This is a genomic window from Caballeronia calidae, assembly GCF_900044055.2.
In the GTDB taxonomy this organism is placed as follows: domain Bacteria; phylum Pseudomonadota; class Gammaproteobacteria; order Burkholderiales; family Burkholderiaceae; genus Caballeronia; species Caballeronia calidae.
On the sequence record NZ_FCOX02000025.1, the window covers coordinates 1 to 53507 of the forward strand.

Genomic DNA, 53507 nt, shown 5'->3' on the forward strand with positions numbered 1-53507 from the left:
GCGGCAACGGCGGCGGCGGCAACGGCGGCGGCGGCAACGGCGGCGGCGGCAACGGCGGCGGCGGCAACGGCGGCGGCAATGGCAACGGCGGCAACGGCGGCTCAGCTGGCGGCAGCGGCTCGGGCGGCGGTCATGGCGGCGGCCACGGCGGCGGTGGCAGTGGCGGCGGCGGTGGCGGCGGTGGCGGTGGCGGTGGCGGCGGTGGCGGAGGCCGTGGCCGTTAAGCGAGCGGCAGCACAACCATCCCTTCACTGATCATCCGATCGGTGCAACAGGAAGAACCGATGCCCTAATCCGGCATCGGTTTTTTCATTGCGCGCCCTTCGACGCCCCACTCAGACGCTCACGAGCGACGAGCAGCGCTTCAGCAGGAAACCGAGGACCCCGCATCGCGCGGCAATGTCCGAACCCCGACTCACAACCCGCCGACGCGCTGTAGCATCGGATACGTAAACAACGCAAAGTGCATCACGTTCAAGCCGAAGTGGGCCATGATCGCGGCCGATAATCCGCCGAAACGATACGCGAGCCCATACCCGATCCCGGCAACACTGCCGAGCACGATCCATTGCCATCCGCCTGCGATGTGAGCCATGCCGAACAACCCGGCGGCGACACATAACGCAAGCACGCTTCCCCAACGCCAACCTCTGAAAATCCGCGTCAAACCACCCTGGATATAGCTGCGAAACAGCGCTTCCTCGGTGAGCGTGACGAGCAGCAGATTGTTGAGTACCCATAGCCAGCCATCGGCGGGCCACTTCGGAGCCCACGCCACGAGCCCGAGCGCCAGGGCGACCGCCAGACAGACGGCTGCCGTGACCATCGCCCCGATGGCCCCGTACAACAACGATGCTCGCAAGCCCTGCGATGACCGAACGCACGGCATCACCAGGAGCAGCCAGAAGCCGATCAGTGGCTTGTCCAGGTTGAGATACATCGTGAAGGGCACGGCGTCCGGCGTGAAGCGCACAGGGCCGATGACCCGCAGGTTATGAAAACCCGGCAGCCAATGCATGCTGAGCGCGATGGCGAGCGCGACAAAAAGCGCATGCCCTGCATATCGAACGTACTGGTTGCGTCCGGGCGACACCGCGTATGCGGCGAGAAAGAGCAGCGAGACAGGAATCACAGCCCAAGGTCGGAGATGCCCATCCATCAGCGCGGCGCCATACCCCACGATCAACAGACCCAGACCGATCCATCGACACGAAGCAAAAAACGTGGCTGGCGCCGCCAGGAAGATCGCGATCCACGGCAATGCGGACATAGGCACCTCGAACATCGATCGGATCAGCACTCACGCTGCACGCATGCCTGACGCAGCGCATTCAGGCGCCGCACCGGTTCGACGACATACGGATTCGTTTCATCCCATGCATACCCCGCCAGCAACGCGCTGATCATGCGGCGGATCACCGGCGTCTGCTCGCGCGAGAAGATGATGTCCTGCAGCTTCCCCGTGTACCACCCCTCGACGAACGCGCGGAACGTATCGATACCCTTGCGCAGCGGAACATCGTATTGCGCATTCCAGTCGACGGACTCGCCCTCCAACTGACGCTCGAGCGTCTCGACAGCGAGATGCGCGGAACGCAGCGCGATCGTCACGCCCGAAGAGAACACGGGATCGAGAAACTCGCCCGCATTGCCGAGTAGCGCATAGCCTGCGCCATGCAGCCGCTCGACGTTCGCCGCATAACCGCCGATATGTCTCACGGGCATCAGAAAAGGCGCATCGCCGATCAGGCGGTTCAGCGTCGGCTCGCTTCGGATCAGCGATCGCAGCTTGTCCTCGCGCGCCGCTTCCGGCACATCGAGAAACGCCGCTTCCGCGACACATCCCACGGACGAGCGGCCGTTCGCCAGCGGAATCATCCAGAACCAGACATCGCGATGATCGGGATGCACGGCGACCGTGATCTTGTTGCGATCGTGCACGCCGGCCGGAATGCCGTCGCGCACATGCGTGAAGATCGCCGCGCGCGTCGGCATGCGGGTCGGCGCTTCGAGGTTCAGGAGACGCGGCAGCACACGCCCGAAACCGCTTGCATCGAGCACGAAGCGCGCATTCACCCGATACCGCGTGCCCGCTTCGTCGGCGACTTCGAGCGTGGGCGCATCGCCCGGGTTCATCGCGAGCACCGAATGCCCGAAGCGCACTTCGGCGCCCTGCTCCGCCGCGCAGCGGATCAGCAGGTCGTCGAACACCGCGCGCTCGACCTGATACGTCGTGCCCCAGCCCTCCGAATGCTTGTCGCGGAAATCGTACGCCGACGCCTGATCGCGGTAGACGAAATGCGCGCCGTTCTTGTACTGGAAGCCCGCCTCCACCACGGCACGCAGCATGCCCGCTTCTTCCAGATACGCCATGCTTTGCGGCAGCAGACTTTCGCCGATGGAGAAGCGCGGAAAGTGCTGGCGCTCGAGCACGAGCACGGAGCGTCCCGCGCGGCGCAGCAGCGCCGCCGCGACAGCGCCCGAAGGCCCCGCTCCGATAATCGCGACATCAACCGTGGCATTCATCAAACATTCCTTATTCATTGCTGTTTCCCGTGCGTTGCGCTTCGCACCGTATCGCGCATACGACGCGCATCCGAAGCATCAGCGATTACAATGCGAGCCGACCACGTATTCAAAGAGTCGACCCCTACTTCCTTACCGGACACCATCGTGCAGAACACCGAATCATCCAGCGTGCCGTTCGTTGCGGAGACGGCCTTCGGCGTCTGGTTCCTGCGCACGCATACGTGGGAGCATCACGTGCTGCGCGTCGCGATCAACGATCTCAAAGGCCTGATCGATGCACCGCTGCCCGCGCAGCCCGTCATCATCGATGTCGGCTGCGGCCAGGGCATTTCGTTCCGACTGCTGGCGCAAACGTTCAAGCCGCGGCGCATCGTCGGCATCGATTTTCACGAGCCGTCGCTCGCGCTCGCCGCCCGAGCCGCGCGCGCATGCGAAGCCGATCCCGACACCGCCGCCACGCGCATCGACCTGCTGCACGGCGACTGCGCGAGTCTCCCGCTGCCCGACGCAAGCGCCGATATCGTCTTCTGTCACCAGACGTTTCATCATCTCGTCGAACAGGAACGCGCGCTGGCCGAGTTTCGCCGCGTGCTCAAGCCGGGCGGCGTGCTGCTGTTCGCCGAATCGACGGATGCCTACATCAAGTCATGGGTCATCCGGCTGCTGTTCCGTCATCCGATGCATGTGCAAAAAAGCGCGGACGGCTATCTCCACATGATCCGCGACGGCGGCTTCAGCTTCGGACCGCGTAACGTCTCGCTGCCCTATCTGTGGTGGAGCCGCGCGAAGGATTTCGGCCTGCTGGAGCGCATCGGTCTCTACACGCCGAAACCCGGCAAGCGGCGCGAAACGCTCGTCAACGTCGCGGCAACGAAGACCGCCTGAGCGCGTCGCGCCGGCGCGCATCGCTGCGATGCGCGCCGCGTTTGCCTTCCGCCTTACTTCCTGAGCGTCACCACTTCGCCCTTCAGCGCGACGCCCGCCATCACCGCGCCCGCACCGCAGGTGAACTCCGTCGCGCTTTCCCGCACTACGTTCCTGTAGTTGCTCTTGATGTTGATGACCGCGTTGCCGCCTTCCTTGCGCACGCGGTCCTGCAACTCCAGCACCGCCGACAAAAACACGTGCTGGCACGCCGCCTCGTCGCTCTTGCCGAACGCGTTGGTCTTCTTGTTGGTCGCGAATTCGCCGAACGACTTCGCGACGCCCGGATGCTTCTGTCCCGCGAAATAGAGCGGGATGGCCTCGTCGACCTTGCCGGCCTCGCTGTGGAGCGCTGCGTCGACCGGATAATTCGCGATCGAGTCGCGTGCGAACGCATGCGACGACAACAAGCTCGCAACGGCTGCCGCGCAGATCATCTGACGCTTCATGGTTGTTACCCCCGTAGTGGTTGGCTTACTCGGTATCGAGCTGCACGATGTCGCCGCTGACGGCAAGCGTCGAGCCGTTGTTGCTCGCGCCGCACGTGAAGTCCGTCGCCGACGACGACTCCGTGCGCTGGAAACGCGTCTTCACGTTGATGACGGCATTTGCCTGACGCGTGCGCGCATACTCGCGCAGATCATTGACCGCCTTGCCGAGCGCGGCGTTGCACGTCGCCTCCTTACCTTCCATCATGCCCGGCACGCGCACGCGCACTTCCTTGGTCTCCAGCTTCTTCCTGACGCTGGCGTGCGTCTGATCGCCGAAATACATCGCGACGCCCTGCTTGTCCTGCGTCTTCACTTCGGCGGGGATCGGCACCGAGAGGATCTTCGTCGTACATCCGGCTTGTGAAATCACGATGCCGGCCACCAGCCCCAACAGAATCTTTGTTTTCATTCTTCGAGTTCACTTTGATTGTTTATCGATTCAAGCCCGTACTGCGCCGACGGGCGACGGTCCCACTTCCTTGAACAGCAGGCTCGCGCAACTCCCGCCGAAGCCGAACGACACCGACAGCGCACTCGCGATGCGCGCTTCGCGCGTCGACTGCACGAGCGGCATATCGCGCACGAGCGGGTCCGGCGAATCGATCCGCCCCGTTCCCGCGATGAAGCCATCGCGCATCATCAGCAGCGTGTAGATCGCCTCGTGCACGCCGCATGCGCCGAGCGGATGTCCCGTCATGCCCTTGGTCGACGAAAACGGCGGCACGTGCGCCCCGAACACCGTCCGCAATGCGCGCAGCTCCTCGGCATCGCCGAGCGGCGTCGAAGGCGCCTGCGTGTTGATGTAGTCGGGCGGCTCGCCTGCCTGATCGAGCGCCATGCGCAACGCGCGCGCGATGCCGTCGCTGTGCGGCGTGACCATGCCCGCGCCGTCGGTGCTCTCGCCGAAGCCCGTCAGTTCCGCGTAGATGCGCGCGCCGCGCGCGAGCGCGTGATCGAGCGCTTCCAGCACGAGCACGCCCGCGCCGGAACCGATCACGAAGCCGTCGCGCGCGGTGTCGTAAGGACGCGAGGCGCGTGACGGCGTGTCGTTGAAATCGCGCGACAACGCATGCATCGCATCGAACATCAGCGTCATGTTGTCGTGCAGCGCTTCGCTGCCGCCCGCGAGCACGACCTGTTGCCGTCCGGTCTGAATGAGCTGCATCGCCTGTCCGATCGCGAGCGCCGATGTCGTGCATGCCGACGAAGGCGAATACGCGACGCCCTCGATGCCGAACGTCTGCACGATGTTCGCCGACGCCGTGCTGCTCATCGCGCGCGGCACCGTGAACGGCGGCGTTCTCTCGACGCCGTGCGCATGCACGACGGCGAGCGCCGCGTCGTACTCCGCCATCGCGCCGACGCCCGAGCCGATCACCGCGCCGACCTTCGGCGAGCGCAACGCCGCGTCATCGAGCCGCGCATCGTCGATCGCCTTGCGCGCCGCGTGACAGGCGAAGCGCGCCGTGTCGCCCATGAAGCGTTCCAGCTTGCGATCGAACGGCGGCTCGTTCGCGACCGACGCCACCGCCGCGACCTGCGAGCCGAAGCCGCGTTCGCGCCACGCGTCGATGCGCGTCACGCCGCTTTGCCCTGCACGCAGCGCATCGCTCACCGCGTCGAGCGAATTGCCGAGACACGAGACGATGCCCATGCCCGTCACGACGACGCGCTGCATCATCGAACGCGCCTGAAAATCAGCGACGTGTTGATGCCGCCGAACGCGAAGTTGTTGCTCATCACGTATTCGGCGTCGATCGCGCGTCCGGCGCCCGCGATGTAGTCGAGCGGCGCGCACGCGGGATCGACTTCGGTGAGGTTGAGCGTCGGCGCATACCAGTTGCGCTTCATCATCTCGATCGTCCACCACGCTTCGATCGCGCCGCACGCGCCGAGCGTGTGCCCGACGTAGCTCTTGAGCGAGCTGATCGGCATGCGCTCGCCGAAGGTCTGCGCGGTCGCCTGGCTTTCCGCGATATCGCCGCGGTCCGTCGACGTGCCATGCGCGTTCACATAAGCGATGGCTTGCGGGTCGAGGCGCGCATCTTCCAGTGCAAGCTGCATCGCGCGCGCCATCGTGACCGCCGTCGGCTGCGTCATGTGCGCGCCGTCCGAATTGCAGCCGAAGCCCACGATCTCCGCGTGTATCGTCGCGCCGCGCGCCTTCGCGTGGTCATACTCTTCGAGCACGAGCGTCGCCGCGCCTTCGCCGACCACGAGTCCGTCGCGCTTCGCATCGAACGGTCGCGGCGTCAGATGCGGCTCGTCGTTGCGCGTGCTCGTCGCGTAGAGCGTGTCGAACACGGCGACGGCCGGACCCGACAGTTCCTCCGCGCCGCCCGCGAGCATCAGCGTCTGCTTGCCCGTCGCGATGGCTTCATACGCGAAGCCGATCGCCTGGCTGCCCGACGCGCACGCCGACGACGTCGGCAGAATGCGGCCCTTCAGGTCCCAGAAGAGGCTCACGTTCACGGCGGTCGTGTGCGGCATCATCTGCACGTAGCTGTTCGACGTGACATCGGTCATCGAGCCGGTCTTGAGCATCGTGCCGAACGCGCGGATCGGCTCGACCGATCCCGACGACGAACCATAGGCCACGCCCATGCGCCCGTCACTGATCGACGCATCGCCGGCGAGGCACGCATCGGCGAGCGCGAGTTCGCTCGCGCGCACCGCGTAAGTGGACACGATGCCCATCGAACGCGTCTTCTTGCGGGGCCAGTCGGCAGGCTGCTGGAACGCCGGCAGCGGACACGCGAGCCGCGTATGCAGCGCTTCGAAAAAGTCCCACTCCGGCATGCGCCGCACCGCGTTGCGCCCCGCTTTCAGCGCGGCCTCGATGTCATCCCAGCGATCACCCAGCGCCGTGATGCCGCCCATGCCCGTAACGACGACTCGTTTCATCAGATCATCCCGCCATTGACGCCGATGACCTGGCGCGTCACATACGAAGCCGCATCCGACATCAGGAATCCGACGACGGCGGCCACTTCGCCCGGCTGGCCCACGCGGTTCATCGGCACCGTTTTGAGCGCGTGTTCGACGGGCGCGTCAGCGAGCATGCCGGTCTCGATCAGCCCCGGCGCGACGCAGTTCGCCGTGATGTTGCGCGACGCGAGCTCGACGGCGAGCGCCTTGGTCGCGCCGATCAACCCGGCTTTCGCGGCGCTGTAGTTCACCTGACCGCGATTGCCCATCACGCCGGATACCGACGCGATCGTCACGATGCGGCCGCCCTGCTTCGCGCGGACCATCGGCATCGTCAGCGGATGGATCACGTTGTAGAACGCGTCGAGGCCCGTTTCGATCACGACGTCCCAGTCGTCGCCGGTCAGCGCGGGAAACGCCGCATCGCGCGTCACGCCCGCGCTGCACACGATGCCGTAGTACGCGCCGTGCGCGGCGACGTCGGCTTCGAGCGCCTCACGGCACGCGGCGCGGTCGCGCACGTCGAATTGCACGACGCGCGCGCAACCGCCCTGCGCGGCGATGCCCGCCGTCACCGCTTCGGCTTCGGCGCGTCCCGTGCGGCAATGCACAGTGACGGCGAAGCCATCGGCGGCCAGTTGATACGCAATGGCGCGGCCGATGCCGCGGCTTGCGCCGGTAACGAGAACGCGGCGGCTCATGAACTGAAGCTCCCTTCGATGAACGTCTGAAAATCGTGCGGCTGATAGATCTTGATGACGGCATCCGCATAGCGCTCGCCGCCGTGATCGATCGTGCATTCGTAAGCGCCGTGGCCTTCCTCGCTGCGCAGCACTTCGCGCACGCCGATGTCGAGCCGCGCATCGCGCGCGAACGCGCTCACGTGCGCCTGATAGCTGCGCGTGCCGAGCAGCACGCCGGGACGCGCGCGGCCGCCCGCGCGCATCGCGATCAGCGCGACATGCGCGGCCACGCCCTGCGCCATCAGCTCGATCCCGATCCACGCGGGCATCGCGCCGCGCTCGTCCGCGTACCACGCGCCGGCGCGCACGGTCGCGCGCGCGGTCAGCGTATCGTCGCTGCACGAGGTGACGTCGTCCATCAGCAGCATCGTGCCGCGATGAGGAATCAGCTCGTCGATCGGAGGAAAGACTTCGATGTGTTCTTCAATGCATGTCATGTCGCTGTCCGTTGTGCCATGCTGGCCGTTCATCGTCGTCAGCCCGCGAGTATCAGGCTGACATTGCTGCCGCCGAACGCAAAGGAATTGCTCATCACGTAGCGCGTTCCCGCTTCGCGCGACAGGCGGCGCTCCGTTTCGACCAGATCGAGCGCGGGCAAGGCGGTATCGGTTGCGCCGTCCCATCGATGCAGCGGCAAGGGCATGTCGTCGCGCGCGAGCGTGAGCCAGGCGAAGCCGAGTTCCGTCGCGCCCGCCGCGCCGAGCAGATGCCCCGTGAACGGCTTGCTGCCGCTCGCGGGCACGCCATTCGCAAACACGCGCGCCATCATGTGCGCTTCCATTTCGTCGTTCTTGCGCGTGGCGGTTGCGTGCAGATTCACGTAGCCGATGTCGTCGGCCGTCACGCCCGCATCCGCGAGCGCCGCGCGCAACGCCAGTTCGCCGCCGACGCCGTGCGGATCGGGTGCCGACACATGATGCGCGTCGCTCGATTCGCCCGCGCCGGCGAACCGCACGGCGCCTTCGTCGCGCGTCATCAGGAACACGGCCGCGCCTTCGCCGACGTTGATGCCGTTGCGATTGCGGCTCATCGGATTGGTGCGCGTGAGGCTCGTCGAGTCGAGCGACGCGAAACCCTGCACGGTCAGCTCGCACAGCGTATCGACGCCGCCGACGATCATCGCGTCGCACAGGTTCAGTTGCAGAAGACGCCGCGCCGCCGCGAATGCCTTTGCGCTCGACGTGCACGCCGTCGAGATCGTGAACGCCGGGCCTTGCACATTCAGCGCCGCCGCCGCAAAGGGCGCCGCGGTGCCGATCTCCATCTGCCGATAGTCGAAGCGCTCCGGCAGGCCGCCGGTTTCGGTCCGATGCGCGAACGCCTGTTCCGCCGCGCCCACGCCCGACGTGCTGGTGCCGAGCACGATGCCGATGCGCGCCGGCCCGTAGCGCTCGCGGGCCGCTTCGATGGCGGGACGAATCTGCGCGAGCGCGGCGAGCAGCATGCGGTTGTTGCGGCAATCGAAGCGCGCGAGCGCGGGCGACGGCGCGATATCGAGCGGCGCGATCACGCGGCCGACGAACGCGTCGCCGCTTTTCAGGCGCATCGGTCCCATGCCCGGCGATTCCGACGCGGCAAGCGCCGAAGCAATCGAATCGGTGTCGGCGCCGAGCGCGTTGATCATGCCGAGCGCATGCAGATAAACCGGTGGCAACGTCATGCGTTTCTTCTCCCTTCAGCCGGCATGCCCATCGGCGCGAGCAGCACCGATACGAGGATGCCGAGCGCAAGCGTCGCGCCGAAGCTCTTCAGCGCGGGCATCGCGCTCATGCCGAGCATGCCGAACGACAGCAGCGTGGTCGCCGCCGACAGCAGCACGCCCGTCCATACCGCGCCGAGATCGGCGTTCTCGCGCAGACATCCTTCGCGCAGGAACACCGCGTAGTTCGCGCCGACGCCGAGCACCAGCATCAGCGCGAGGCAGTTGAACAGATTGAGCGGCACGCGCGCATAGCCGAACGCCGCCAGCGTCACGCCGACGGCAAGCAGCACGGGCAGCGTCGTCGCGATGCCGCCGCGCAACCGGTAGCGCGCGATCAGCAGCACGAGCACGAGCAGCAGCGCGCCGCCGAGCCACATGCCGCTATCGACGCGATACGCGCCGAACAGCTTCGATACGCTCGCCGCCTTGTCGACGAACGCGACGCCTTCGACGGCGCGCGCCGCCGCGACGAGCGCGGGCAGGTTGTGCGGCGTCACGCGCCGCGGCATGACGATGGCCGCGTAGCCGCGCCGGCCGTCCGCATCGAATGCGCCGAGCCACAGATGCGCGTACGGCTTCGACCAGCGCGCCGCGAGCCAGCGCTCGACGGTCAACGGCTGCGCGTCCGTCTGCGTGAACGACGCGATCCACGCGTCGGCGATTTCGTCGCGGAAGCCGGCTTGCAGCAGCGTCGCGCGCAATGCGGCGGGATCGGCGAACACGTGTTGCGCGAGTGCCGCGCGCGCTTCGGCCTGGCGTCGCGCCGACGGCACGAATTGCGTGACCGAGCGCCAGCCGTCGACGGAATCATCGCCGGTGAGTGCGTCGAGTTTTGCGCCGAGCGCTTCCGCGCGCTCCAGCACCGCTTCTTCCGACGCCCCCTGCACCACGAAAAACTGCGCAGTGTTGTCGACGCCGACCGCTTCACGCACCTGATTTTCCTGCGCGACCAGCGCCGGATCGCGCTGGATCAGCAGATGGATGTCGTCGTCGCTCGTGAGCAGCAGCCAGCCCGGCGCCGAAATCGCGACGAGCACGATGGCGACGCGCCACGAACGCCGCGCGCCGATCGCCGCCTGCCAGCGCGCGAGCAGCACGGCCGCGCGCGCGAAGAGACGCCGCTGCGTGGCTTTCGGCCCCTTCGCGAGCATCGCGGGAAGCAGCCACATCACGGATGCGAACGCGACGCCGATGCCCGTCATCGCGAAGCATGCGATCTGCTTGAGCGCGGGAAACGGCGCCCACGCGAGGATCGCGTAACCGAGCAGACTGGTGGCGAGCGCCACGGCCAGCGCGGGCCGCACCGAGCGCGCGCCGCTCGCCGCATCCCAGTCGCGCGGCGCGCCGAGATAGACGACGAAATACTGAATCGAATAATCGACGGCCTCGCCGATCAGACTCGCGCCGAACACGAGCGTCAGCAGGTGCAGCTTGCCGAACACGCACATCGTGAGCGCGAGCGCGCAGACGATGCCGAGCGCCGTCGACAGAAAACCGAGCAGCAGCAGGCGCGGCGAGCGGAACACCCAGAGCATCAGGAGCGCGATGCCGCACGCGGAGGCGATGCCGATCAGATGCACTTCGCGCTCCGACGCGCTGCGCGCCGACTCCGCGTAGAACACGGCGCCCGCGCGCGCGACGGCCGCATCGGGCCACGCGGCGCGCAACGATGCTTCGGCGCGCGCCGTCGACGACAACACCGCGCGCTGCGTGCGCGATTCATACGCCGAGCCGTGCAGCGTCGTGACGACGAGCACGCTCGTGGTGTCGCCGCGATGCGCGACAAGCAGGTTGTCTTCGAGCTCCAGATTCGATGTCGCGAGCGGCAGCTCCGCCAGCCAGTGTTCGAGCCAGCCGAACGGATCGTCCGCGAGCTGCGTGGCGAGCGGGCCGTGCACCGGGTTGTAGATACGCCGCATCAGAACGTTGCGCAGCGCGGCCGCGCCGCTCGATGCATTCGCGAGCGAATCGCGGTCGTCGCGCGTCAGCAGGCCGAAGCGATACGGCGTGTACAGCGCGCCGATCCGCCCGATGTCGAACGGCGGCAGCTCCGCCGTCACGGACGCGAACGCGCCGCTCTCTTGCAGCGCCGCGCCGAACTGCTTCGCGGCCGCTTTGGCATGATCCGCGTCGCGGCTCGACACGAGGAACACCGTGCGGTCGCCGAGCGCGTTCGCCAGTTGCTCGACGGCCTTTTCGGCGACGGGGTCCGCTTCCGTCGCGGGGAGCAGCGCGAGCACGTTCGTCTCCAGCGGCGACGGCCCGCTGAAGCGATGGACGCAATACAGCGCGGCGACGAGCGCGAGCACGAGCCATGCGGCGCGCACGCGCCACAGCGCCGTCATCGTGCGTTGGATTTGCCAGGGCGTCATGGCGCGCCCAGCAAGGTGCGCTCGGCGGACGGCAGATCGTCGAGCGCTTCGCTCTTCGTGAACTCGATTCGGGTGACGTCGCCGTTCGCGAGATCGATGCGCAGGCTGCGCAGGAACGCGCCGCCCTTCATGTGCAGACCCTTGATCGCCTGCGCCAGTTGCGGCTGGTTCGGCGTCAGGCCGAGCGACCACTCCGACGCGGTGCCGTGCACGTCGACATCGAACTGCGAATACAGCGCGGACAGATCGCCGCCGAGCATCGCGCGCATCATCTTCGATACCTGCGCGACGCCGCGCACGCCCGGCGCGCCCTGTGCGCCCTTCGTGCCGATGCGCTTGCCGTTCGCATCGAGCTGGGTGACGCCCGCGTCGGTGATGACATACGCCGCCTCGTAAGGCGTATCCACGCGCCAGATCGCGCCGCGCTCGCGATAGAACACGAGCGAACCCGTGCTGAGGAGCGGCTGCTTCATCGCGGAGAGCGTCTGCGTCTGCGTGAACTGCGCGCGCACGCCCTTCATCTGCGCGAGCCGCGATGTGACTTGCGCGACGAGCGCCGCGTTGCCGTTCGCCCCCGGCGCAGGCGTGGCCGCGCGCGCATGCGGCGCAAGCAGGATGAGACCCGCGTTCGCCGCGAGCAGCAGCGCGATGAGCGCCTTTTGCGCGCCGCGGGAATTCGTCAACGCGCCCATACGCGCTCCAGTTTTTCGAACACGACGGGCGGCGATACGAACTGGAGCGCCTGCGTAGCGGCTTCGACGGCGACCTGAATCGTGTAGCCCTTGGTCAGCCGCTCGCCGCTCGCACAATCGACCAGTTCATAGCCGATCTTCAGGCGGTTCTCATATTCGAGCAGTTCCGTGCGCACCTCGATGCGTTGGCCGTAAATGGCGGGGCGCACGTATTTCAGATGCGCCTCGACGACCGGCCACACATAACCCGACGCCTGCATCTCGCGATAGTCGTAGTCGAATGCGCGCTGCAGCGCCGCTCGCCCTGCTTCGAAATACTTCAGATAGTGGCCGTGCCAGCACACGTTCATCGCATCGACATCGTGAAACGGCACTTCGACGATCGCGCTCGCCTTGAGCGTGCGCTTCTCCATGACGTCAGCCATGACGCGCATCCTCCGCGTCCGCCTCGACCAGCGCGCAGCCCGCGATGCGCTGCGTCAATGCGCGCAGCTCGCTTTCCAGCGCGCGGTCCTCGCCGACGAACGGCGAGATCGACGCGACCGTATCCGCGAACGCGCGCAATGCAGCGGGCACGGGTGTCGACGGATCGAGACGCAGGCGCAGATTCAGCGCCTGCACGGTGGCGAGCGTATGCGCCGCCGCCACCTGCTCCGTCAGTTCGAGCACGCGCAGGCAATCGCGCGCGGCGATCGTGCCCATGCTGACCTTGTCCTGATTGTGGGCTTCGGTCGAGCGCGAAAACACGCTCGCGGGCATCGTGTGCTTCAACGCCTCGGCCGTCCATGCCGACGCCGAAATCTGCACGGCCTTGAAGCCGTGATTGATCGGCGCGCGCGCCCGGTCCGCGCCCGTCAGATTGCGCGGCAGGCCGTTGCTGAACTTGTCGTCGACGATCAGCGCGAGCTGGCGGTCCATCAAATCCGCGAGATTGGCGACAGCGGTCTTCAGCGCGTCCATCGCGAACGCGATATGGCCGCCGTAGAAGTTGCCGCCGTGCAGCACGCGCTCGGCATCCGGGTCGATCAACGGATTGTCGTTCGCGCTGTTGAGTTCGTTCTCGATGTCGCGGCGCATCCATGACAGCGCATCCGCCGCCACGCCGATCACATGCGGCGCGCAGCGGATCGAATAGCGGTCCTGCAGACGATGGCCCGGCGTGTCGTCGCGGCCCGCGAGATCGGCGCGGATCCAGGCGGCGGCTTCGGCCTGGCCCGCGTGCGGCTTCACCGCGAAGATCGTCGCGTCGAAGTGCGCGGCGCGGCCGTCGAGCGCGACCGTCGAAAGCGCCGTGAGCGTCGCGGCGAGCCGCGTCAGATGACGGGCGCGCGCGAACGCGAGACAGGCGAGACCGGTCATCACCGCCGTGCCGTTCATCAGCGCGAGTCCTTCCTTCGGCGCGAGCGTCAGCGGCGTCACGCCGAGCGCGGTCCATACGCTCGCGGCGCTCTTCAAGGCGCCGCCGAACATCACGTCGCGCTCGCCGACCAGCGCCGCCGCCACATACGACAACGGCGTCAGATCGCCGCTCGCGCCGACCGAGCCTTCCGATGGAATGCGCGGCAAGACCCGATGGTTGATCAGGTCCGCGAGCCGTTCGAGCAGCACGAGACGCACGCCGGAAAAACCGTACGCCAGCGAGTTCAGCCGCGCGGCGATGACGGCGAGCGTCTGCGCGTCGTCGAGATAGGCGCCCATGCCGCAGCCGTGATAGCGCGTGAGTTGCAGCGGCAAGGCTTCGACGAGCTCCATCGGCACATCGACGACGCAGGCGTCGCCGTAGCCGGTATTCACGCCGTACACGGTCTTGCCCGCCGCGAGATGACGCCGCAGGAAGTCGGCGCCGCGCTCGATGCGCGCGCGCCACTCGGGTTCGCCGTTCAGCGCGACCGGCGCGCGCCGCGTTGCGATCGAAACGATGTCTTCGATCGTCACGCGCCGTCCGCCGAACGTCACCGTCCGCTGCGCGAAGCGTCGCGCGTGTGTGTCAATCAGATCATGCTCGGACATCGGTGCCTCTGTGCGCGGTGCCATCCGTCGTCGTTTTGCCGGGGCGCGCCCAGAAATCGAAGAAGTTGAACCATTGATAGGGTGCCTTGCGGCAATAGTGTTCGAGACGCGACGCGTAACGCTGCGCCCACGCCGCGATGTGCTGCGCGCGTTCGCGGCGCGGCAGGTCGATGCGTTCCGCGAACGGCTCGAAATACAGCCGGTAACGCGCGCCGGGGCCGCGCTCTTTCAGACAGAAGAAGAGGAAAACGGGACAGCCGAGCGCATGCGCGAGCACATACGGGCCTTGCGCGAAGGGCGCGGTCGCGCCGAGGAAGCGCGCGTCCGTCGTGCGCCCCGACTCATGCGCGGGCACGCGGTCGCCGACGATCACGAGCAGCTCGCCCGCGTCGATGCGTTCCTTCATCATCATCGAAGTTTCCGGGCCGAAGTCGCGCACCTGCACGAGGCGTTTCGCGAAATCGCCGTTCGCCGACGACAGGATGCTGTTGAAGCGCTTCGCGTGCTCCGTGTAGACGATGGCCGTCACCTTCGCATGGCCGTTGCGCACCGCGAGCGCGCGCGTCATTTCGAGGTTGCCGAGATGCGCGCCGATCACGAGCGCGCCGCGCCCGCTCTCGACCAGCGCTTCGAACGGCCCGGGTTCGTCGAACATGACTTCATCGGCGGCGATGCGGCCCGACCACGCCGCGAGCTTGTCCAGCCCCGACTGCGCGAACGCGAGCATCTGCCGGTAAGCGGAGCGCCATCCGGGGCGCGGCGTGCGTTCGCCCGGCGCGGCGTGCTCCAGATGCGCGAAGTATCGATGCGAAGCCGCACGCGCCGCGCTTCCCGTCAGCAGGAAATAGCCGACGACCGGATGCAGCCACAGCCCCGTGAAACGCACGCCGAACAGACGGCAACTGAGCGCGAGCAGCCACATGCCGAGCCGGCTGCCGCGTTCGGCGACACGCCACCAGCCCGAGCCTGCACGCGTGGCGCCGGATGTGCGGCGCGGCATGGCCTTGTGCGCGAGCAGCATCGGCAGACGCAGCAGCATGCCGCACACGAGCCGCGTATGGCTCGCGCTGATGCGCACGTTGTCCCACAGCACGTCGAAGTGCGAGACGCCGTCCGCCGCGTAGACGACGCGCGTCGGAATGGCGCGGAACGCGAGACGCCGCCAGTAAAGACGCACGAGGATCTCGATATCGAAGTCCATGCGCGTGCCGAGCCGCGTGCTGTCGATCAGCGCGCAGGCCGCATCGAGCGGATACAGGCGAAAGCCGCACATCGAATCGCGGATGGTGAACGACAGCGTCTCGATCCACACCCACGCATGCGTCACGTAGCGGCCGTAGAGACGCGACTTCGGCACGCTTTCGTCATAGACGGGGCGCCCGAGGATCACGGCGTGCGGCTCGGCGCGGGCGGCGGCGAGGAAGCGCGGCACGTCATCGGCGTCATGCTGGCCGTCCGCGTCGATCTGCAATGCATGCGTATAGCCCGCACGCCGCGCCGCGCGCAGTCCCTCCATCACGGCGGCGCCCTTGCCGCCGTTGACGGGCAGACGCCGCAGCATCATCCGGGCGCCGTAGTCGCAGGCGAGCTTCGCGAGGACGGCTTGCGTGGCTTCGTCGCTGCCATCGTCGACGACGATCATCGGCAGGCCGTGCACGCTCAAACGCGCGACGGTGCCGACGATCGCTTCCTTGTGGTTGTAGATCGGAATGACGATGCACGTCCGCAGGTCCGCGCCGCTCATGCGTGCCCCCGATACACGACCACGCCGGACGAGCAATCGCGTCCGTTCAGGCGATACGCGAACTGCACGCGGCGGCGCGCGGCATCGTGGGCGAGCCGCAGATCGAGCACCGCGCCGGGCGGCACGGGCGCCGTGAACTTGAGACGATCGACCGATGCGGCTTCGCGCGTGCCCACGACGTGCTCCGCCGCGAGCCGGATCGCCCAGTCGACCTGCACGACGCCCGGCAGGACCGGATGACCCGGAAAATGGCCGCTGAAATGATCGAGCGTGGACGGCACGCGCAACTCGTAGCTCAGCGTGTCGCCGTCGCGCGTTTCCGAGAGCACCTCGAAACCTTCGGCGCGCGTAGCGAAGGCCGCCACGACTGCCGCGACGGGCAGCTTGCCGCGTGCATCGAAAGGCAGCGCGATGCGAAAGCGCCAGCGGCGCGGCAGCAGCACCGCGTCGAAGTAGGCGGCGAGATGTCGGCGCAGCGTCTTCGCGAGCGCGACGCGCCCTTCGCCGCGCAACGCGCCGCTGCCTGCTTCGCTGAGCGCGATCACGGCGCCGACGCGATCGCGCGACGCCCCCGCGAGCGGCACCACGCACGCCTGCGCCACGAACGGATGCAGCGCCAGCCGCGCCTCCATTTCGGGCAGCGACACGCGCTTGCCGTCGAGCTTGATCACGCGGTCGAGGCGGCCTTGAAGACGGAAGCGGCCGTCGTCGTCGAGGGCGATCGCGTCGTCGGTGCGATGCCAGTCGTCGTGGCCGAGATGCGGCGAGCGCACTTCCAGCGCGCCGTCATCGGCGCGTCGCACGTCGATGCCGTCGAGCGGCCGCCACGACGTCGTTTCGTTCTGTCTGCGCCACGCGATGCCGCCCGTTTCCGTGCTGCCGTAGATTTCGATGGGCGCCGCGCCGAACAGGGCAGCGTAGTCGTGCGCCGCGTCCGCCGCGAGCGGCCCGCCCGACGAAAAGAACGCGCGCGGCGCGGGCGTCAGCGCCGCGAAGTCGGACAGCGCGGTCCAGCGCACGAGCTGCGCCGGCGACGACACCATCACGGCCGCGCCGCAGCGCGCGATACGCGACCGAATCTGCTGCGGCTCGGCACAGAGCGCGCGATCGAACGCGCGGCCCGCTGCGAGCGGCCACATCACGCGAAACAGCAGCCCATAGATATGTCGATGCGGCACGCTCGCGAGCACGGTCGCGCCGCCAACCAACGCGCCCCACTCGCGTTCGAGCGTGCGCACTTCGGCGTCGAACTGCGCGAGCGTCTTGTGGATCGGCTTCGGCGTGCCGCTGCTGCCCGACGTGTAGAGCGTGAGCGGCGCGTGCGGGTCGATGGTCATCGACCAGGATTCTCGCGACGTCGCGGCTTGCGCGTTTATGTCGGCGTCCGTCAGCATGGCGTCGTACGCGCCCGCGAGATCGGCCAGATAGCCGGGCGCCGAGCTGGCGGGAATCACCGGCTCCTTGCCGCAGACGAACAGCGCGAAGAGCGCGCAGGCAAAGTCGAACGGATCGTCGATGCAAAGCGCGTAGCGGCGCGCCGCCTCCTTGCGCAGCGACAGCGCGAGTGCCGCCGTGCGCTCGCGGAACATCGCGTGCGTGATGATCGCGGCGGCATCGTTCGCGGTTTGCGCGCGGTCATCGCGGCAGACGGGCGTGAGCGCGTCGCGCGCCGTGGACAACAGTTCGTGCAGCGCGATCATGACGCCTCCGTGCGCCGCGCGCGCGGCAGGATCACCAGATACCGCCACGCGATTTCACCGGCGAGCAGCACACCGACCAGCCCGTACGCAATCGCGCCGTTGTAGAGCGACCATGCCTGACGCGGCCAGTACAGCGCCGTATAAAAAGAGAACAGGCCGTTCGCGGCAAAGAACCCGCACCAGATCTGCGTGACGCGGCGCGTGTGCCGCACGGCGGGCTCGCTGAGATCGGGCGTGCGGATGCGCGCGAATTTCTCGATCATCGACGGACCTCGCACGAGCGTCGAACCGAACGCGATCAGCAAGCCGAAATTGACGAGCGCGGGATAGATGTGCAGCAGGCGCTCGCTGTCGGTCCACACGATCGCCGCGGACGCGACGCTCAGCATGAACGCCACCGTCCAGTCGACGCGCGAGAGCCTGCGCAGCGACGCGCCGACCACGCCCGTGCCCAAGGAGCGCTGCAGCCAGATCAGCGCGAACAGCAGGCAGCCGACATAGCGCGGCGCATTCCAGAACCAGGCGCCCAGAATGACCGCGGGATAAGCGAGCTTGAGCGCGACGTTCAGCGCGAAGCCCGCCGGGCCGCGCGCGTCCGGCGCATGAGCGGTCCGCGACGGCATCGTTACTGCGCGACCAGCAGCGACTCGACCGCGGCAACCACATCCGCGACGGTACGCACCGATTTGAATTCTTCCGGCTTGATGCGGCGGCCCGTCATCTCCTGCAGCTTGATCGCGAGATCGACGGCGTCGATGCTGTCCAGATCGAGCTCTTCGAAGAGATGCGCTTCGGGCGTCACGCGCTCGGGCGCAATCCCGAAGTTCTCTTCGAAGATCGCGCGGATGCGTTCAAGGATATCGGTCTCGGTCACGGTCATTCCCCTTCTTTCGTGGTGTCGTCCGACACATGCGCAAGCTCGCGCTGGCTCGCCACCAGCGCGACGAGCGTGTTGATCGAACGAAAATGCTCTCGCGTGCGCTCGTCGTTCGCCGCGATCGTCAGTTGATAGTGTTCGCGCAGCACGATGCCGATCTCGAGTGCGTCGATCGAATCGAGACCCACGCCGTCGGTGTCGAAGAGCGGCGCGTCGTCGTCGATGTCGTCGGGCGTCATGTCGTCGAGATCGAGGGCTTCGATCAGAAGCCGTTTGATTTCAAGCTTTAAAGAATCCATAGTCGATCAGATGCTTGGTAATGTGAGCCTGGATTGCGCTCGTCACCGTGCGCGCGGCCAGCGCGGGCGGCTCGTCGCGCGGTGCGAGTTCGTCGGCGCCGAGTGGCTCGAGCACATTCACGCGCATGTGGAATGCGCGCTCGGGCACGTCGTGCCAGCGCATGTTCTTCGTGAACGCGGGCGGATCGCAATCCACCAGCACGGGCAGGATCGGCGCGCCGGATTGCAGCGCCATGTGGGCGAAACCGCGTGAGAACGCGTGCAGCCGGTTGGGCGTCGGACTGCGCGTGCCCTCGGGGAAAATGATCATCGTGTAGCCGCGCGCGAGTTGCCGCGCGCCCGCTTCGACGAGTTCGACGGGGTCCGAATTGCTCACGTACTCCGCCGCGCGGACCACGCCCCAGAAGAAGGGATTGCTCCAGTGCGCGCTCTTCACGACACAGCACGCGCGCGGCGTCAGCGACAGCAGCACCATCACGTCGAGCCACGTCGGGTGATTCGCCACGACGATCACGGGCTGGCCCGCCGCGCGGTTCAACGCCGCTGCGCCGCGCGTGTCGAGCTTCATCACGCCGGCCCGGACGAGGACGGCGACCAGCGCGCGGAAGAACACGTGAATGATCGCGGCGATCGCGCGCTGCTTCGATTCGCGATGCGGCCAGATCGACGCGAGCGGAAACAGGATCAGCGAAAAGCCGAGCCCGCAAATGCCGAACACGGTGAACGCGAGCGCGGTTGCGGCGAAGCGCCAGCAGTAATCAAGCGCCTTCATGCCAGCACCATTGCCAGTCGGACGCGTTGCCGCGCCATTGGGACGCCGTCCGTCGATCGAGACAGTGCTGCACGGCCCGGCTCTGCGACGCGAACGAGGCGCGCGTTGCATCGGCGGGACGGGTGCCTGCGGTGCGCGCGCATTCGAGCCGCCCCGTCTGCGCGGACGCATCGACGAGGATCGCGAGCGCGCCGCCCTCGACTTCGTCCTCGACCGTTCCGTACGCGGCATCGGCGGGTTCGTCGGCATACACGAGCAGCACCGGCGTGGAGGCGTCCGTCGCGTATTGCGCGTGCGCTTCGAGCAGCGCATAGCCGAGCGTCTCGGCGCCCGCGGACAACGCGCTCGCCGCCGTGCGGTCGCCGCGCACGATGCCGAATATGCCGGTCATCGTATTGAGCACGGAAAGGCTGAAGGCAGTCGGGGAGACGGTGCGGCTCGCGTCGATGTCGCGCAGGATGTCGGTCGTGCGGCGCAGTTCTCCGTGTCGCGACGCGAAGATCACGCGAACGGCGGGCACATCCGCGGCGCAATCGTGCGCGACCTTCAGCGCGGCCCGTGACAGCGTGCTGAGCCTGCGCCGCATCATCGGCTCGATGAAGCCGACGTCGGGTGCAACGGATGCGGCCGCCGGCCAGAAAGACCAGCGTGCAACCGGAATGGTCCAGTGCAGATCGGACATGTCGATGTTCGCGCGTGGAGACGGTTGGCACCTGAGGCAAGGACATCCGCCGGCGGCTGAGCCGCCCGGTGCTTCTTTATTGGTTGCTTAAAAATGGGATAACGGCACGACGCGGGAAATATTGAGCGTGGCGACAGGGCAGGCAGTGCGGCGTCCGTCGATTTTCAGGTGCGGGATTCTACAGACCATCCACATCGAATTCAGCACAAATGCGGCGCTCGCCGTTGTCCGTCTCATCGCCGCGACGCATGGGCCGCCGGGCTGTGTTCCGGAACGCGCCACCAGCGCCTATGCGTGGCGGAGCTTCGCCCGTGATTGCACGGGTCGCGCTGCGAGCGAAATCTCGTGCGTCGCTGAAAATTCCTATCGTTTCGGAAAGATCCAATTGCATGCCCGGCCGTTGAATTTTCATGGCCTGTCGATTTGCGTCGGAATGGTTCGTCGTATCTGCGGACCGGGCGTGTCCGTCTACCTGGAGAGCCTCATGCGCAAACTCATCGTTTCCGTCTTCGTCAGCCTGGACGGTGTCGTTCAATCCCCCGGCGGACCTGCGGAAGATCCCGGCGGCGAGTTCCGGCTCGGCGGCTGGATCGTTCCTTATGGCGACGAAGCCATCGGGCAACATCTGCACGACCTGCTCTCACACCCGTTCGAGTTGCTGCTCGGGCGCCGCACCTACGACATATTCGCGCCGTACTGGCCGCGCGTGCCGGCCGATTCGGGCAGCCGCGCGATCGCCGATCTTTTCAACAGCGTGCCCAAGCACGTGGCCACGCATCGGCCCGATGAACTCGACTGGCAGAACAGTCATGCGCTGGAGGGCGATCCCGTCGACGCGATACGCACGCTGCTCCGGCAGGAAGGCGCCGATCTGCTGACATTCGGAAGCGGCAACCTCGTGCGCCAACTGCTCGCAGCCGGCCTGATCGACGAGCTTCGGCTTCTGATCTACCCCGTCCTGCTCGGGCGCGGCAAGCGCCTGTTCGGCGAGGACGCGCTGCCGTCCGCCTTCACGCTGGCGCACTCGGCCGGCACGCCGGGCGGCGTGCTGATCACGCGCTACATCCGCGACGGCGAAGTGCGCACCGGATCGTTCGATCAAGCTGATTAGCCCCGCGCCTCCCCCAGTTCGAAGGCGAGCAATACGAACATCGCCTCGTGCCCCGGAACACCCCCTTCGGGCGCGATGATCGCTGCACGTCACGGGGAAGCGCGAACCGGCCGGGGGCCGCATGGAACAGACGATCGAGGCGACATTCAAGGGTTACCTGCTGACGGGGCTCGCCGTACCCGACGGCTCGATGTTCGCCGCCATGCTCATCGTGCGGCTGCCGAACGGCGACCAGCTGGCGAGCGGCGTCCTGAAGCGATTCGCCAATGCATGCGACGCGAAACAGTTCGCCGTCGAGTACGGGTTCAACCAGATCGAACAGTTCGAGACGATGCGCAGCGCGCAGCGGGAGCCGGTGCGCTAGCCGCCCGGCTATTGGCTTGCGCCAGCCGCACTCGATGCCGGACCGCCTCCGGCCTCGGCAGGGCTCGATGCGCCTCCGCCCGGACTGCCGTGACCGCCAAGACTGGAAGTCGCGTTGTCGCCACTCTTCGAACAGGCGGACAACGCCGTCACGGCGATGAGCAGCGCCGCCGCCAGCGCGCGATTCCGAAACAGGTTCATCACGGTTCTCCGTTATGACGAATGCCCCCACGCGCCGCGATAAACATCGCGAAGGCTCGCGCGTGCTCCGGTCTTGCCGAGCAGGTCTGGGCGCTCGGCAGAGCGCACGGCGAAGATGTCTGCGCGATCAGCGGCGAACGCATCCGGCGAGGCGACCTCGTCTTCCGGCCGCGAAAGACGAAGCCGCCCGCGATCCACGAATCTTCCGTGATCGCCGCGCATCACATTCTCGATGCGCCGGTTTCAGATTGAACCGTGGACAGGAACGGGCCCCGGGCGGTTATTTTCCCGTCGCGCCGCTCTTCTCCTCGGCCATACGCTCGGACTCGCTGCGCGCAGTGTCGGCATCGGCGTCCGCTGTCTGGCCGCTTGAATCCTCCTCTTCGATCGACGTTATCGCGCGCTGCCAGAATTCCTCGGCGCGTCCCTCGGGACTGCCGTCGCGCTCCCACATCTCGTATGCACGACGACGGATGCGGTCCTGCTCTCTCTGATCGTCCATGACTCCCTCCGTGTTATGCGACGACGTCGCTGTCGATTCGCCTGGCGCTTGCCCGCTCACCCGCCCAGCAACCGTCATGCCGCGGGCGCTCCCGACCGGTCCGAGTTGGAAGGAATGGGGATTACGTTCGCGCGTGCTTCCCGCAACGCGCGACGTCACTTGTGATGGCGGTGCAACTCACGTCCCGCGCACACCACCAGGAACACGCCGGCAAGCAACGCCGCCACGGCAGCCGATCTGTCCCATCGGCTTTCGGAGAAAGACGGATCGCCTGACCACCATAGCGCGGCACCGGCAACCGTCAGCAGTATGCCGAGCGCCAGTCCCCAAACCGGCCCCGCCGTGGACGACTTCAGTCTGTGAGCCATTTTCATTTTCGTGACCCCGCAAACCTGCATTGACGCTGAAGCAGCACGATTTTCGATGCGCAGCGGCATCGCCGGTGACGCTAGTCCGGCAGCGGCGCACTTCTGTGATCGATCTCGGCCATGCCGTACGCGAGGGCGTAGCGCTCGGCGCCGATGGCGCTCGCGAACTTGCCGAGCGTGCCGCTCGCCCTTCGGGTTCCGGACGGATCGCACACGATGAGCATGGCCGAGTACATCTCGCCATCTACGATCGCCATTGCTGTCAGCCGATAACCCTTGTAGGTGACATCGCGTGTGTGACTCATCTCTCCCGTGTGCGCTTTGCACTTGTTGCCACGCTGTAGTCATTGTCCGCATTCGAAATCGCGTTATGAAGCGTCGCGATCGAAACTTCCATGTACGTATAGCGTGGCTTTCGGCTACCCTGAAGCGATGACGGGAAAGGCGCGGCCGTCGCCGCTGTCATGGATGGATTCGGCCGCGAGAAGCACGCGCCGCGCCGCGCAGGCGCACTATGTCCGTATGGGCGCGCCTCGTCATCGACAACACGCGGTTTCGTTTCGCATGACCAAAGCGCTGCGGGCGGGCTTGCGCTCGAGGCCGGACAACGGCTGGAAATGGCGCGGTCCCGAAGCGGCGCGAGGCACAGTGTATGCTTGCGCGGCCTTTACTCTGCGCCACGCTCAAAAGTGGAAAGCACAAGAAACGGATTCCGATAATGCGAGGCGACGAACAGCACGACGACTTCTCGATTCCCGACGACTGGTGCCGCCGGTGGGTCAACTCCGTCCGCGACTATGCGGTGATCGGCCTGTCTCCCGAGGGCATCATCGAAACCTGGAACGTGGGCGCGATCGAGATCCACGGCTTCCAGGCCGACGAAGTCATCGGCCGCTCCTTCGACCTGTTTCACGCGCCGGAAGATCGCGAAAGGGGCAGCGCCGCCGCCCTGCTCGCCGCCGCGCGGCGCGCGGGGCGCGTCGAATCGGAAGGCTGGCGCATTCGCAAGAACGGCTCGCGCTTCTGGGCGAACGTCGTCATCACCGCGCTCACCGACAGCGAGGGCCACCTGCTCGGCTTCGGCAAGATCGTCCGCGACATGACCGACAAGCGCGTCGCGCACGAGGCTGTCGTCGAAAGCGAGCAGCGCTTCCGCATGCTCGTGAACGGCGTGACGGATTACGCGATCTTCATGTTGTCGCCGCAAGGCATCGTCACGAACTGGAACGCGGGCGCCCGCCGCATCAAAGGCTATCGCTCGGACGAAATCATCGGCTCGCATTTTTCGCGTTTCTATACGCCGGAGGATGCGGCGTCCGGCCTGCCTCAACGCGGTCTCGCGATCGCCGCCAGGGAAGGGCGGTTCGAAGCGGAAGGCTGGCGCGTGCGCAAGGACGGCAAGCGATTCTGGGCGCACGTCGTGATCGACGCTATCCGCGACGACGCCGGCACGCTCGTCGGCTTCGCCAAGATCACGCGCGACATCACCGAGCGCATGGAAGCCAGCCGCGTGCTGGAAGAGACCCGCAAGGCCCTCTTTCAGTCGCAGAAGATGGAAGCCGTCGGCAAACTGACGGGCGGCGTCGCCCACGATTTCAACAACGTGCTTCAGGTTCTGCGCGGCAATCTCGAACTCCTCGACACGCGGCATCACCGCGATGCGTGGACCCGGGATCGCATCACGAAAGCGATCGAGGCCGTGGAACGCGGCTCGAAGCTCGCGTCGCAACTGCTGGCCTTCGGCCGCCAGCAGCCGTTGCAGCCCGTGATCATCAACCTGGCCGCGGCCCTGCGCGGCATGGACGATCTGCTGCGGCGCGCGCTCGGCGAAACCGTCCGGGTCGAGACGGTGGTGGCGGGCGGGCTGTGGAACACGTCCGTCGATATCCATCAGCTCGAGAACGTCATCCTGAATCTCGCCATCAACGCGAGGGATGCGATGCCGCAAGGCGGCAAGCTGACCATGGAGTTGTCGAACGCCATGCTCGACGACGAGTACGTCGCGTCCGAGCTCGAAGTCACCGCGGGGCAATACGTGCTGCTCGCCGTGACGGATACGGGAACGGGCATGGCGCAGGACGTGCTGGAGCGCGCGTTCGACCCGTTCTTCTCCACGAAGACGGAAGGTCAGGGCACGGGCCTCGGGCTGAGCATGGCATACGGCTTCGTGAAGCAGACCGGCGGCCATATCAAGATCTATAGCGAGGTCGGCCACGGCACGTCCGTGAAGATCTATCTGCCCCGCTCCACCGGTCAGGCGGTCGAGCCGCCGCCGCGTGCGCGCGCCGCTCCGGTCAAAGGCGGAAGCGAAACGATCCTCGTCGTCGAGGACGATCCCAAGGTGCAGTCGACCGCCGTCGATACGTTGACGGCGCTGGGCTATCGCGTGCTCAAGGCCGACGATGCGCAGCAGGCGCTGACGGTGCTGCGCAGCGGCATCGACGTCGATCTGCTGTTCTCCGATGTGGTCATGCCCGGACCGGTCAGCAGCACCGACATGGCGGCGCAGGCCACGCGTCTCTTGCCGTGCATGAAAGTGTTGTTCACGTCGGGCTATACGCAGAACGCGATCGTCCACGGCGGCAGGCTCGATCCGGGCGTCGAATTGCTGAGCAAGCCCTATGGCCGGGACCAGCTCGCCCACAAGATACGGCAGATGCTCGACGGCGCGAAAAAATCCGCGGACGGCAACGGTTCCGCACAGCCGAAAGCGGCAGCGACCGAAGGGCGAGCGCTGCGCGTGCTGCTCGTCGATGACGACGCCAATCTTTGCGAGGCCATCAACGCGCAGTTGAGCCTGCTCGGCCACGCACCGACATCGATGACATCGCCGCACGGTGCACTGGACCGGCTGGAGAAAGAGCCGTTCGACGTGCTGATGACCGACCTCAGCATGCCCGCGATGGATGGCATCGAACTGGCGCGGCAGGCCGCCCGGCATCGGCCTTCGATATGCGTCGTGTTCGCGTCGGGCTATGAGATGCCGGCGTTGCCGTCGCTGACGTTCCGTTGGGCGGCGCTGCGCAAGCCGTTCACGTTCGAAGAGCTGGGTGCGGTGCTCAGAGGCTTCATGGATTGAGAGCGTCTGATGGCGCGAGATAGCGCGCATGTTCGGGCACGGGCACGAGGACTGCTGGCACGACCAAGCGGCTGCGCCCACGCGCATAACAGAGCCGCTACTCCAACGAGAGGCCTCCATGCTACGCGCCGCAATCTTCGATATCGATGGCACTCTGGTCGATTCCGTCGACCTGCACGCGCTGGCGTGGCACGAAGCGTTCGCGCACTTCGGCCACGACGTGAGTGTCGAGCAGGCGCGCAGTCAGATCGGCAAGGGCGGAGACAAGCTGCTGCCGGTCTTTCTCTCGGAGGAGCAGCTTCGCGATCACGGCGAGCAGCTCGAAAAGTGGCGTGGCCAGCACTTCAAGGCGAACTATCTGCCACTGGTGCGGCCTTTCTCGGCCGTGCCGGATTTGCTCAAGAAACTGCGGGCGCAGGGCATCGAGCTCGCCGTTGGATCATCGGCGAAAAAAGATGAGCTGGAGGTGTACCTCGATATCGCCGGCATCGCCGATCTGCTCGACGTCAAAGTTTCATCGGAAGACGTGGAGCGCTCCAAGCCGGACCCCGACGTCTTCGAAGCGGCGCTGCAAGAGCTGAAGGTGGAGGCCGACGCCGCGATCGTCATCGGCGATTCGCCGTATGACGCTCAGGCAGCGAAACGAGCGGGCTTGCGCGCCATCGGCCTTCTTTCGGGCGCGTTCCCCGAGGCGGCGCTGAGAGAAGCAGGGTGCATAGCCGTGTATCCCGGACCGGCTGCGCTGCTCGCGAATCTCGACACATCGCCGCTCACACGCTGAGTCTTCCCTTTCCCGCACGTAAGCGCTCGCTGAATCGCGTATATCGTTAGCGAAAATCGTGCGTTCCGGTACGCACGCCCGCTGGCTATGATGTTCCATCCGACGGCTCACGCCGTTCACTTTGCCGGAGCATCGACTTGTCCCGAACTGAATCATCGCGCCGCCCGCTCGTGGTCGGAATTGGCGGCACGACGCGGCCCGCATCATCGACAGAACGCGCGTTGGCCCTCGCGCTGAAAGGCGCCCAGGATTCCGGTGCGCGCGTGCAGCTGTTCGGTGGCGCGTTCCTCCACAGCCTTCCGCATTACGCGCCCGAGTCGCGCGAACTGACCGACGAACAGCACGAGCTCATCGAAGCGGTGCGCGCGGCGGACGCGCTCATCATCGCGACGCCCGGTTATCACGGCGGCATCTCGGGGCTCGTGAAAAACGCGCTCGATACGCTCGAAGAACTGCGGCTCGATGACCGTCCGTATCTCGATGGCCGCGCGGTCGGCAGCATCGTCACGGCTTACGGCTGGCAGGCGGCGGGCACGGTGCTGACGTCGCTGCGCTCGATCGTGCATGCGCTGCGCGGCTGGCCGACGCCGTTCGGCGCCGCGGTCAACACGCTGGAGACGCGCTTCGATAGCGTCGATACCTGTTCGGACCCGAAGGTCGTCGAGCAGCTTCGCACGGTCGGGCAGCAGGCGTCGAGCTTCGCGCTTGCGTTCGGCGCGCATCGGCCGGATGCGTGGCATGCGGTCGAAAAACGCGTGGCCGTGGCGCAGGGCTAACGACGACGACATCGCTCATGGTTCGCTCGGTGCGGGGAATCGCGCCATCGCGCGCTTCCCCGATGAATCGATGCTTCGAATCCAGGCCGCGCTGAGATCGGCCCCACAACCAGGCAGCGTCATCGTGAACGCACGCTCGGGCCTCGATTCGCCTCAAAACACCCGCCCTTCCGTGAGATGCGTCGTCGCGCCATTCAGCGCGTAATCGCCGACCACGCGCGCCTTGTGCAGCAGCGGATTGTGACTGAAGATCGTGCGCAGATTGCGCCAGTGACGATCGAAGTTATGCGCGCGCGATGTCGCCGATGCGCCGCCCGCCTCGAACATGCGCTCCGCCGCGCTCAATGCGAGCCTGCTGACGACGATCTGCGTGCGCGCGGTCGCGAGCGCGCCTTCGAGCACGAAAGCGTCGGCGTTCGCATCGCCGTTGCGGATCGCTTGCGATGAGCGCTCGAGCACGCGCGCGCTGTCGCGCACGAGCGCATCGATCGCATGACTGTTCGCCGTCAACTCGCCGACCACCTGCTGAATGAACGCATCCTCGCGCGCGGACGGCGCCGTGCTGTGCAGCACCGGACGGCCATGCTTCAGCACGTAACGCTGCGCATCCGATACGACATTGCGCACGATGCCCCCCGCCACCGCCACCAGATGCAACTGACGCAGCGCGCCGCCGTGACGACCCGCGAGCGACGTCTGCACGCGCGGCGTGACTTCGTCTGCGTGCACGATGAGTTCATCGAATTCGAGACTGCCGCTCGCCGTCATGCGCTGGCCCATGCCGTCCCAGTCGTCGAGCACGCGCAAGCCTTCCCGCTGAACCGGCACGATCGCGATGGCCGCTTCGCCGTGTTCGTCCTGCACGTTAAGGCGCGCATAGTCGGAGAACGCGGTGCCCGTCGCGTAGAACTTGCGGCCCGTGAGACGGAAGTGATCGCCGTCGCGCCGTAGCTGCGTAGTGATTTCGCCGGGACGCGACGTGCCCGCTTCCGTCGATGCGCCGCCGAAAATCGCACCTTCGGCCACGCGCCGGATCTGCAATTCGTTGAACGGCGTGCGCGGCGAAAGCAGCAGCGCTTCGGTCTGATCGAAGTGCGCGCGCAGCGCATGCGCGACATTGCTTTCGTGCGCGGCGAGCGTCGCGACCACGTTGAAGACGTCTTCGAGCGAGCCGCCGAGTCCGCCCCATTCGAGCGGAAAGCGCAGCTTGCCCAGACCCGACTGACGAAAGAGCGCGAACGCATCGAACGGCAGTTCGCGGCGTGTCTCGCGCGTGGCTGCGTCTTCGCCGATGGCCTTTGCCAGGTCGGGCAAGGCGGCAAGCGCGGCTTCGAGTTTCTGATTCCTGTTCGACATGTGATGTGAAAGTCCTGTTATGAGGCGCCGCAGCGCTCACGATAAAACGGCATCGCGCGCACCGGAACGAATGCTTGCGCATATGGAAAACACGGCGCGTTGAAAAGCATGTGACATCGCGTGCAATGGCATTCGAGAAAAGCTAAGCATAAAAAACCGTTTGTCATGGCGGCACCTGACGCCCTCTAATTGCAAGCTCCGTCTCGCAAGCCGCACACATGCGGGCGCTTATCTTTCCCTCGTCGATGAAGCACTTCTTATGCACGCCTCACACGGAACTGACATGGCCGACCTGACCTCCTCTCCAACCCGCTATGTCGCTTCGAGAGAAGCCGCAGCCGGTCTGTCGAAGGCCGCGCTCTATCGATGGCTATCGTGGATCATCCCCGCTCTGGTCGTTCTGCTCTGGGAAGCCGCCGCGCGCATCGGGTTGATCGCGCCTCAGGTGCTTCCCGCGCCGAGCCGCGTCATCGAAACGGCCTTCGACATGGCCCGCACCGGCGATCTCTTCGTGCACCTCGGCGTGTCGCTGCTGCGCGCGGCCGCGGGCTTCGTCATCGGCGGAACGCTCGGGCTCGTGCTCGGCATCGTGGTCGGCTTCTCGCCGCTCGCGCAGGCGCTGCTCGACCGCTCGATCCAGATGGTGCGCGCCGTGCCCTTTCTCGCGATGCTGCCGCTCGTGATCGTCTGGTTCGGTGTGGGCGAAATCGCGAAGGTCTTTCTGGTTTCGCTCGCCGTGCTGTTCCCGCTCTATATCAACACGATGCTCGGCATTCGACAGATCGACCCGAAGCTGATGGAGCTGGCCAAGGTCGTCGGCCTCGACTGGCCCGCGATCGTGCGGCGAATCATTCTGCCCGGCGCGATGCCTTCGATCCTCACCGGCGTGCGCTATGCCCTCGCCCATGCGTGGCTCGCGCTCGTGATCGCCGAAACGCTCGCCACGACCCGGGGCATCGGCTTCCTCGCGATGGATGCGCGCGAATTCCTCAACACGAACGTCATCCTTCTGACCATGATCGTCTACGCGATCATCGGCGTGGCGGCGGATGTGCTGGTGCGCGTGCTCGAAGCGCGTTTCCTTTCCTGGCACGCGAACTACGCAAAGGGAGCGCAACGATGAGCACGACCCGCTCCTTCGATTCGAACGCCGCACTCGCGGTATCCGTGCGCGGCCTCAGACGGCGTTACGGCAACCGCGTCGTCATCGATGCGCTGGATCTCGATATCCGCAAAGGCGAGTTCGTCGCGCTGCTGGGCGAAAGCGGATGCGGCAAGACCACGCTGTTGCGCGCGCTCGCCGGACTCGATCTTCCCGACGCCGGCACGATTCGCGCGCCCGAGCGTGCGTCCGTCGTGTTCCAGGAGCATCGTCTGCTGCCCTGGGCCGCGCTATGGGAGAACGTCGCGCTCGGCCATGAAGCGACGGTCGGCCGCGAAGGCGCATCCCGCGCGCTCGCCGAAGTCGGACTCGCCGGACGCGAGGACGACTGGCCGCGCAATCTCTCCGGCGGTCAGGCGCAACGCGTGGCGCTGGCGCGCGCCCTCGTGCGCGATCCGGCGCTGCTGCTGCTCGACGAACCATTCGCCGCGCTCGACGCGCTCACCCGCATCAAGATGCACGGGCTCGTCAAGGAGCTGGTCGCGCTGCATCAGCCGGGCGTGCTGATCGTCACGCATGACGTCGATGAAGCGCTCACGCTCGCCGACAGGATTCTCGTCATGCGCGCCGGACGGATCGCCGCTTCCTTCCAACCGAAAAACCACACGCCGCAAACACTGCGGCCCATTCTGCTCGACGAGCTGGGCGTCCGGTCTCCCGAAACTCACTGAGACCGCACGCATCGACGCTCGCACAACGACAAGGAACCACACGCATGACCGATTCATCATTGAGCCGCCGCCAACTGTTGCGTGCGGCGGGCGGCCTGCTGGCCGGCGCCGCGGCCGGCAGCCTGTTTCCCGCTGCGGCGCGCGCCGCCGAACCGCCGCGCAAGCTGACGCGCAACACGGATATCGTCCGCATCGGATGGGGTTACGGCAGCCTGCCGGATATCGCGAAGCAACGCGGCGTGTTCGAGAAAACGCTCGCCGCCAAGGGCATCAAGGTCGAATGGATCGGCCCGTTTCCGAATCATGCGCCGTCGATTCAGGCAGTGGTCGGCGGCAGCGCCGACTTCGGCTTCTGGGGATCGACGACGCCCGCGCTGGCCGCGATGCTCGCCGGCTCGCCCATCGTCTTCAATGCGTTCGATGTCTATTCGCCGCGCTCCACGTCCATCATCGTGAAGAAGTCGAGCGGCATCGATTCCGTCGCGGATCTCGCGGGCCGCAAGGTGGCCGTCAATCGTTCGGGGCTCGGCGAGTTTCTGCTCATCGCGGCGCTGGAGAAGCATCGCGTCGACCGGGACAAGGTTCAGTTCGTCTATCTGAATCCTCCCGATGCCGCGCCCGCGTTCGCGCAAGGCAAGGTCGACGCGTGGTCGATGTGGTCGCCGGGCGTGGACATCGCGCGCTTTTCGAACGATGCGAAGAACGTCTTCAACGAAGGCCGTGACCTCGATTTCCTGATCGACTACAGCTCGCTCGTGACGCGCCGCAAGTTCACCGAAGAGAACTCGGAACTGATTCGCGCGGTGATCGACGCGTATTACGTCGAAGGCGCGTGGCAATCGTCGCATTCCGCCGAAGCCGAGCAGCTCGTGCAGCGGGAAGGCAAATATCCAGATCAGGTGCGCGATTATCTGGCGAGCCTCAAGCGCGTGAATCAGTTCCACGAAGCCGACGACGCCGCCTTCCTCGCGCAGTTCCAGCGCGCGGCCGACTGGCTCGCGGAGCGCAAGATCATCAATTCGCGCATCAAGGTCGCGGATTACAGCATCAAGGTTTGATGACGAGGCAAGCGCATGACTGACACGAACACGATCAAACCGGGCGGGCCGCAACTGGTCTCGCCGCTGTCCGCGTCGCTCGGCTTCGCGGACATCATCGCCGATATCGCCGCGACCGCCGCTGCGCGGGAACGGGAACATCGCCTGCCGCATGAAGAGATCGCAAGCCTCAAGGCGCGCGGCTTCGGCGCGCTTCGTCTGCCCGCCGATGCGGGCGGGCACGGGGTATCGTTGAGCGAACTGTTCGTCGTGGCACGCGATATCGCGGCGGCGGATTCGAATATCGCCCACGCGTTTCGCAACCACTTATGGCAAGTCGAAGCGGCGCTGAGACGGCGCGATCATCCTTTCCACACTCATGTTCTCGAACTGACCGCGAAGAAAAAGACAGTCGGGCTGAGTTTCACGGAAACCGGCGCGCTGCCGGCGGGCGCGCGCCCGGATAAAGTGCTGACCCGGCTCGAATGGGATGAGATCCGGCAAGCGTATGTCGGCTCCGGCGACAAGGTCTATGCGACGGGCAATCTGTACAACGATGCGTTCATCGGCGTCGCGGTGGAAAGCCGCGCGGGACGCACGGTGCAATATGTGCTGGAACGAGGCGAAGGCGTGAGCAACCACGATGACTGGCAGGGCTTCGGCCAGCGCCTCACGGGTTCGGGCACGGCGAAGTTCCGCGATGTCACCGTGCCGCCCGCGCATGTCTATCCGGCCGATCCGCCGCGCACCGACGAAGCGGCGCCGTGGGGCTTCACTTTTCATCAGGTCTATCTGACCAGCTCCATCGCGGGCATCGCGCGGCGCGTGGCACTGGATGCCGTCGAGGTGCTTCGCGCACGAGGACGGAACTTCTATCACGGCGAAGCCGCTCATCCCGTCGATGAGCCCGTGTTGCAGGCATTGCTCGGACGCATCCGCGCTTACTCGTCCAGTATCGAAGCGACCGCCGACCGCGCCGTCGCCGCATTGCAGCGCGTATGGGACACCTACGGCACGAGCGATGAATACGACACCACGCTGGCCGCCACGTTCGCGGCGGCGGAGGCCAAGGTCGTCATCGACGATCTCGCGCCGCAGATCGCGAACTGGCTCATCGATCTCGGCTCGGGCTCGGTCGTCTCGCGCGTGGGCGCGCTGGACCGGCACTGGCGCAACATCAAGGTGATCGCGTCGCATAATCCGCGGCTCTACAAGGAGCGCCTGCTCGGGCGGAACGCGCTGAGCGGAGCGCTTCCGCCCACGGGCGCGTTCTTCTGACTCGCTTCGCGCGCCGCAAGGCGCGCGAAACGATCACGCGGACAGCAGACGGCGCACGCGCGGCGCGACCTCTTCCGCGAAGAGGCGCATATCGGCTTCGAACGGCTGAAACTGCAGCATGAAGAGCTCGATGCCCGCCCGATGAAAGTCCGCGATGCGTCGCGCGACGGTATCGTAATCGCCGACGAGCCCCGCCGCCGTGCCGCCGTTCGACCCGACGCGCGCCGATCGCGCGAAGGTCTGATGCATCACCGCGTTCGGATCGGTATTGGCCTTCTGCCGTTCGCGCAGCGGCTTGTCGAGTTCGGCCAGCGCGAAGAGCTGTTCGAGATGCGCGTCGGCCTCTGCCTGCGTCGCGCGCGCGATCACGAAGGCCGACAGCCCGAAGCGCAACGCGTCCTGCCCGGCGGGGCGCGCACGCGCGGAGACATCGGCGATCAGGCGCTCGACGTCCTCGGGCGGCTGTCCGTTGATGAACCATACGTCGCCGTGCGCCGCCACCAGCGCGCGCGCCGGCTCCGACTCGCCGCCGACATAGATGCGCGGACGCGAACGAAACGGATCGCCGGGCCGCAACTGATAACCGTCGATGCGGAAGTGATCGCCGCGATGATTCACGGTCTCGCCGCGCAGCAGCTTGTCGACGACCGTGATCCATTCGCGGCCATAGGCATAGCGTTCGTCGTGCTCCGCGAAACCGATGCCCGCGCGTTCGAGCTCCGGGCGATTCCACGCGTTCACGAGGTTGATCGCGAAGCGCCCGCCGCTGATGTGCTCGATCTGCTGCGCCATCTTCGCGAGCACGACCGGATGATAGAGATAAGGCTTGATCGCCGCGATGATCTCGATGCGCGAGGTAAGCGCCGCGAGCGCGGCCGATGCGGTCCACGCTTCGAGCTGATCGAGCGCGGGATCGTGCGGATTGATCGTATGCTGGGCGACGAGCACCGAGTCGTAACCGAGGCGCTCGGCTTCGAGCACGAGCGCCTTGTTGCGTGCCCATGAAGCATCGTAGGGTTCTGCAGGGTCCTGCAGTGCGGCGCGGCTGCCGTGCACGAGCGCCCAGACGCCGAAGCGTGGAAGTTTGGATGACATCGCTATGAAACGCGGATAGGCGGTGATGGAGGGATGTCCATGCTAACGCCGCGTGTGCGCATGACCATCCAATTTCTATCGATATGCAAGTGCCGGAAACGCATTAAGACGCGCGTCGCATGAGGTCTCTTCGTACCCGCCACGAAGGCATCGAATCGGGCTATGGTTAACTTTCGCGAGCGCGAACTTCACTATCAGGAGACAACGCAATGAACGACAGCCGGGAATCCGCATGGGCCGAAGCGCTCGACGCGATACTGCGCGAATGGGCGCAAACCGCCGCGGCCCGCGACAAGGCGGGCGGCACCGCGTTCCATGAGCGCCGCCTGTTGCGCGAGAGCGGCCTGCTGCGATTGTCCGTGCCCGTCGAATATGGCGGCGAAGGCGCACCCTGGTCGACGACGCTCGATGTCGTGCGCCGCATGGCGCAGGTCGACAGCTCGCTTGCGCATCTGTTCGCGTTCCATCATCTGCAACTAGCGACGGTGCGCCTCTTCGGCAGCGACACGCAGATTCGTCATTGGTTGAGCGAGACCATCGCGCAGGGCTGGTTCTGGGGCAACGCGCTCAATCCGCTCGACAAGAGCACGCGCGCGCTGTCCGACGCCTCCGGCGGCTATTGCTTCGATGGCCGAAAGAGCTTCTGCTCCGGCGCGCGCGATTCGGACTACATGCTCGCCTCCGCTTTCGACGACGAAGGCAAGCTCCTGATCGCCGCCACGCCGACGAATCGCGAAGGCATCACCGTGCTCGACGACTGGGACAACATGGGGCAGCGTCAGACCGACAGCGGCACGGTGGTGTTCGAGCGCGTGCACATCGCGGCCGATGAACTGCTGAACGATCCCGGCCCGCTTTCGAGTCCCTACGCCTGCCTGCGGCCGCTGCTCGCGCAGGTGATCCTGAGCCATATCTATCTGGGCATCGGCGAAGGCGCATTGCAGGCGGCGCGCGAGTCGACGCTCGCACAGACCCGGCCGTGGATCGCATCGCAGGCGGCGCGACCCAGCGAAGATCCCTACGTGCTCGCGCATTACGGCGACTTCTGGGTCGCGCTGGAAGGCGCGAAGCTGCTCGTGGAACGCGCGATGCAGGCCTTCGATCGTGCATGGTCGCGCGGGCTCGCGCTCAGCGAAAGCGAACGCGGCGAAGTGGCCGTGGCGGTGGCCACGTCGAAAGTCGCGGCGGCGCGCGCGGGGCTGGACGTCGCGCATCGCATGTTCGATGTGACGGGCGCGCGCTCGACCACCGCGGCGCTGCGGCTCGACCGCTTCTGGCGCAACGTGCGCGTGCATACGCTGCACGATCCGCTCGATTACAAGGTGCGCGAACTCGGCGACTGGGCGCTCAACGGGCGCATGCCGAAGCCGTCGTTCTATTCGTGAGCGCGAGACCGGGCGCGACTAAAACGGACTGATGCCCGACATGCCGCCGTCGACCGCGAGGTCGGCGCCGGTCATATAGCGGGAAGCATCGGAGGCGAGGAAAAGAATCGCGGACGCGATTTCCGCCGGCTCGGCGGGCCGCTTCATCGGTATCACATTCGACCATTGCAGCAGTTGCGCTTCGGATATGCCCAAGGTGTCGAAGATCGGCGTATTCGCCACGCCCGGTGAAATGCTGTTGACGCGTATGCCGGACTCGACGAATTCCGCCGCGAAACTCTTTGCCAGCGAAACCACCGCCGCCTTCGACGCGCAGTAGGCCGAGAAATTTTTAGTGCCCTGATTCGCCGCCAGCGACGCAACGAGAATGATCGATGCAGGGCGCGCGAGAAACGGCAGCGCTTCGCGCACCGTCGCATACACGCCGCCGACGTTGATGCCGAGCACATCGGAGAACTGTTCCAGCGATGTCTCGCGCACCGGCGTTTGCCGCGAAACACCCGCGTTCGCGACCACCACATTCACGTCGCGCTGAAAGTGGCCAACGGCGGTCTCATAGAGCCGTCGCATGTCGCCGGGACTTGCGGCATCCGCGATGACAGGCAATGCATGCTCGCCGAGCTTCTCCGCGGCACGTTGCAGCTTTTGAGCATCACGCCCGCTGATCGCCACGCGCGCGCCTTCGGATACGAATCGCTCGGCGGCGGCCAGGCCTATGCCGCTGCTGCCGCCTGTCACCACTGCGAGCATGTCCTTCAGCAGCATCGCGTCATCTCCGCACGTTGACGACCAAGGCGCGGCCGGGGCGGATCGCGCGCGTCGAATGGCCTGTGCCCTGCAGATCGCCCGCGATGAAAATGGCGCCTGCCGCGAAACGTTGCGCGGCGTCATCGCCTTGCACGGTGATTTCGAGTTCCCCTTCGAGCACGACCACGTATTGTCGCGATGGCGGGTTATGCCAGCCGAGGAAGTAGTCGCCGTCGAACTCATGCATGAGCACACTTTCACAGGGCTGCGGCGGCGACAACGACACAGCGACGCCATTGAAAACGATCGGACTCGCTTCGAACTCGTGGAGGGTCCTGAACTGCGAGTGTCCGTCGGGGCCGGCGTAAATCTCGATGCATTCCATCGTTTCTCCTTGTGCCGCTCGACGGATAACCGGAAGCGGTCCGGCAATGCGCAGACGATTCCTCGATATCCAGAATGGTTTTCTCACGGAATCGAAGTCTAGGCGGCGGGCAGGCAAAGTCAAAGGCCGCGGATCATCGAATCTTCCGGGTCCGCTCGGGTTGACCGAAAAGTAGAAGGAGGCGTCCGGACGGGGGTGCCGTATCGACGTCGATTTCTGCCGCGCACTTGCCGCCGCCGCGCTCGTCGATCCAGGCAAGGTCGCTTTCGTTCCGCTCGAGACCGCCGCGCGGTTTCCGGCGCTCAGGACCGGCCGTATCGACGCGACCTCTACACGCGCGGCGGTCTATGTGATCGCGCTGACCTGCGCCGTGCGATGAACGCATCGCGACTGCGCCAGCCGGTCAGCCTCTTGCGCAAGCTCACGCCCTGTCGAGCTCGATGTTGCGCGGCTGATCGCTCGACGCCAGCGCGCCCTCATGCAGATACGCCAGCAGCATATCGGCATGCAGGGCGGATATCGACGCCTGTTGCTGCGGCTGCGCATAGTTTCGTCCCAGGAACGCGTCCAGCGTGAAGCGGTTGGATACGACGTAGTACCCGAGGCCGACGAGCGTCACGTAGAAATCGAGCGGATCGATGCCTGCACGAAACTGCCCTGCCGCCACACCGCGCTCGAGCGTCACGCGCAGAAGATCGACCACCGGGGAGATCGTCGCGCGCAATCCGCTCGAACGCTCCAGATACCGCCCCTTGTGCAGGTTTTCGTTATTGATGAGACTCAGCCATTGCGGGTTGTCCCAGAAGTATGCCCATATCGACTGCGCCAGCTTGCGGATGGCATCGGTCGGATCGAGGCCCGACAGATCGAGACGCGCTTCCCGCTCTCCGAACTGCGCGTACATCGATTCGAGCACCGCGACGTACAACCCTTCCTTGCTCGTGAAGTAGTAGTAGAGCATCCGCTCGTTCGTGCCCGCCGCATTGGCGATGGCATCGACACGCGCTCCCGCGAGACCGAATTGCGTGAACTGCTGTGTCGCAGCCTCGAGAATACGCCGCCGCGTACCCTCCGGGTCTCGTCTTACTCGTTGCTCGTTCATATCAGCCGCCTCATAAACGATGAACTTCAGTTAACGGACCGACCGCTTTGCAGCACTTCCTCGTCAACGAAGAGGGGCCGCAGTTCAGGGCCGAGCGACTTCAACATCTGCACGGCGAGTGCGCTCGTAAAGTCGTAGCGCGCCGCATACGGCTCGCGCACGTAGGCGGTGAGCGTGCCGAAGAAGCGATCACCGATCACGAAGACGAACGTCGCGGTCCTGCTTACCTTACGCGATTCGATGAGACGCCGCCCGCGCGCGTACACATTGAAGCGCTGGTCGCCGGTGCCCGTCTTACCGGACACGTCGAGCGCACGGCCATCGGATAACGCAATGCCGGCGGCGAGGCGCTGCGCGGTGCCGCCTTCGACGACATCGCGCAGGAGCCGCTGAACGATCGTCGCGATCTCGGGCGCGAGCAAGGGCTTCGCCTGCGCGCCGACGTGCACGAAGTGCGTCTCGTACGGCGTGTCCTTCGCGAATTCGAGTGTCGCGATGCGCTGCGTGGCAAGCCCGCTGCCGCCGTTCTCGACGATGCCGACGAGTTGCGCGAGCGCCTCCGGCCGGTCGCCCGATGCGCCGATCGCCGCCGCATACGAAGGCGTGACCGACGAGAACGGATAGCCGAGCGCACGCCACGACTTCGCGATCTCGGCATACGCCTGCAGCTCGACCATGCGCTTGATACGTCTGTCCTGCGTCCCGCGATAGCGTGTCTTGAAGAGCCACGAATAAGCGGTGGCGCGCGCATCGCGGCTCGCGTCCTGCACGTCGTCGAGCGTCGCGAGCGGATGCTCCCGCAGATATTTCATCGTCCACAATTCGAGCGGATGCACGCGCGCGATATACCCGCGATCGTTGAGGTTGAACTTGTCGATGCCGTATTTCGCATGGAACTTCGCGAGGTCCTCGTCCGTGAGCGATGCCGCCGGCGTGCCGCGCAACGCCGCGCGCATCCGGGTATCGAACCATGACTGCGATTCATCGGGCGCGACGCTTCTCAGCACCGTCGCGATCCGCTGCGGCGACTTGCGCACGTCGCGCAACAGCAGAGCGAGCGCCTCGTCCGGGGTCTTCGACCGGTACTTCGCGTAGAAGCGGCTCATGTACACGCGGCTCTCGGCATCGGCGAAGCGGGTCAGATACGCGTGGCGCACCGCAGGATCATCGAGCCAGCCGGACGACGGCCCGGCCGCCTTGACCATTTCGTAGTGGACGATATCGCGCATCAGGCGCACGAACACCAGATTCACCGAATGCTGAAAAGCGCGCTCCACGGTGAGCACGCGCGCGTTATCGGTCGCCTCGAAGTTATTGAAGGTCTGGGCGCCGCCGCCCGTGTAGAAGGTCTCGCCGGGGCTTGCGGAGTACTTGCGTTCGACGGCGGCATCGAACATCGCGGTCAGCGATCTATCGGACGTTTTGGCGAGGTAGTCGAGCGCCCAGCGCGTGAGCGCATCCTGACCGTCGGGCGTCACGGCGCGCAACTGCGCCGGGGTCATCGCACCATAACGCTCGTGCAGTTCCGCGACGATCTGCAAATAGGTGACGACGGTGCGCAGTTTCGCTGTCGAGCCGAGATTGAGCCGGCCGCTGCGGCTGATGTCGAACGGTTCATTGAGGCTGTCGGTCTGCACGCGCACGAGGTTGACGCCGCCGCTGCGCTCCATGAGCGTGAAGCTGTACGAGATCTTCGACGGATCGTCCTGCGGCCGCAGCATGTGATAACCGATGATCCCTGCATCGCGCGCGCCGTCGCGCGTGGCCACGCTCGCGAGCCGGTCGCTCACGGCCTGCTGCACCGCGTTATCGAGCGTCGCCTTGACGGTCAGGTCCAGGCGATCGAGATCGTAAAGGCTCGCTACGCCGAGCGTCGCGAGCAGGTTCGTGCGCAGCGCCGTCACGCCCTTGCGCGTGACGAAGGACACCGCCTCGCGCCGATGCGGCGTCGCGTTCAGTTCGAGCCGCACGGCAAGGGCCGCGTCGCGCAAAGCCGGTGCGATGATCCCGTTCGCGCCGAGCAGGCGCAGGTAACTGTCGGTCAGGCGCGCGAGGTCCGCATTGCCCGCACGCAGAAAACGCGATGGCGCGCGCTGCGCGATCATCAGCGAGAGCGCCTGCTTGAACGCGAGCGCTTGCTCATCGAGCGTTTCCGCCGAAATCGGCGCGTTCAGAATGCGGTTGTATTCGTCGAAGTCGCGCCCGTACCACGCGGCCATGCCATCGGGAAGCCCGCTGATTTCGCCGATTCCAGGCCGCGCCGCGAGCGGCACCGAGTTCAGATAGCGCACGACGAGCTGGCGGCGTCCCGGCATGGTCTGCGGGCCGTCGAGATAGGCGCGCACCGACGCCGATGCGATCTGGCGAAGCTTCTCCGGCGCCGACGCGGTGCGTCCGCCCGACGAGTGGCGAAACTTTTCGATCTGCGTCGCGAGCGTGCTGCCGCCCGGCTGCGGCGCATGCCTGTCGAAGATCCGCACGCCCTGATCGAAAACCGCACGACCGAACCGTCCCCAGTCGATCGCCGGGTTGCGGTTGGGTTCGCGTTCGTCGAGCAGATTGCGGTCTTCGATGAAGAGAAGCGCACTGACGATGACAGGCGGAATGGAATCGAAATCGTCGTAGACGAGGCCGGGGCTCGATGCGCTGAAAAGCGTCGTGCCGCGGGCATCGAGCAGCGTGAGCCCGGCGCGGTCCTTTTCGTCATAAGGAAGGAAGAGGCCCTTGTCGGCCATCGCCAGCATGGCTGCGGAACCGCGCGCCTGCGCGGTGACGGCGAACCCGCGCGCGGTGAGCCGCTCCTCGAACGACGGCAGCGATGCATAGCCGAGCCGCACGTCATAAGGGCCCGCCGCCGGATAACGGATGCTGGCGCTCGGGCCGTCGTCGAGCGAAAACCCGATCTCGCGCCCGAGCTCCGACAGATAGCGCGCCTGTCGCTGCGAGGTCCGCATTTCGGTCTGCGTCATCTGCGCGGCGACGACGCAGATAAGCACACACGCGATGGCGAAGAGCCATGCGGTCCAACGCCTTGCGGGCGCAGCGCGCGACGCGCCCAAGAGTTGTTCTTCCAGCGGCCCGCTCATGACGCGTTCTCCCGATGCGCCCGACGGCTGAATTCGGCTCCAATTAGTTTAGTTCAGGAAAGCTACCGGAATGCAACAATCAGCGCTTCGTTCTTTCCGCTTCGAAGAAAGATTGCGGCGGAAATCGAGTGCGGGACAGACGCAACTTTCTATCGAATCGCAATGATTGCGTTTCCCATGGTATTCAGCGCGTGACGCCCTGCGACCGGACCGTCTTTCGCAATACGATGTCGCGCTCGGGCTCAGGCATCGCGAGAATGGCATGCAAGGTCACCCGCATTGCCCAGCACGCATCGGCCGGCGCCGCGCCTCTCGGGTTCGTGGCATACGCGCTGTAGCGCGCGACATCGGCCGGGACGTATCCCAGTTCTTGCAATATCGAAAGTTTCAGGCGCTCTTCGGCCCGCGAATACTGCTCCGGGCTCGGTGAATCCAGGCTCGCAGCGGATACGCTCGCATGAAGGGCCGCGTGCAGCACGTGAAAATAGCCGTCGATATCCGCTTCGGACATCGCACTCAACGAAATCCGGTTGATCACGGCGGTCATGTCGTTCGAGCCGAAGCAATCGGGTGGAACGAGCGTATCCAGAAACTTCGAAATCAGGGCGACATATTGGAGCCGCAGTCCGGGCGAGACACGTTCGAGGCCTTCCGTCACCTGCCGGGCACGCGCGCTCGAATTCAAAAGCAGCCTGCTCGTGCTGTGCGGATTCCCGAGTATCACCGGATCGTCATTGATTCGCCTGATCCAGGCGATGATCAATTGCCCTTTCCCCGACTGGGGATCGACGCCGTCCGCGACCAGCAGACTGTCGTAGACAGACTGGCGCGGCGCCGTTGCGGATGCCGCGGCGTAATCCAGTAGCATCGACTTGTTGAACCATAGCTCGTCATATCGGATCGCCGCATGGACGTGCAACGCAGTCGCCGATGCGATCAGCCACCCGGCGACGAGCAACGCTTTCATGTTTCCCCCGCGTCTGAAGCTCGCTTTCATGCATGGAACTTTATCGACGTCTCAGTACCATGTTAGGTCAGCAAACAGCGGAAGCGGGTTAGCGTCGGGTTTTCTATGCAAACGAGAGCGAAGCCTCAATATCCGATCCTGAGCGGCTCGGGATGCTCGCGACTGATCACGAGGCTCGCGCCGACCTTGAAGCCGGGGACAGTGAAGGCCGCCGAGTACGGACGGCATCCGTTGGCTGCGCTGGGATCGAGCGCCGATCTCGCCGTGAAGGACTGCGTTACGCCCTCGGCGGCAAAGTAGACCGTTACGTCATTGCCACGCCTCACTGCGATTGCGAGCCGCGGTCCAGCGGATCCATCGAGGATCGGGTCGCCGCTGCAATCGGCCGATGCGAAACTGATATACAAAGTCGCGAGCCATTTGAAGTCGGTCGCGGAAAAGTGAAAGGTCGCGTCCTGCACGCGCACGATGGGTATCACGGCAGTCGCGTCTCCGGCCGTGAGCGCAACGCCGTTTTGCGCCGCGAAGATGGTCAGATCGCCGATGACCTGCCCGTTCGCGTCGAATACCCTGACAGGGCGATATCGCTCGTGATGCGCGGAATCATCGGCAAGACATGTCATCGCGTAAAACGCGAACAGTGCTCCGATCAGGCAGCGCTTCATATCGGCCTCCTTGGCAACGCGCGCACGAGCCCATCAATAGGCGACGCGCAGCGGTTCAGGATAGTGCTGAGTCAGCGGATAGGTGCTCCTGATCGCCCAGTAGTTCTCACCCTCGTTGACCGGATTGGTCATGCACGTCGTCACGCCGGTAGACGGGTCTGTCTGCTTGAACGACCATACCTGCGTATCGCCGGACATGCCCTTGGTAGCGATATAAATCGTCACGTCGGCGCCTTCTCTCACCGGCATCGCCGGCGTGGGGCTGCCCGCATCCGCGACGGCCACGCTTCCGCTGCAATCGTGCGACGGGTAAGGCACGAACGTATAAGTCATCCATTCGTATTGCGAGGCCGAGTATTGCAAGGGGCCGACGCGCTTGTGATTGATGGACACAAAGACGGGTTCGCCGTCTATCGCGAGATACACGCCGTCGACGCCCGAATACACTTCCAGCGGACCTATCGCCTTTCCCTGTGCGTCATACACCGTCGGCAGACGGAGTTCGTCGCGGCCGCGATGCGGCGAGTCATCGCGGTCATGGGCAAGGCTCGCATTCGCGCACATGACGAGCAGGACTACGAGGATTCGGCACATGACGCAGCTCCGTCGATCGCGATGAATCAATAGCTGATGGTCAACGGCTCGGGATAATGCGCCGTCAGCGGATAACTCGTCTCGGCCGTGAACGCGGCCACCGGATCAGTGGAAGGCGGCATGTGGCCGATATAGGGAGGCGGCGTGCATTGCTTGCCGTCGAATACCGCGACGATTCTGGCGGGAGACGAATCGGTATCGCCGGCGATCAGCAGCGTGACATCGGCGCCCGTTCTCATGGCGATGGACGGTCGCGGACCGCTGCCCGGCGTGATGAGCGGCGAGCCGCTGCAATCGGTGGTCGAGTAATTGAACGGCCCGTATGTGAGCCACTGAAATTTAGCCGAATCGTACTCGCTGGCGCCGTTGTTGAGGCGTGTGATCTGGGCGAAGACGAGCGCGCCGTTTATCGTGAGGAAGACGCCGTCATAGCCGCCGTAAGACGCAACGCGTCCGACAAGCCTGCCTTGCGCGTCGAATAACTTGAAAATGCGTTGCTCGTCGTGTCGTCGGCGGTCGTGTCTCTCATCCGCATTCGTATGGAGCGACATTGCGCTCACGACCAATGAGACCATCACGACGAGCAAGCGACGCATGAGCGTCTCCTTCGGCTGACAGCGACCGCATGGGCTTGCGGCCCGGATCTGCATCTTCAGGAGAATAGATTCGCCGCGCTGCGATTTCAAGGGTTGTTGAATTAGGCGGAAAGCTTTTTCATCTCGACGATGAGATCGGACTTGCCCTCGAAGCCGATGCCCGGCAGGTCCGGCATGGTGATGCAACCGTTGTCCACCTTGACGCCATCGGGAAAGCCGCCATACGGCTGAAACAGGTCCGGATAAGATTCGTTGCCGCCAAGTCCGAGGCCCGCCGCGATGTTGAGCGACATCTGATGGCCGCCATGCGGAACGCAGCGGCTCGGCGACCAGCCATGCGCGCGCAGCATGTCGAGCGTGCGCAGATATTCGACGAGGCCATAGCTCAGCGCGCAGTCGAACTGCAGCCAGTCGCGGTCCGCGCGCATGCCGCCGTAACGAATCAGGTTGCGGGCATCCTGCATCGAGAACAGATTCTCGCCGGTCGCCATCGGCTTGTCGTAGTAGTTGCGCAGCGTCGCCTGCAGTTCGAAATCGAGCGGATCGCCCGGCTCCTCGTACCAGAACAGATCGTATTGCGAGAGCGCCTTTGCGTATCGAATCGCGGTATCGAGATCGAAACGGCCGTTGGCATCCACGGCGAGCTTCTGGCCGTCCTGCAGCACGCTCAGAATCGAGTCGATGCGGCGCAGATCTTCATCGAGCGATGCACCGCCGATCTTCTTCTTCACGACCGTATAGCCACGGTCGATATAGCTGCGCATCTCGTCCTTGAGCTTCTCGTGATCCTGACCGGGGTAGTAGTAACCGCCCGCCGCGTACACGAAAACTTTCCGGTCCGGCTGGCCATTGCCGTACCGGTCGGCGAGCAACTGAAAGAGCGGCTTGCCTTCGATCTTTGCGACAGCATCCCAGATCGCCATGTCGATGGTGCCGATCGCGACCGAACGCTCACCGTGGCCGCCGGGCTTCTCGTTGGTGAACATCGTCGCCCAGATCTTGTGGGGATCGAGGTTGTCGCCTGCCTCGTTGACCAGCGAGTCCGGGTCGGCTTCGAGGATGCGGGGGATGAAGCGCTCGCGCATCAGCTTGCCCTGACCATACCGTCCGTTCGAATTGAAGCCATAACCCACCACCGGTTTGCCGTCGCGGATCACGTCCGTGACGACGGCGACGAGACTCAGCGTCATCTTGCTGAAGTCGATATAGGCATTGCGGATCGGCGAGCTGATAGGAACGGTCTTTTCGCGGATTTCAACGATTCTCACGGCACTGGCTCCAGATGTTTTCAGTTGCGATATGGGGCGTAGCTTAACCGTGAAAATCGCTGCTACACTGCACTTTCATTCATTTCATTTTTCACGTCCGGTGAATACCGAAACGCAGACGGCCACTGATTTCGAGTTCTTCATTCTGCTGGCGAAACTGCGAAGTCTCTCCGGGGCGGCGCGCGCACTCGATCTGTCTCCGCCGGCCGCGACGAAGCGACTCGGCGTCATCGAGCAACGCCTGGGCGTTCGTCTGGTGAATCGGACCACTCGAAGCGTGAGTCTCACACCCGAAGGCGAAACCTATCTACGCTATGCGTCACAGATCGTCGGACAAGTCCGCGAGATGGAAGAGGCGATCACGGGCGCGAGGCGTGATCCGCAAGGTCTATTGCGCATCAACGCGACCCTCGGTTTCGGCCGGACGACGATTGCCCCGCTCGTGTCGGAGTTCGCGAAGCGATTTCCGAGCGTCGAGGTGCAGTTCGAAGTGACGGACCGCCCCGTCGATTTGATCGAAGGCGCGTTCGATATGGCGATCAGGTTCGGTGACTTGCCCGACAGCCGTCTGAGCGCGCGCCGCATCATGAGCAATCGCCGCTTTCTCTGCGCTTCGCCGAAGTATCTGGAGAAGCATGGAACGCCTGAGCGCGTCGAAGACCTGGCCGATCACCGGTGCATCATCCATCGACAGAACGACGACGCCTACGGGGTTTGGCGCTACATCGTGAACGACCATATCGAGGCGATCAAGGTAAAGGGCGCTTTGTCCAGCAACGACGGCGACATCGTGCTTCGATGGGCACTGGAAGGACACGGAATCCTGATTCGCTCGGAATGGGATCTTGCCAAGTACGTGCAGAGCGGGCGGCTCGATCTCGTGTTGCCGAACACCGTTCTTCCATCTGCCGACCTGTTCGTCTATTACCCTCGGCAGAAGAATCAGACGGCTCGCGCGCGTGCCTTCATCGACTTCCTGGTCGGGCGATTCCAGGCGCCTTTTACTCCCGTCGAAACGGGCGGCGAACCGCGCGAGCGAAAGAAACGAAGCGCCCGTAAATGAGCGGAAAATGAACGACGCAATGGGTACGCTACGTGCTTCCAGCCTGTTGTCACGTTCAAACGCGGAGGCGCATATGGAAGTCGACACGACCGAGTGGTTCCCTCTGGACCGATATGCGCCGTACCGCGAAGGCTGGTACGAAGTCAGGCTCACGAGCGGCGATACGGCATTCTCCCGGTATGTCGAGGGCCACTGGACAGAGCAACCCGTGCTCATGTTCACCCACTGGCGCGGCCTCAGCGCAGACCCGGGCATTGCCGCGGACACGGAGCACATGGACGCGCAGGCCGCCGCCGCGCAAGGCGTGCGCGCGGTGTGGAACGCGTTCTTTCCCGGTGTGCAGGACACACAGCCAGCAAAGGAATGAAAGAACCTGCCCATCCGGATTTTCTCCTGACGGATACGGTTGCGCGCGCAACGACCGCTTCAAGCGCACTATTTTCAAAACCGGCCCGTTGCGGCGATCGATTGCGGGGAGATGTGTCATGCATGACTTCCGGGGAAACCGCTCAGCATTCATCGTATCGGCGCTGCTGCTGACCGGCTGCGCCGCCGGCGGTGTGCCGCAGAGCGGGCCGCACCTGAGTCCGACGGAGTGCCGCGACCTCGCCGCGCTCAGGACCAACGCACCGCCTACGATGGCGCAACATCAGAGCGAACTTTCGGCACTGAGGAAGGCGGGCTACAACCCGTCGCCATGGAACGACGACCCGTGGTATCCCGAGGATTTACAGGCGGCGCAGCGCCTCGTCGACTACTGGTTTCAGACGGAGTGCCCGCGACCTCCTCCACCTGGCTGAAGCCGGCGCATTGCCCTAATGTCGCGGCGACGTCAGACTGCGTTCCAGCGCCGATAGATCGACCGGCTTCACCAGATGATCGTCGAATCCGGCTTCGCGGGTCCGCTGATAGTCTTCGGCCTGGCCGTATCCCGTGATGGCCACGAGGCGAATGCCTTCCAGATGCGGCATGGCGCGTAATGCCCGGGCCAGTTCATAGCCGCTCATTCCGGGCAATCCGATATCGAGCAGCGCTACATCGGGACGAAAAGCCGCGGATCGCACGGCCGGCAGCCCCGGCGCGGTCGGCGAGCCGCAGCGCTTCGGCGCTATGCGCGCGCTCTTCGGCCTCCTGATGACGCGAGATGATGATGGCCGCGGAGTGACCCAGGCGCGTCGCCAGTTCATGATCGCGAGCAGTGGCCTCGCGCGGTTCCGGATGATACATCGCGAATGTGCCGATCACCTTCCCGGACGATGTCTCGACCGGAAAAGACCAGCAGGCCCGATACCCATGTTGCCGCGCCAGCCACAACCATTCCTTCCAGCGAGGCTCCCCATCCACATCCGGCGTGATGACGGGTTGCCGCGTGTGGACTGCCAGCCCGCAGGCGAACGAGTCCGGTGCAATCGGAAAGCCGTCGATGTCGCGGGCATAGTCCGCGGACATGCCCGTGACGTGCCGCAGCTCGGTCTGCTCGGCATTGGACATATAGAACGCGCAGCGCGCCTGCCCGCCCATCTGGGCAACCGCCGCGCGCGACCCGCTTATCGAAGGCCCGCAAGCGTTGCCGTGAAACGGAATGACATATCTCTTCGCTTTGGTCATTTGCCGCCGACTCGTACTATCCCGTTCGAGGTTGAGCCAATTTGCGAGGGACTGTCATGAACGTGAAGCTTTCATCTGTCGCCGTCTCCTATGTGCGCCAGCTGCGCATTTCACTTTGCATCGGAGCCCTGGTCTGCTTCGCCTACGGAGCGGGAACGTCCATGTGGGCAAGTCCGTGGTTGTACGGAACAGCCGTGTTCATGACGCTTTGCGCGCCGCTCTTCTCGATTCTCTGCAACGTCGCCGACGCCGCGATGGTCCGCATGACCGGTCTCGTCACGTTGGGCAAGCTCGGCCGCTTTGTCGCGCAGCTCACCTTCAACCTGATTTTCATGGCAGCGGTCGTGCACGGCGGGTTGGTCAGCCGGGTCGATATCGCGCACATCGGCGGGGTGCCCGGTGCGGCGCTGCTCGCCACACTCGTCTCGCAAGGTACGCAGTATGTGGCTGTTCTGATCGCCAACTGCGGCATCGGCACTCGCGATGGCAACGTCACGCTGGGCTATCTCGTGAGCGTCTCGGTCATTGCCTTGTCCATGCTTGGACATCCCCATATCCAGCACGGATTTGAAATCGCGAGCATGACATTCGGCGGCTTCATCCTCGCGCTTGGCCTCCTCAAGGACGCGCGATGGCTGGCGGGACTGGCATCGGGTCGAACGCAATCCGGTCAGGCGTAGTCGGCTTCAACGCGCCAGTGTGTGTCCGGCATCGATGAGAGCAACTTCAGTGAGCAGGGAGATTGAGATGAGCGATAGCATTGTTTCGAAGGGCCTGGGCAATATCGTTGGCCATGATGTCGACGCCGCCGTCACCGCGCCGATAGCGGTTCGGAGTGACATTCCCGAGGGACCGGTCGTATTCACGCCGACGCGCCAATACTATTGCGACGGGCGTCTTCTGGCTTACGAGATCACCGATGCCCAGGCCTTCTGGACGTTGCTTCGGCAAGCGAAGGCCGAACATGGCGATCGCGGCGCCACGGTCCTGCTTCCTGCCGTCGAACACTTCCGGAACAGACGGCTCTTCGTGTCACACGATGGCATGGCGGTATTCGCCCTCGGCAACACGGAAGACACGCGCGGGTATCTCTCCAGCGTCTGCAAATCGCCGAAGTACCCCGGCTCCATGGCCCGACTGCTTCAACTGGCGATCCGCGAGGGGGCCAACCATCTCTTCTGCTTCGATACATGCCTCACGGCTTACTATTGCAGACTGGGTTTCAGGCCGGTATGCCGCGTTTCGTTCGAGACGTTCGGCGCACCCTGCGACTGGAATCGCGAGGCATATCGGGAATACGGACCTGCCGGAAAATCGGGTTGCCCGGACGTGAACTACTTCTGCTATGACCCGTGCCAGCCGCTGTCATGCGCAGCCGGTTCGATCGACGTCGCTTTCGTCAGCACGGATATTCCGTACGCTTCTTCGCTGCAGCAGGCCAAAGAGATCCTGAAAGGAGAAGTGGACAAAGTAGTGGCGTTGCAGTGACGAGGTTCCCGCTTGCCTCGCGTCGCGACCCCAACCTATTTGCTCGCGCGCCAGACTCGACCTCGTCGCGCTCTCCGGCGCATCATCGCGCGCGCGGCACTCGTCGGACGATGACGCTCGACCCGCAACGAGCGCGCAACGATGGCGTTCCCGGCGACAGGCTCGCGCCGTGTCGCCGCTTCCAATCGTTCGTCCCAGAGCCTGCGCAGCATCTCCGCGACGAGCGGGCCAGCGAACAAACCCACCAGCCCGAATGCCGCGACACCGCCGAGGATACTGAGCAACGCGAGTGCGAACGGCATGCGGATGGCATTGCCGATGATGTACATCCGTATGACATTGTCGATCGAGCTCACCACCAGCGCACCCCAGACCAGCAGTCCGATACCGTTCCATGCGTGTCCGTCGATGAGCAGCATGACACCCGTGGGCAGCCAGATGAACGGCGCGCCGAATGGAACGAGCGCTGCGATCGCGGTCAGCAGCGTAAGCAGGATCGGTTCGTCCGCGCCTGAGGCCCAGTAGCCGATGCCCGCAGCAGCAGCCTGTCCGATCGCGGTAATGGGGACGCCCACGAGCACCGCGCGCGTGACGCTTTGAAGCGATGCGACGTAGGCTTCGAGCCTCGGACCGACGAGCGGCTCCAGCAGCCGATCGGCCTTCACGACCAGAGACTCGCCATGCCGATAAGTGAAATAGAGCGCAATGATCGTGAAGCCGAATTGCAGGACATTGCGCCCGGCGAGGCGGCCGGCCTTCGGAATGGCGCTCAGCCATCCGTTGCTCAGCGTTGCGACTTCGTTCCTCCAGGCGGGCGCCTCATGTATCCACTCGGACAGCTTCGCGCCGACGATGGGAATGTCCGCGACGAGCAAAGCAAGCCGGTTCGGCTCGCCGCCGCTCCACGCGACGAGCCGGTGAGCGACTTCGATGACCTCGCGCGTCAAGGGCACCGCAACGGCGATCATCGACCCGATGATGACGACCGCGACCGTCATCGTAGTCGCCAGCGCGCTCAATGACGCGCGTCCACGCAGGCCCTTGCGAATGAATATGAACAATGGCCAGGTCGCGTAAGCAATGATGAACGCCCACAATACCGGGCCGATGAACGGGCGAAAAACCAGTACGCCCAACGCGAGGATCAGAATGGCGGGAAGCCACGATGCATTGGACGCAGACGTTCTCTTCTTCATCGCGCTGTTCCCGATATACGCTCCCCCGGATTCTAATCGTCATCGGGGAACGTCGACATCGGGCTGCGTCTGCCGCGTGCTCACGCGAACGTTCGGCGAGGTCATCGCCGACGAGACTTCCCGCGCAGGTGGCACCGCTTCCTATGCCGCCGGCATCACGACGGGATATTCCAGGTGCAGAACGATCTTCTTCACCCCTTGCACGTTTTCAGCCGCCACGCGAGCGGCCTGGCGCTCTTCCTCGCTCATGATGATGCCCCAGAGATGAACGACTCCTTCCTTCACGATGACGTTCTCGGGTGCGATCGCCCAGCGCTGTCCCTTCATGGCAAGCACGATCGCATGGCGTATGGATGCATCGTCACGATCGATCGGCGCGGGTTGCTCCGGCGCGAGCGCGACGAGCGCGCGCAGCACGTTGGCGCGGCTGACGAGGCCAACGACTTTCTCGTCGCGCACGACGGGTACACGCTTGATGCGCCGCCGCTCGAGCAGCTCGGCGATCTCCGCCACCGGACGATCTTCGCTGACGGTCACGACGTCGGTCGACATGACATCTTTGACCTTGCCCGCGTGCTCCTTGACGTATTGGGCCGCCAGTTCGCGCGTCGAAGAAAGCAGTTCGAGCCACCAGGCACGATGTCTGAAGCCCGCGCCGATTTCGTGCCGATGCAGCAGATCGCCTTCGGTCACCATGCCGACGAGCCTGCCGGTCTCGTTAATGACGGGCATTCCGCTAATGTTTTCGAGCACCATCGTTCGGGCGGCGTCGCGCACGTTCATTTCCGGATCGGCTGATATGACGGACGTCGTCATGATGTCGGCTGCTCGCATGTTCATCTCCTTTGGGAAAGACGGCGTTGTCCGGTTGACGCCTCTGCGCCATTCTTCGTCCTGCACGACGGTGCGCGATTGACCGAGATCAACCCGGTCGCAGACTCGCACGAGACCCATCAGTCTCGTGCGGACTGATCCAGATCAATCGCCAGGCCGCGCGCGGTGGAAGAATCGGTCAACGCCCCCGCAATGGGCGCTTGCGTCCGCGAGCATGCAGCCATGATCAGACCTCTCTTTCGCATCGGCGCCGTGCTGAACGCGCCGTCACCGCGTCCGCTCGACACCGCGCCGCCTGCCGTCATCGAACTCGCTCAGCCGCGGCGCTTCGGGGGCATGCCGCTGCTGGATGCCCTCGCCGCGCGCCATACTTCACGCGAATTCTCGGACGCACCCGTCGATCCGGACGTGCTCGGCGAGTTGCTGTGGGCCGCCAATGGCATCAACCGCGATGCGGAGGGCGGCCGCACCGCGCCCTCCGCGCTTGGCGGGTACGAGATCGATATCTACGTGCTGCTCGCCACGGGCACGTATCGATACGATCCGGACGCGCACCGGCTCGTGCTGGCCGCGCCGTTCGATCTGCGCGCGACGACCGGCTATCAGGACTTTCTCGTGCATGCGCCCGTCGATCTCGTCTTCGTCGCCGATCTGAATCGCATGCAGGACGTACCCGCGCGCCAACGCGAGAGCTTCGCGTATGCGAGCGCCGGCGCGATCGTGCAGAACGTCTATCTGTATTGCGCTTCGGCGGGTCTCGCGGTGGGCGCGCGTGGCTGGATGAACCGCACGGCGCTCGCCGCGAACCTGAAGCTGCCGGCGGGGTCCAGCCCCTTGCTCGCGCAAACCATCGGGCACGTCGCGCACGCTCGATCAACCGTTCAGCCGGAGCAGGGATGACCTTCAAGACCATCGTCGTGCAACTCGATACGGGCGCGCACGCGACGCACCGGCTCGACGCCGCAGTCGCGCTGGCCGAGCGTTTCGAAGCGCATCTGCGCGGCGTGTATTCGGAATTCACGCTCGATCCGCGCTTCTACTACCAGGCGGATTGCGCGCACCGCTACGACGTGTCGCTCGCGGATATCTGCCGCGAGCGGCGCGAGCGCGCCGAGCACATGTTCCGCGAGCGGCTTGCTGCGACGAAGGTGCCGCACGACTGGCTGGCTTGTGAGATGACCGGCGGATCGTCGATTCTGCATCATGCCCGACGCGCGGATCTGACCATCGTCGGACAGCATGATCCGCACGAAGCCGACGCCTATCTCGCCGACCGCTTTCCCGAAGGCACGATCATGGGTGCGGGCGGCCCGGTGCTCGTCTGGCCGCGCAACGACGCGCCGCGCCCGCTCGATGCGACCGCGGTCATCGCATGGGACGGCAGCCGGGAAGCCGCGCGCGCCGCCGGCGATGCGCTGCCGTTGCTGCGCCGTGCGGCGCACGTGGACATCGTATCGATCCGCGCGGATCGAGATGCGCCGCCCGGCGACGGAGGCGCCGCGCCGGATCTCGCGCGAAGCCTGATCAGGCACTCGGTTCACGTGAACGTCGTCGAACTGTCGGTCCCGCGGAGCGCAAGTGTCGAGGGCGCGTTGACCTCGTACCTGAAATCGGAGCGTGCGCGGCTGCTCGTCATGGGCGCGTTTCATCATGGCCGCGTGGGCGAATTCGTCCTCGGCGGCCTCACGCGAGCCGTGCTCCGCGAGGCCGGTCTTCCTGTCCTGATGTCGAACTGAGCGGGCCGGTCCGCCGCCGTCAACGAAGCAAATCGGCAAGCGTCAACCGGATCGGCGCGCTGTCCGGACCCAGCTCATCGAGCTTGCGCGCCGCGACGAACAGAAAGTGTTCCGGGGCCGCCATGAAGAGATTCTTCATGCTCGCCTCGTCGATATGCTTCGCCTGCAGCATTTCCCGAAACACGCTGGCATCGACGCGGAAAGCCTGCTGCCTTCCATCCAGACTGGCGATGAATTCGACGCAGTCCGCGTCGCAGCGCAAGGGTGCGTCGAGCGTCAATTCCTGGATCATGACTGGCTCCTCGTCGTAATGCCTTGACCGGTCCTAGCTGATGTGCAGACGCTTCTGGTCGGCGGGCGCCTTCTTCGGCAGCGTGAGCGTCAGGATGCCATCCCGATACTGCGCGCTGGCGCCGGCGTCGTCGATCTCGCTGCCGAGCGAGAACGTGCGGCTGACTTCACCCGAATAGCGCTCGCGGCGAATCACGCGCTCGCCTTCCTTCTCCTCCTTGTTGCGCTCCGACTTCGCATGGATGGACACG

Annotated in this window: 61 protein-coding genes (1 of these 61 running past the window's edge); 20 read left to right on the forward strand and 41 right to left on the reverse strand. The window is 65.2% G+C overall.

Annotation, left to right across the window (positions count from 1 at the left end):
* Positions 1-224, forward strand: a 224-nt coding sequence (locus tag AWB78_RS49360; RefSeq protein WP_269768947.1) for a hypothetical protein, incomplete at its 5' end; no start/stop codon positions are given.
* Between the two features lie 191 nt (positions 225-415).
* On the opposite strand, the gene AWB78_RS21795 is transcribed toward AWB78_RS49360, so the two are convergent.
* Positions 416-1270, reverse strand: a complete 855-nt coding sequence (locus tag AWB78_RS21795) for a CPBP family intramembrane glutamic endopeptidase (protein WP_062608008.1) — start codon at positions 1268-1270, stop codon at positions 416-418.
* A 23-nt stretch (positions 1271-1293) separates the two neighbouring features.
* Positions 1294-2544, reverse strand: coding sequence for an NAD(P)/FAD-dependent oxidoreductase (locus AWB78_RS21800; protein WP_062608010.1), 1251 nt, complete (start codon positions 2542-2544; stop codon positions 1294-1296).
* Positions 2545-2673: 129 nt separating this feature from the next.
* Between AWB78_RS21800 and AWB78_RS21805 the strand changes: the two genes are divergently transcribed.
* Entirely contained in the window at positions 2674-3414 is a 741-nt protein-coding gene (locus AWB78_RS21805) for a class I SAM-dependent methyltransferase (protein ID WP_062608011.1), read from the forward strand.
* A gap of 53 nt (positions 3415-3467) precedes the next feature.
* Here the strand turns inward: AWB78_RS21805 and AWB78_RS21810 are convergent, their stop codons facing one another.
* The 18 genes from AWB78_RS21810 to AWB78_RS21895 are packed head-to-tail and all read right to left on the reverse strand — an operon-like array spanning position 3468 to position 20465.
* On the reverse strand, positions 3468-3902 hold the full coding sequence (locus AWB78_RS21810) for a hypothetical protein (protein ID WP_062608012.1): 435 nt from the start codon (positions 3900-3902) through the stop codon (positions 3468-3470).
* Positions 3903-3927: 25 nt separating this feature from the next.
* Entirely contained in the window at positions 3928-4353 is a 426-nt protein-coding gene (locus AWB78_RS21815) for a hypothetical protein (protein WP_062608014.1), read from the reverse strand.
* A gap of 30 nt (positions 4354-4383) precedes the next feature.
* Positions 4384-5622, reverse strand: a complete 1239-nt coding sequence (locus AWB78_RS21820) for a beta-ketoacyl-[acyl-carrier-protein] synthase family protein (protein ID WP_062608164.1) — start codon at positions 5620-5622, stop codon at positions 4384-4386.
* Positions 5622-6848 carry a beta-ketoacyl-ACP synthase gene (locus AWB78_RS21825; protein ID WP_062608015.1) on the reverse strand — a complete coding sequence of 409 codons (1227 nt, stop codon included), beginning with the start codon at positions 6846-6848 and terminating at the stop codon, positions 5622-5624. Before AWB78_RS21825 ends, AWB78_RS21820 begins: the two co-directional genes overlap by 1 nt.
* Positions 6848-7573 (reverse strand): 3-ketoacyl-ACP reductase FabG2, encoded by a 726-nt coding sequence (locus tag AWB78_RS21830; protein ID WP_062608017.1) that lies wholly within the window; start codon positions 7571-7573, stop codon positions 6848-6850. The genes AWB78_RS21825 and AWB78_RS21830 overlap by 1 nt, the downstream gene beginning before the upstream one ends.
* Positions 7570-8052, reverse strand: a complete 483-nt coding sequence (locus AWB78_RS21835) for a hotdog family protein (RefSeq protein WP_062608165.1) — start codon at positions 8050-8052, stop codon at positions 7570-7572. The genes AWB78_RS21830 and AWB78_RS21835 overlap by 4 nt, the downstream gene beginning before the upstream one ends.
* Before the next feature lie 38 nt (positions 8053-8090).
* The gene (locus tag AWB78_RS21840; RefSeq protein WP_062608019.1) at positions 8091-9275 is read right to left on the reverse strand and encodes a beta-ketoacyl-[acyl-carrier-protein] synthase family protein; all 1185 of its coding nucleotides are present in this window, start codon (positions 9273-9275) and stop codon (positions 8091-8093) included.
* Positions 9272-11689 carry an MMPL family transporter gene (locus tag AWB78_RS21845; protein WP_062608021.1) on the reverse strand — a complete coding sequence of 806 codons (2418 nt, stop codon included), beginning with the start codon at positions 11687-11689 and terminating at the stop codon, positions 9272-9274. The genes AWB78_RS21840 and AWB78_RS21845 overlap by 4 nt, the downstream gene beginning before the upstream one ends.
* The gene (locus tag AWB78_RS21850) at positions 11686-12381 is read right to left on the reverse strand and encodes a LolA family protein (protein ID WP_062608023.1); all 696 of its coding nucleotides are present in this window, start codon (positions 12379-12381) and stop codon (positions 11686-11688) included. Before AWB78_RS21850 ends, AWB78_RS21845 begins: the two co-directional genes overlap by 4 nt.
* Positions 12369-12806 (reverse strand): acyl-CoA thioesterase, encoded by a 438-nt coding sequence (locus tag AWB78_RS21855; protein ID WP_062608166.1) that lies wholly within the window; start codon positions 12804-12806, stop codon positions 12369-12371. Before AWB78_RS21855 ends, AWB78_RS21850 begins: the two co-directional genes overlap by 13 nt.
* Positions 12799-14391: an HAL/PAL/TAL family ammonia-lyase gene (locus AWB78_RS21860; RefSeq protein ID WP_062608025.1), complete on the reverse strand. Its 1593-nt coding sequence runs from the start codon at positions 14389-14391 to the stop codon at positions 12799-12801. Before AWB78_RS21860 ends, AWB78_RS21855 begins: the two co-directional genes overlap by 8 nt.
* Entirely contained in the window at positions 14378-16135 is a 1758-nt protein-coding gene (locus tag AWB78_RS21865) for a glycosyltransferase family 2 protein (protein ID WP_062608026.1), read from the reverse strand. Before AWB78_RS21865 ends, AWB78_RS21860 begins: the two co-directional genes overlap by 14 nt.
* Positions 16132-17835 carry an ApeI family dehydratase gene (locus tag AWB78_RS21870; RefSeq protein WP_062608028.1) on the reverse strand — a complete coding sequence of 568 codons (1704 nt, stop codon included), beginning with the start codon at positions 17833-17835 and terminating at the stop codon, positions 16132-16134. Before AWB78_RS21870 ends, AWB78_RS21865 begins: the two co-directional genes overlap by 4 nt.
* Complete coding sequence (locus AWB78_RS21875) at positions 17832-18458, reverse strand: COG4648 family protein (protein WP_062608030.1); 627 nt, start codon at positions 18456-18458, stop codon at positions 17832-17834. The genes AWB78_RS21870 and AWB78_RS21875 overlap by 4 nt, the downstream gene beginning before the upstream one ends.
* A gap of 2 nt (positions 18459-18460) precedes the next feature.
* A complete protein-coding gene (locus tag AWB78_RS21880; RefSeq protein WP_198399320.1) occupies positions 18461-18709 on the reverse strand; it encodes an acyl carrier protein in 249 nt (82 codons plus the stop codon).
* Positions 18710-18711: 2 nt separating this feature from the next.
* The gene (locus tag AWB78_RS21885) at positions 18712-19011 is read right to left on the reverse strand and encodes a phosphopantetheine-binding protein (protein WP_062608033.1); all 300 of its coding nucleotides are present in this window, start codon (positions 19009-19011) and stop codon (positions 18712-18714) included.
* Entirely contained in the window at positions 18992-19783 is a 792-nt protein-coding gene (locus AWB78_RS21890; protein WP_062608035.1) for a lysophospholipid acyltransferase family protein, read from the reverse strand. The genes AWB78_RS21885 and AWB78_RS21890 overlap by 20 nt, the downstream gene beginning before the upstream one ends.
* The gene (locus AWB78_RS21895) at positions 19770-20465 is read right to left on the reverse strand and encodes a beta-ketoacyl synthase chain length factor (protein WP_062608037.1); all 696 of its coding nucleotides are present in this window, start codon (positions 20463-20465) and stop codon (positions 19770-19772) included. Before AWB78_RS21895 ends, AWB78_RS21890 begins: the two co-directional genes overlap by 14 nt.
* 484 nt (positions 20466-20949) lie before the next feature.
* Between AWB78_RS21895 and AWB78_RS21900 the strand changes: the two genes are divergently transcribed.
* Both AWB78_RS21900 and AWB78_RS21905 read left to right on the forward strand, forming a co-directional pair.
* Positions 20950-21576: a dihydrofolate reductase family protein gene (locus AWB78_RS21900; RefSeq protein WP_062608167.1), complete on the forward strand. Its 627-nt coding sequence runs from the start codon at positions 20950-20952 to the stop codon at positions 21574-21576.
* A 121-nt stretch (positions 21577-21697) separates the two neighbouring features.
* On the forward strand, positions 21698-21940 hold the full coding sequence (locus AWB78_RS21905; RefSeq protein WP_062608039.1) for a hypothetical protein: 243 nt from the start codon (positions 21698-21700) through the stop codon (positions 21938-21940).
* A gap of 8 nt (positions 21941-21948) precedes the next feature.
* On the opposite strand, the gene AWB78_RS21910 is transcribed toward AWB78_RS21905, so the two are convergent.
* The gene (locus AWB78_RS21910; RefSeq protein ID WP_062608041.1) at positions 21949-22140 is read right to left on the reverse strand and encodes a hypothetical protein; all 192 of its coding nucleotides are present in this window, start codon (positions 22138-22140) and stop codon (positions 21949-21951) included.
* 21 nt (positions 22141-22161) lie between these two features.
* On the opposite strand from AWB78_RS21910, the gene AWB78_RS49765 reads away from it, so the two are divergent.
* Positions 22162-22392 (forward strand): DUF3331 domain-containing protein, encoded by a 231-nt coding sequence (locus tag AWB78_RS49765; RefSeq protein ID WP_062608043.1) that lies wholly within the window; start codon positions 22162-22164, stop codon positions 22390-22392.
* 28 nt (positions 22393-22420) lie between these two features.
* On the opposite strand, the gene AWB78_RS21920 is transcribed toward AWB78_RS49765, so the two are convergent.
* The 3 genes from AWB78_RS21920 to AWB78_RS46670 form a co-directional block, all read right to left on the reverse strand.
* Positions 22421-22642 (reverse strand): DUF2934 domain-containing protein, encoded by a 222-nt coding sequence (locus tag AWB78_RS21920; RefSeq protein WP_062608045.1) that lies wholly within the window; start codon positions 22640-22642, stop codon positions 22421-22423.
* A gap of 155 nt (positions 22643-22797) precedes the next feature.
* A complete protein-coding gene (locus AWB78_RS21925) occupies positions 22798-23010 on the reverse strand; it encodes a hypothetical protein (protein WP_232477788.1) in 213 nt (70 codons plus the stop codon).
* An 80-nt stretch (positions 23011-23090) separates the two neighbouring features.
* Positions 23091-23315 (reverse strand): hypothetical protein, encoded by a 225-nt coding sequence (locus AWB78_RS46670; protein ID WP_157697591.1) that lies wholly within the window; start codon positions 23313-23315, stop codon positions 23091-23093.
* Positions 23316-23728: 413 nt separating this feature from the next.
* On the opposite strand from AWB78_RS46670, the gene AWB78_RS21930 reads away from it, so the two are divergent.
* The 3 genes from AWB78_RS21930 to AWB78_RS21940 all read left to right on the forward strand — a co-directional run bounded on the left by AWB78_RS21930 (position 23729) and on the right by AWB78_RS21940 (position 27646).
* Positions 23729-26089 carry a hybrid sensor histidine kinase/response regulator gene (locus AWB78_RS21930; RefSeq protein WP_062608047.1) on the forward strand — a complete coding sequence of 787 codons (2361 nt, stop codon included), beginning with the start codon at positions 23729-23731 and terminating at the stop codon, positions 26087-26089.
* Positions 26090-26207: 118 nt separating this feature from the next.
* A complete protein-coding gene (locus tag AWB78_RS21935) occupies positions 26208-26870 on the forward strand; it encodes an HAD family hydrolase (RefSeq protein ID WP_062608048.1) in 663 nt (220 codons plus the stop codon).
* Positions 26871-27007: 137 nt separating this feature from the next.
* Entirely contained in the window at positions 27008-27646 is a 639-nt protein-coding gene (locus AWB78_RS21940) for an NADPH-dependent FMN reductase (RefSeq protein WP_062608049.1), read from the forward strand.
* A gap of 153 nt (positions 27647-27799) precedes the next feature.
* On the opposite strand, the gene AWB78_RS21945 is transcribed toward AWB78_RS21940, so the two are convergent.
* Complete coding sequence (locus AWB78_RS21945; RefSeq protein WP_062608051.1) at positions 27800-29002, reverse strand: acyl-CoA dehydrogenase family protein; 1203 nt, start codon at positions 29000-29002, stop codon at positions 27800-27802.
* A 283-nt stretch (positions 29003-29285) separates the two neighbouring features.
* Between AWB78_RS21945 and AWB78_RS21950 the strand changes: the two genes are divergently transcribed.
* From AWB78_RS21950 to AWB78_RS21965, 4 genes are read left to right on the forward strand one after another with little or no spacing between them, the layout of a single operon-like run.
* A complete protein-coding gene (locus AWB78_RS21950; protein WP_062608053.1) occupies positions 29286-30125 on the forward strand; it encodes an ABC transporter permease subunit in 840 nt (279 codons plus the stop codon).
* Complete coding sequence (locus tag AWB78_RS21955) at positions 30122-30835, forward strand: ABC transporter ATP-binding protein (protein WP_062608055.1); 714 nt, start codon at positions 30122-30124, stop codon at positions 30833-30835. Before AWB78_RS21950 ends, AWB78_RS21955 begins: the two co-directional genes overlap by 4 nt.
* Before the next feature lie 44 nt (positions 30836-30879).
* Positions 30880-31893 carry an NrtA/SsuA/CpmA family ABC transporter substrate-binding protein gene (locus AWB78_RS21960; protein WP_062608056.1) on the forward strand — a complete coding sequence of 338 codons (1014 nt, stop codon included), beginning with the start codon at positions 30880-30882 and terminating at the stop codon, positions 31891-31893.
* Positions 31894-31908: 15 nt separating this feature from the next.
* A complete protein-coding gene (locus tag AWB78_RS21965; protein ID WP_062608059.1) occupies positions 31909-33150 on the forward strand; it encodes an acyl-CoA dehydrogenase family protein in 1242 nt (413 codons plus the stop codon).
* Between the two features lie 33 nt (positions 33151-33183).
* On the opposite strand, the gene AWB78_RS21970 is transcribed toward AWB78_RS21965, so the two are convergent.
* Positions 33184-34245, reverse strand: a complete 1062-nt coding sequence (locus tag AWB78_RS21970; RefSeq protein WP_062608060.1) for an LLM class flavin-dependent oxidoreductase — start codon at positions 34243-34245, stop codon at positions 33184-33186.
* Between the two features lie 209 nt (positions 34246-34454).
* Here AWB78_RS21970 and AWB78_RS21975 point away from each other — a divergent pair, with 209 nt between their 5' ends.
* Positions 34455-35630: an acyl-CoA dehydrogenase family protein gene (locus tag AWB78_RS21975; RefSeq protein WP_062608062.1), complete on the forward strand. Its 1176-nt coding sequence runs from the start codon at positions 34455-34457 to the stop codon at positions 35628-35630.
* Between the two features lie 18 nt (positions 35631-35648).
* On the opposite strand, the gene AWB78_RS21980 is transcribed toward AWB78_RS21975, so the two are convergent.
* The 9 genes from AWB78_RS21980 to AWB78_RS22020 form a co-directional block, all read right to left on the reverse strand.
* Positions 35649-36395 (reverse strand): SDR family NAD(P)-dependent oxidoreductase, encoded by a 747-nt coding sequence (locus AWB78_RS21980; RefSeq protein ID WP_062608063.1) that lies wholly within the window; start codon positions 36393-36395, stop codon positions 35649-35651.
* 4 nt (positions 36396-36399) lie between these two features.
* A complete protein-coding gene (locus AWB78_RS21985; RefSeq protein WP_062608065.1) occupies positions 36400-36762 on the reverse strand; it encodes a cupin domain-containing protein in 363 nt (120 codons plus the stop codon).
* 421 nt (positions 36763-37183) lie between these two features.
* Positions 37184-37864 carry a TetR/AcrR family transcriptional regulator gene (locus AWB78_RS21990; protein WP_062608067.1) on the reverse strand — a complete coding sequence of 227 codons (681 nt, stop codon included), beginning with the start codon at positions 37862-37864 and terminating at the stop codon, positions 37184-37186.
* 26 nt (positions 37865-37890) lie between these two features.
* Entirely contained in the window at positions 37891-40950 is a 3060-nt protein-coding gene (locus tag AWB78_RS21995) for a transglycosylase domain-containing protein (protein WP_062608069.1), read from the reverse strand.
* Positions 40951-41134: 184 nt separating this feature from the next.
* Positions 41135-41917, reverse strand: a complete 783-nt coding sequence (locus AWB78_RS22000) for a hypothetical protein (protein ID WP_062608070.1) — start codon at positions 41915-41917, stop codon at positions 41135-41137.
* Positions 41918-42042: 125 nt separating this feature from the next.
* Positions 42043-42582, reverse strand: a complete 540-nt coding sequence (locus AWB78_RS22005) for a hypothetical protein (RefSeq protein WP_062608071.1) — start codon at positions 42580-42582, stop codon at positions 42043-42045.
* 33 nt (positions 42583-42615) lie between these two features.
* Positions 42616-43176, reverse strand: a complete 561-nt coding sequence (locus AWB78_RS22010; protein ID WP_062608073.1) for a hypothetical protein — start codon at positions 43174-43176, stop codon at positions 42616-42618.
* 26 nt (positions 43177-43202) lie between these two features.
* Positions 43203-43772 (reverse strand): hypothetical protein, encoded by a 570-nt coding sequence (locus AWB78_RS22015; RefSeq protein WP_062608169.1) that lies wholly within the window; start codon positions 43770-43772, stop codon positions 43203-43205.
* Between the two features lie 101 nt (positions 43773-43873).
* Entirely contained in the window at positions 43874-45040 is a 1167-nt protein-coding gene (locus AWB78_RS22020; RefSeq protein WP_062608075.1) for a mandelate racemase/muconate lactonizing enzyme family protein, read from the reverse strand.
* A gap of 100 nt (positions 45041-45140) precedes the next feature.
* On the opposite strand from AWB78_RS22020, the gene AWB78_RS22025 reads away from it, so the two are divergent.
* The 3 genes from AWB78_RS22025 (at position 45141) to AWB78_RS22035 (ending at position 46903) form a co-directional block, all read left to right on the forward strand.
* Positions 45141-46103, forward strand: a complete 963-nt coding sequence (locus tag AWB78_RS22025) for a LysR family transcriptional regulator (protein WP_062608077.1) — start codon at positions 45141-45143, stop codon at positions 46101-46103.
* Between the two features lie 73 nt (positions 46104-46176).
* Positions 46177-46470, forward strand: a complete 294-nt coding sequence (locus AWB78_RS22030) for a hypothetical protein (protein WP_062608170.1) — start codon at positions 46177-46179, stop codon at positions 46468-46470.
* 118 nt (positions 46471-46588) lie between these two features.
* Positions 46589-46903, forward strand: coding sequence for a DUF4148 domain-containing protein (locus tag AWB78_RS22035; RefSeq protein WP_062608079.1), 315 nt, complete (start codon positions 46589-46591; stop codon positions 46901-46903).
* Positions 46904-46918: 15 nt separating this feature from the next.
* Here the strand turns inward: AWB78_RS22035 and AWB78_RS48450 are convergent, their stop codons facing one another.
* Together AWB78_RS48450 and AWB78_RS48455 are read right to left on the reverse strand one after the other, a co-directional pair.
* Positions 46919-47110 carry a response regulator gene (locus AWB78_RS48450; protein ID WP_232477789.1) on the reverse strand — a complete coding sequence of 64 codons (192 nt, stop codon included), beginning with the start codon at positions 47108-47110 and terminating at the stop codon, positions 46919-46921.
* Positions 47097-47711 (reverse strand): GAF domain-containing protein, encoded by a 615-nt coding sequence (locus AWB78_RS48455; protein ID WP_062608080.1) that lies wholly within the window; start codon positions 47709-47711, stop codon positions 47097-47099. Before AWB78_RS48455 ends, AWB78_RS48450 begins: the two co-directional genes overlap by 14 nt.
* Before the next feature lie 56 nt (positions 47712-47767).
* Between AWB78_RS48455 and AWB78_RS22045 the strand changes: the two genes are divergently transcribed.
* Both AWB78_RS22045 and AWB78_RS22050 read left to right on the forward strand, forming a co-directional pair.
* The gene (locus AWB78_RS22045; RefSeq protein ID WP_157697592.1) at positions 47768-48391 is read left to right on the forward strand and encodes a hypothetical protein; all 624 of its coding nucleotides are present in this window, start codon (positions 47768-47770) and stop codon (positions 48389-48391) included.
* Positions 48392-48458: 67 nt separating this feature from the next.
* Positions 48459-49199 (forward strand): hypothetical protein, encoded by a 741-nt coding sequence (locus AWB78_RS22050; RefSeq protein WP_062608088.1) that lies wholly within the window; start codon positions 48459-48461, stop codon positions 49197-49199.
* Between the two features lie 35 nt (positions 49200-49234).
* On the opposite strand, the gene AWB78_RS22055 is transcribed toward AWB78_RS22050, so the two are convergent.
* Positions 49235-50395: an AI-2E family transporter gene (locus tag AWB78_RS22055; RefSeq protein ID WP_062608091.1), complete on the reverse strand. Its 1161-nt coding sequence runs from the start codon at positions 50393-50395 to the stop codon at positions 49235-49237.
* Between the two features lie 141 nt (positions 50396-50536).
* Positions 50537-51229, reverse strand: coding sequence for a CBS domain-containing protein (locus AWB78_RS22060; RefSeq protein WP_062608171.1), 693 nt, complete (start codon positions 51227-51229; stop codon positions 50537-50539).
* A 222-nt stretch (positions 51230-51451) separates the two neighbouring features.
* Here AWB78_RS22060 and AWB78_RS22065 point away from each other — a divergent pair, with 222 nt between their 5' ends.
* The gene (locus AWB78_RS22065; RefSeq protein ID WP_082883394.1) at positions 51452-52129 is read left to right on the forward strand and encodes a nitroreductase family protein; all 678 of its coding nucleotides are present in this window, start codon (positions 51452-51454) and stop codon (positions 52127-52129) included.
* On the forward strand, positions 52126-52965 hold the full coding sequence (locus tag AWB78_RS22070; RefSeq protein ID WP_062608093.1) for a universal stress protein: 840 nt from the start codon (positions 52126-52128) through the stop codon (positions 52963-52965). The genes AWB78_RS22065 and AWB78_RS22070 overlap by 4 nt, the downstream gene beginning before the upstream one ends.
* Before the next feature lie 19 nt (positions 52966-52984).
* Here the strand turns inward: AWB78_RS22070 and AWB78_RS22075 are convergent, their stop codons facing one another.
* Positions 52985-53257, reverse strand: a complete 273-nt coding sequence (locus AWB78_RS22075; protein WP_062608095.1) for a DUF1488 family protein — start codon at positions 53255-53257, stop codon at positions 52985-52987.
* 33 nt (positions 53258-53290) lie between these two features.
* Positions 53291-53507, reverse strand: the 3' portion of a protein-coding gene (locus tag AWB78_RS22080; protein ID WP_062608098.1) for an Hsp20/alpha crystallin family protein. Its footprint extends 215 nt past the window's final position; only the last 217 of its 432 coding nucleotides appear in the window; its start codon lies beyond the right edge, outside the window; its stop codon occupies positions 53291-53293.

What these genes read in the sequence shown, in the direction of transcription:
- AWB78_RS21795 (WP_062608008.1), bottom strand. Translation starts at nt 1,270, where the DNA reads ATGTCCGCATTGCCGTGGATCGCGATCTTCCTGGCGGCGCCAGCCACG.
- AWB78_RS21800 (WP_062608010.1), bottom strand. Translation starts at nt 2,544, where the DNA reads ATGAATAAGGAATGTTTGATGAATGCCACGGTTGATGTCGCGATTATC.
- AWB78_RS21810 (WP_062608012.1), bottom strand. Translation starts at nt 3,902, where the DNA reads ATGAAGCGTCAGATGATCTGCGCGGCAGCCGTTGCGAGCTTGTTGTCG.
- AWB78_RS21815 (WP_062608014.1), bottom strand. Translation starts at nt 4,353, where the DNA reads ATGAAAACAAAGATTCTGTTGGGGCTGGTGGCCGGCATCGTGATTTCA.
- AWB78_RS21820 (WP_062608164.1), bottom strand. Translation starts at nt 5,622, where the DNA reads ATGCAGCGCGTCGTCGTGACGGGCATGGGCATCGTCTCGTGTCTCGGC.
- AWB78_RS21825 (WP_062608015.1), bottom strand. Translation starts at nt 6,848, where the DNA reads ATGAAACGAGTCGTCGTTACGGGCATGGGCGGCATCACGGCGCTGGGT.
- AWB78_RS21830 (WP_062608017.1), bottom strand. Translation starts at nt 7,573, where the DNA reads ATGAGCCGCCGCGTTCTCGTTACCGGCGCAAGCCGCGGCATCGGCCGC.
- AWB78_RS21835 (WP_062608165.1), bottom strand. Translation starts at nt 8,052, where the DNA reads ATGACATGCATTGAAGAACACATCGAAGTCTTTCCTCCGATCGACGAG.
- AWB78_RS21840 (WP_062608019.1), bottom strand. Translation starts at nt 9,275, where the DNA reads ATGACGTTGCCACCGGTTTATCTGCATGCGCTCGGCATGATCAACGCG.
- AWB78_RS21845 (WP_062608021.1), bottom strand. Translation starts at nt 11,689, where the DNA reads ATGACGCCCTGGCAAATCCAACGCACGATGACGGCGCTGTGGCGCGTG.
- AWB78_RS21850 (WP_062608023.1), bottom strand. Translation starts at nt 12,381, where the DNA reads ATGGGCGCGTTGACGAATTCCCGCGGCGCGCAAAAGGCGCTCATCGCG.
- AWB78_RS21855 (WP_062608166.1), bottom strand. Translation starts at nt 12,806, where the DNA reads ATGGCTGACGTCATGGAGAAGCGCACGCTCAAGGCGAGCGCGATCGTC.
- AWB78_RS21860 (WP_062608025.1), bottom strand. Translation starts at nt 14,391, where the DNA reads ATGTCCGAGCATGATCTGATTGACACACACGCGCGACGCTTCGCGCAG.
- AWB78_RS21865 (WP_062608026.1), bottom strand. Translation starts at nt 16,135, where the DNA reads ATGAGCGGCGCGGACCTGCGGACGTGCATCGTCATTCCGATCTACAAC.
- AWB78_RS21870 (WP_062608028.1), bottom strand. Translation starts at nt 17,835, where the DNA reads ATGATCGCGCTGCACGAACTGTTGTCCACGGCGCGCGACGCGCTCACG.
- AWB78_RS21875 (WP_062608030.1), bottom strand. Translation starts at nt 18,458, where the DNA reads ATGCCGTCGCGGACCGCTCATGCGCCGGACGCGCGCGGCCCGGCGGGC.
- AWB78_RS21885 (WP_062608033.1), bottom strand. Translation starts at nt 19,011, where the DNA reads ATGGATTCTTTAAAGCTTGAAATCAAACGGCTTCTGATCGAAGCCCTC.
- AWB78_RS21890 (WP_062608035.1), bottom strand. Translation starts at nt 19,783, where the DNA reads ATGAAGGCGCTTGATTACTGCTGGCGCTTCGCCGCAACCGCGCTCGCG.
- AWB78_RS21895 (WP_062608037.1), bottom strand. Translation starts at nt 20,465, where the DNA reads ATGTCCGATCTGCACTGGACCATTCCGGTTGCACGCTGGTCTTTCTGG.
- AWB78_RS21900 (WP_062608167.1), top strand. Translation starts at nt 20,950, where the DNA reads ATGCGCAAACTCATCGTTTCCGTCTTCGTCAGCCTGGACGGTGTCGTT.
- AWB78_RS21905 (WP_062608039.1), top strand. Translation starts at nt 21,698, where the DNA reads ATGGAACAGACGATCGAGGCGACATTCAAGGGTTACCTGCTGACGGGG.
- AWB78_RS21910 (WP_062608041.1), bottom strand. Translation starts at nt 22,140, where the DNA reads ATGAACCTGTTTCGGAATCGCGCGCTGGCGGCGGCGCTGCTCATCGCC.
- AWB78_RS49765 (WP_062608043.1), top strand. Translation starts at nt 22,162, where the DNA reads ATGCCCCCACGCGCCGCGATAAACATCGCGAAGGCTCGCGCGTGCTCC.
- AWB78_RS21920 (WP_062608045.1), bottom strand. Translation starts at nt 22,642, where the DNA reads ATGGACGATCAGAGAGAGCAGGACCGCATCCGTCGTCGTGCATACGAG.
- AWB78_RS21925 (WP_232477788.1), bottom strand. Translation starts at nt 23,010, where the DNA reads ATGGCTCACAGACTGAAGTCGTCCACGGCGGGGCCGGTTTGGGGACTG.
- AWB78_RS46670 (WP_157697591.1), bottom strand. Translation starts at nt 23,315, where the DNA reads ATGAGTCACACACGCGATGTCACCTACAAGGGTTATCGGCTGACAGCA.
- AWB78_RS21930 (WP_062608047.1), top strand. Translation starts at nt 23,729, where the DNA reads ATGCGAGGCGACGAACAGCACGACGACTTCTCGATTCCCGACGACTGG.
- AWB78_RS21935 (WP_062608048.1), top strand. Translation starts at nt 26,208, where the DNA reads ATGCTACGCGCCGCAATCTTCGATATCGATGGCACTCTGGTCGATTCC.
- AWB78_RS21945 (WP_062608051.1), bottom strand. Translation starts at nt 29,002, where the DNA reads ATGTCGAACAGGAATCAGAAACTCGAAGCCGCGCTTGCCGCCTTGCCC.
- AWB78_RS21950 (WP_062608053.1), top strand. Translation starts at nt 29,286, where the DNA reads ATGGCCGACCTGACCTCCTCTCCAACCCGCTATGTCGCTTCGAGAGAA.
- AWB78_RS21955 (WP_062608055.1), top strand. Translation starts at nt 30,122, where the DNA reads ATGAGCACGACCCGCTCCTTCGATTCGAACGCCGCACTCGCGGTATCC.
- AWB78_RS21960 (WP_062608056.1), top strand. Translation starts at nt 30,880, where the DNA reads ATGACCGATTCATCATTGAGCCGCCGCCAACTGTTGCGTGCGGCGGGC.
- AWB78_RS21965 (WP_062608059.1), top strand. Translation starts at nt 31,909, where the DNA reads ATGACTGACACGAACACGATCAAACCGGGCGGGCCGCAACTGGTCTCG.
- AWB78_RS21970 (WP_062608060.1), bottom strand. Translation starts at nt 34,245, where the DNA reads ATGTCATCCAAACTTCCACGCTTCGGCGTCTGGGCGCTCGTGCACGGC.
- AWB78_RS21975 (WP_062608062.1), top strand. Translation starts at nt 34,455, where the DNA reads ATGAACGACAGCCGGGAATCCGCATGGGCCGAAGCGCTCGACGCGATA.
- AWB78_RS21980 (WP_062608063.1), bottom strand. Translation starts at nt 36,395, where the DNA reads ATGCTGCTGAAGGACATGCTCGCAGTGGTGACAGGCGGCAGCAGCGGC.
- AWB78_RS21985 (WP_062608065.1), bottom strand. Translation starts at nt 36,762, where the DNA reads ATGGAATGCATCGAGATTTACGCCGGCCCCGACGGACACTCGCAGTTC.
- AWB78_RS21990 (WP_062608067.1), bottom strand. Translation starts at nt 37,864, where the DNA reads ATGAACGAGCAACGAGTAAGACGAGACCCGGAGGGTACGCGGCGGCGT.
- AWB78_RS21995 (WP_062608069.1), bottom strand. Translation starts at nt 40,950, where the DNA reads ATGAGCGGGCCGCTGGAAGAACAACTCTTGGGCGCGTCGCGCGCTGCG.
- AWB78_RS22000 (WP_062608070.1), bottom strand. Translation starts at nt 41,917, where the DNA reads ATGAAAGCGTTGCTCGTCGCCGGGTGGCTGATCGCATCGGCGACTGCG.
- AWB78_RS22005 (WP_062608071.1), bottom strand. Translation starts at nt 42,582, where the DNA reads ATGAAGCGCTGCCTGATCGGAGCACTGTTCGCGTTTTACGCGATGACA.
- AWB78_RS22010 (WP_062608073.1), bottom strand. Translation starts at nt 43,176, where the DNA reads ATGTGCCGAATCCTCGTAGTCCTGCTCGTCATGTGCGCGAATGCGAGC.
- AWB78_RS22015 (WP_062608169.1), bottom strand. Translation starts at nt 43,772, where the DNA reads ATGCGTCGCTTGCTCGTCGTGATGGTCTCATTGGTCGTGAGCGCAATG.
- AWB78_RS22030 (WP_062608170.1), top strand. Translation starts at nt 46,177, where the DNA reads ATGGAAGTCGACACGACCGAGTGGTTCCCTCTGGACCGATATGCGCCG.
- AWB78_RS22035 (WP_062608079.1), top strand. Translation starts at nt 46,589, where the DNA reads ATGCATGACTTCCGGGGAAACCGCTCAGCATTCATCGTATCGGCGCTG.
- AWB78_RS48450 (WP_232477789.1), bottom strand. Translation starts at nt 47,110, where the DNA reads ATGAGCGGCTATGAACTGGCCCGGGCATTACGCGCCATGCCGCATCTG.
- AWB78_RS48455 (WP_062608080.1), bottom strand. Translation starts at nt 47,711, where the DNA reads ATGACCAAAGCGAAGAGATATGTCATTCCGTTTCACGGCAACGCTTGC.
- AWB78_RS22045 (WP_157697592.1), top strand. Translation starts at nt 47,768, where the DNA reads ATGAACGTGAAGCTTTCATCTGTCGCCGTCTCCTATGTGCGCCAGCTG.
- AWB78_RS22050 (WP_062608088.1), top strand. Translation starts at nt 48,459, where the DNA reads ATGAGCGATAGCATTGTTTCGAAGGGCCTGGGCAATATCGTTGGCCAT.
- AWB78_RS22055 (WP_062608091.1), bottom strand. Translation starts at nt 50,395, where the DNA reads ATGAAGAAGAGAACGTCTGCGTCCAATGCATCGTGGCTTCCCGCCATT.
- AWB78_RS22060 (WP_062608171.1), bottom strand. Translation starts at nt 51,229, where the DNA reads ATGCGAGCAGCCGACATCATGACGACGTCCGTCATATCAGCCGATCCG.
- AWB78_RS22065 (WP_082883394.1), top strand. Translation starts at nt 51,452, where the DNA reads ATGATCAGACCTCTCTTTCGCATCGGCGCCGTGCTGAACGCGCCGTCA.
- AWB78_RS22070 (WP_062608093.1), top strand. Translation starts at nt 52,126, where the DNA reads ATGACCTTCAAGACCATCGTCGTGCAACTCGATACGGGCGCGCACGCG.
- AWB78_RS22075 (WP_062608095.1), bottom strand. Translation starts at nt 53,257, where the DNA reads ATGATCCAGGAATTGACGCTCGACGCACCCTTGCGCTGCGACGCGGAC.